This window comes from Novosphingobium fuchskuhlense (assembly GCF_001519075.1).
Lineage (GTDB): Bacteria > Pseudomonadota > Alphaproteobacteria > Sphingomonadales > Sphingomonadaceae > Novosphingobium > Novosphingobium fuchskuhlense.
In genome coordinates, this window is sequence record NZ_KQ954244.1 from 509605 (window position 1) to 564782 (window position 55178).

Genomic DNA, 55178 nt, shown 5'->3' on the forward strand with positions numbered 1-55178 from the left:
CCGCCAAGCGCGGCTGCCCCTGTCACGTCGGTGCTGGCGGCAATGTCGGCATGGGTCAGCGCACCGAAGGAATCGATGAAGGCCTGGCCGGCATCCCCTGCGGCGACATTGCAGCCATAGAGCAGGATATCGCCGCCGGGCGCGAGATGGCGGCCGATCGTGGCCAGATCATCGGCATGCGCAGCGAGCGCGGCGGTATCGACCAGACCATTGCCCAGCACCAACGCGCCGGCGCTGCCGTGGCCGACGATATGGAGCGCGCTGATCCCGTCCGTACCGGCAAGCAGCGCGGCAATCTGGCCAAGCCCGTCCTGGCTGTCATCCAGCACGAAGACGGCCTCGCCGGCGGGCAGGCCGGCAACCACTGCGGCGATATCGCCGACGCGCGGATCGATGATGGTGATGGAACGGGCGGCGGACATGGCGAATCTCCCGGGGTCATGCCCCTGAATGACGGTCGACCTGCCCTTGCACGCGCCGATGACGGTTTGGTGTCCAAAGCATTAAGCCGGGGTTCAGGCTGGCCGCACCCAGTGCCGGCCCCGGGCGGCCATGTGCTTGAAGCCTAAGATAAAATCACCGAATCCGGACGGCTGCGACGCGGTTGCCCCGCGATGGCGACCACCGCGCCGAAACCCGCGATTGGACCATGCGGGGGTAAGGACCCGCTCGGGGCAAACCCGAATCGGTCCTTTCTTGCGGCATCATTCAAACCACCGACGGCTTCGCCACGGGCGTGGTCAGGCTGCTGCCGCTGTCGAAGGTGTAGTCTCATCCGTTCCGGGTAGACCGCGCCGGATGCGATCTGAAGCGTATCGCCCGCCGCTTTGTCGGCGCTGCCCGTCCCGGTCTCTGCGCCGCCCGCGCGGAAGGACAACGCGACCGTCGCACCTGCCCAAGGATCGCAGCGACATCTGGCCCGGCTTGCCCGCGCGCAACAAGAACTCCGCTCATAGCGCAACGATCTACGGCGGGGTCTACTAGCGCCTGCTACTGGGCGCCTGCTACTGGGCGCCCGCCGGGCGGGCTTTGACCCGGGCATGACGGTGATCCCGGGCATGACAGGCGAGGTGGCGATCCGTTCGGGCCGCCAGACGATGCTCAACTACGTGCTGGGGCCGCTCGTCCGCATCTCGCAGGAAGCCCTGCATGAGTGACGCTACGTTACGCAAAAGCCCAGCAAAAACGTCTGTGGCAGGCCCGCACCGGCAATAGCAAAAATGTCACACTGGCGGCGGTTTCGCGCATCGGGGGCCCGGATTGCCCCGCAAATCTGTTTACACTTTCAATCGAAGGAATATCCACGGCGCCATCAACCGGAGGCAGATCGGGGGGCTCTTCATGCCCGGCTGCTCATTTCAGGGGGTATTCAATCCGTGCGAAATCTTTCCAACCTCGCGCTGCGCGGCGCTCTGCTGGCGTCTGCCGCTGTCTTTGGCGGTGTCGCCGCTCCTCAGGCCGCATTCGCGCAGGCGGCAGCTGCTGCTCCTGCTGACGATGCCGCCGCCGCGCAGAGCATCGTCGTCATCGGCACGCGCCGCACCGACCGCACCGTGGCGGACTCGGCCTCGCCGATCGACGTGATCAGCGCCGCCGACCTCACCACGCAGCCGACCGCGAACCTGCTGGACTCGGTCCGCAACCTCGTGCCGTCTTTCTTCGTCGGCCAGAACTCGATCTCGGACGCCTCGACCTTCGTGCGCGCGCCTTCGCTGCGCGGCCTGCCGGGCGACCAGTTGCTCGTCATGCTCAACGGCAAGCGCTACAACCGCTCGGCGCTGGTGCAGGTCTACAACGGTGGTGACACCGGCCTGTCGTTCGGTTCGCAGGGCCCCGACATTTCGGCGATCCCCGCGATCGCGATCAAGGGCCTCGAAGTGCTGCGTGACGGCGCGACCGCCCAGTACGGTTCGGACGCCATCGCGGGCGTGCTGAACTACGGCCTGCGCGACAACGGCGGCTTCGAACTGATGGGCCGCTACGGCCAGTTCTACAAGGGCGACGGCAAGAGCTATCAGGTGGCGGGCAACGCCGGCCTGAAGGCGGACCGCGGCTTCATCAACGTTTCGGCCGAATACAACAACGATGGCCGCACGAGCCGCGGCGTGACCCGCCCGATCGCCGCGCGCTTCGCCGCCGAAAACCCCTCGCTGGCCGACAAGCTGCCGTTCTACCCGCTGCCCGCGCAGATCTGGGGCAACTCGCCGAGCGAGGGCTGGAAGGCCGTCGTCAACGCCGCCTACGAAGTGACCGACAACAGCAAGGTCTATGCGTTCGGCAACTTCGCGCACAGCAAGGCCGAGCAGAGCTTCAACTTCCGCTCCTCGTACCAGGGCTCGAGCACGTTCGAGTATGACGATGGTTCGGGCACGAAGAAGACCGGCACGATCGGTGGCCGCTCGTTTTTCCAGGCACCCTACTACAAGACGGAGTGCCCGGCCGGCAATCCGACCTGCCCCGCAGGCGGCTACGTCAAGGACGGCAACGTCTTCAACCTGACCTCGCTCTACCCGGCCGGCTTCACCCCGATCTTCGTGGGCAAGACCGATCAGGCCTATGGTACGCTGGGCTGGAAGGGCAAGACCGACGGCGGGTTCACCTACGACCTCTCGGCCTCGCTGAGCCGCAACTCGCTTGACCTGTCGATGTACAACTCGATCAGCCCCTCGTTCGGCGGCGCTTCGCAGACCAGCTTCGAGTTCGGCAAGCTGATCCAGAAGGAATTCGATGCCAACCTCGACGTGACCTATGCGGTCGAGGCCGGTCTCGCCAGCCCGATCACGTTCTCGGGCGGCGCTGAGTTCCGCCGCGAAAGCTACACCGCCACCGAAGGCGACTTCCAGTCCTACGGTGCGGGCCCCTACGCCATTGCGCACGACCTCTACACCGAGACGGCCCCGGGCGTGTTCACCCCGACCGGCGAGAAGACCGCGGTCTACGATCCGGCCGCCAGCGGCTACGGCGGCACCGCGCCGACCTATGCCGGCACCAACAAGCAGAAGAGCTACGGCTTCTATGTGGGCGCCGAAACCGACGTGACCAAGGAGCTCACGCTCGGCGCGGCCGGCCGCTACGAGCACTACGATTCGTTCGGTGGCCGCTTCGTCTACAAGTTCAACGGCATCTACCACGTGACCGACGAGTTCGCGCTGCGTGGCACCGTCGGTTCGGGCTTCCACGCCCCGACCCCGGGCCAGAACAACACCCAGGTCCTGACCACCAACTTCCTCGCCGGCCAGTCGGTGCAGGTCGGCACCTTCCCGGTGACGAGCGCGGTGGCCCAGTACTTCGGCGCGAAGGCCCTCAAGCCCGAGAAGTCGACCAACTTCGGCTTCGGTTTCGTGTTCCAGCCGACCAGCGCGCTCACGCTGACGGTTGACGCCTACCAGATCAAGGTCACCGACCGCATCTTCATCTCGAAGTCGTTCGTGGTGGGCGCATCGGATATCGCCAAGCTGGCCGAGCTCGCCTCGGTGGGCGTTGGCGGCAACGTCCAGTACTTCACCAACTCGCTCGACATCCGCACCCGCGGCGTCGACGTGGTGGGCAGCTACCGGACCGACCTGGCTGGCGGCAAGCTCAACCTGACGCTCGCCTACAACTACAACAAGAACAAGGTGACGAAGTTCGACTCGGCCGCGATCGGCCCGGCCCAGATCACCGACGCCGAGAACCTGGCACCGAAGCACCGCCTCAACCTCCAGGGCAACTGGTCGATGGGCGCGTTCTCGGTCGGCGCTGCGGGCCGCTACTTCGGCAAGTGGCGCGCCGAGACCGACTACCCGGGTCAGGAATTCGGCGCGAAGGTCACGGCCGACGTGGACGTGACCTACACCTTCATGGACAACTTCAAGCTGACCGTGGGTGGCAACAATATCTTCAACACCAAGCCCGACCGGATCAAGGCTTCGTCCTCGAACCCGATCTACACGCTGACGAACAGCACCGGCGATGGCCAGATCTATCCGCGTAACGGCGGTCCGTTCGGCTTCAACGGCGGCTTCTGGTATGTCCGCGCGAGCGTGAAGTACTGAGTTCGGCCGCGCTCTCCGAAAGGAGGGGGCCAGACAGAATGGGGCGGGGAAGTTTCGGCTTCCCCGCCCCTTTTCTTTTGGGTCCGGCGGGGGCACAGGAAGGGCCGAGAGGATGACAAACATGACCCTGCGCAAGTCCGCCATCGCCGCCCTTTCCGCCTTCGCGCTGACCGCCACCAGCCTGCCCGTCCCGCTCATGGCCGCATCGCAGGTCCCGGCCGGCGCCGAGCACGGCATGGTCGTCTCCGCGCACCGGCTGGCGAGCGACGCCGGGGTCGAAGTGCTCAAGGAGGGCGGCAACGCGGTCGACGCCGCAATCGCGGTCGCCTACGCGCTGGCGGTGACCTTCCCGGAGGCGGGCAATATCGGCGGCGGCGGGTTCATGACGGTGCGGCTGGCCGATGGGCGCACCAGCTTCATCGACTTTCGCGAAACCGCGCCCGCTGCGGCGACGCCAACGATGTATCAGGACAAGGCCGGCAAGGTGATCCCGCTGCTCTCGACGCGCGGGCACAAGGCCGTTGCCGTGCCGGGCACGGTCGCAGGGCTTGAACTGGCGCGCGCGAAGTTCGCCACCCTGCCCCGCGCGCGCCTCATGGCCCCGGCGATCAGTCTGGCCCGCGACGGCTTCGTGATGGACCAGGGCGATGCCACATTCCTCGCCGAGGGCGCGGAGGACTTTGCGAGAGATCCCGCGAGCGCGGCGATTTTCCTCGATTCGGGCAAGCCGTTCGAGAAGGGCCACCGCTTCGTGCAGGCCGATCTCGGCCGCATGCTCCAGCTGATCGCCGACAAGGGGGCGGACGCCTTCTACAAGGGTGAGATCGCCGAGAAGATCGCGGCCTCAAGCAAGGCCCATGGCGGCATCCTGACCAAGGCCGATTTCGCCGCCTACCGCGCCATCGAGCGAGCGCCCCTCGAATGCGATTACCGCGGCTATCACGTGATTTCCGCCCCGCCGCCAAGCTCGGGCGGAGTTGTGGTGTGCGAGACGCTCGGCATCCTCTCGGCCTATCCGATGGGCGAGCTCGGCTGGCATTCGGCGCAGAACATCCACTACCTGACCGAGGCGCTGCGCCGTGCCTTCCATGATCGCAACGTCAACCTCGGCGATCCCGGCTTCGTGAAGGCAGACGTCGCCAAGCTGATCTCGCCAGACTACGCCGCCAGCCTGCGGACGGGCATCAGCGCCGACAAGGCCACCCCCTCGGTCTCGCTCGGCGTGCCGGGGCAGAGCCACGAAGGCGCGAGCACCACGCATTTCTCCATCGTCGATGCGCAGGGGAACGCCGTCAGCCTCACCTACACGCTCAACGACTGGTTCGGCGCGCGGGTGACGGCAGACGGCACCGGCATCCTGCTCAACGACGAGATGGACGATTTCTCTTCCAAGCCTGGCGCGCCCAACATGTACGGCCTTGTCGAGGGCACCAACAACGCCATCGCGCCGGGCAAGCGGCCGCTATCGTCGATGACGCCGACAATCGTCACCAGGGACGGCAAGCTCTTCATGGTTGTCGGAACGCCCGGCGGGAGCCATATCCCGACCGGCGTGCTGCAAGTGATGCTCAACGTGATCGATCACGGCATGACCGTGACCGAAGCGACCGACGCCGCGCGCATCCACGCCCAGTGGCTGCCCGATGTGATCTTCATGGAGCCCAATGCGCTGAGCGCGGAAACGCGCGCCGCGCTGGAAGCCAAGGGCCACAAGCTGGAGCGGATGGACTACTGGAACCAGGTCGCCGCGATCCTCGTCGGCGGCCCTGCGCTGGGCAAGCCGCCGGTGGGCAAGGACAGGCTCTATGGCGCGATCGATCCGCGCCTGCCGGTGGGCAGCGTCGCCGGATACTGACGTGAGCGCGTTCACTCACGCGCGCGCGACCGAGGCCGATCTGCCTGCCCTGCGCGCGCTGATGACGCGCGCCATCGAGGAATTGCAGCACGGCTTCCTGAGCCGGGAGCAGGTTGCCGCCAGCCACCAGATCATGGGGCTCGATACCCAGCTGGTGAAGGACCGCACCTACTTCATGATCCTGAATGAGGGCGCGCCCGTCGGCTGCGGCGGGTGGAGCTTTCGGGCGACACTGTTTGGCGGGGATGACAGCATCGTCGCGCGCGAGCCCTTGCCGCTCGATCCCGCGAAGGATGCGGCGAAGATCCGCGCGATGTACGTCGATCCCGCGCACGCCCGGCGCGGCATCGGCAAGGCCATCATGGCGCTGTGCGAGGACGCCGCGCGCGCGGCCGGATTCGCCCGGGTGGAACTGATGGCGACCCTTGCCGGCCTGCCGCTTTACAAGGCCTGCGGCTATCGGGCGATCGAAGCCGTCGAGGCCACTTCGCGCGAGGGTGTGCGCGTCCCGATCGTCCGCATGGGCAAGGTGCTCGATAGCACGAGGCCCCATTGAAGGAGTGAGCGAATGACCCGGTCCTGCGCGCTGTTCCAGCAAGCCTACTTCGTGAAGAGCATCGACGCGGCGGCAGAGAAGTGGTCAAGGGCGTTCGGCGCCGGACCGTTCTTCATGGCGCGCCACCACCGCTGCGACGAGTTCACCTATCGCGGCACGGCGGTGGAGGCCGACGTTTCCTACGCTTTCGGCTATCTGGGCGACACGATGATCCAGTTCATCGAGCAGCATGACGACCAGCCTTCGATCTATCGCGACATGTACCGGGACGGCGAGGAAGGCTTTCACCACATCGCCTACCTCGTCTCCGACTTTGCTGCCGAACGCCAGCGCTGGCTCGACATGGGCTATCCGCTCGCGACCGAGCTCTATGCCGACGCGGTGAACGCCGCCTATTTCGACACCCGGTCGCTGAACGGCGGCTTCACCGAGATCCACGGCGATCCGCCGCACATCATGGGCATCTTCGGCATCTGGAAGCGCGCCCACGAAGCACGCGACGCGAACACCCCTGCGACGATCGAGAGCGGGCAGATCAAGACCTACCAGCGCGCACCGCTGCTGCCGAAGTAGGAACATCTTGCGCTGCAGGCGCCCGGCGGAGAAGCCGCGAAGGGGGGATCGCGAGGTCCTGGTGCACCCGACAGGATTCGAACCTGTGGCCTCTGCCTTCGGAGGGCAGCGCTCTATCCAGCTGAGCTACGGGTGCGTGGGAGAAATCGCCTAGCAGCGTGACGGCCGGCTTGCCAGAGGTTTGTGGCTTAGCAATTTGGTAGCGGGCAGTGGCGTATCTGCACGCACATGTCTCTGCGTTCTCCCCCTGCTGATCCGAATCGCGGCAACGGCCGTCTGGCCGCGAATGCCATGGTCATGAAGTGGACCGCCGTGCACGAGGCCGCGGCGGCCGTGGCGGAACTGGCAGGGCTTGCCCCCGAATACCGCACGCCCGAGATTCGAAACTTCCCGGCGATCATGCGCGATACCGGAGGCTGGCGGTGCCGGCTTGCCGCGCAGGGCGTCGACGATCTGGCCGCGATACTGGAGCCGGGGCTGGCCGCGCTGCTGACGCTCCAAGGCAGCGGCGCTTGCGCAGCTGCGGCGGCGCAGGCGCTGTGGCAGGAGTTTCACACGGCGCGGGCGGGCCTGCTGAGCCTGATTCCTCCGCTGGGGATCGAGCGGCAGGCCTGAGGCACGCCGACGCCCTCTTTTATTGTTCCATTTTTGTTCTTATGCTGGAGGCATGCCTGATTCGGCCCTTCCCGCGCAGATCATTCCTCCCGCCGAGCGCGAGGCAAAGGCGGTGGCGCGCGGAATCGGGCGGCTGTTTGCGCGAAACGGCATCTGGTGCCTCGCTGAAATGCCGCTGCGCTCCGGGCGACGTGCCGATCTCATGGGCATCGACGCCAAGGGCCGGATCGTGATCGTCGAAATCAAGGTGGCGCGCGGCGATCTGCTTGGCGATGCCAAGTGGCCCGACTATCTTGAATACTGCGACCGCTTCTATTGGGGCCTTGCCCCGCATCTAGACCGCGCATGCCTCGAAACGCCCGCGTTCCGGCCTGACCTGTGCGGCGTGATTGTGGCCGACGGCTATGATGCGGAAATCGTGCGCCCTGCGCCCAGCCTGCCGCTCGCGCCCGCGCGCCGCAAGTCCGAGACCGAGCGGCTGGCGCGGGCAGCGCTGCGGCGGCTGGTGGTGGGCGCCGATCCGCTCTGCGCCGGGTGGGGCGATGAGGCCTAGGGTCAAGAACCCTAGAGCACGCCCGCCGTCGCAAGCAGCAGCAGCACGCCGAGCACCGCGAAAAAGAGCGCCGCGACCACGCGCACCACGCCGAGCGGCACGCGCTTCACGATCTCTCCGCCCAGCAGCACGGCCGGCACATTGGCGAGCATCATGCCGAGCGTGGTGCCGGCCGTAACGGCCAGCGCATCGTGGAAGCGCGCACCAAGCGCGATCGTGGCAACCTGTGTCTTGTCGCCCATCTCGACGAAGAAAAACGCAACGAGCGTGGTGAGGAAGGCACCGCCGCGCGAGACGGCGGGGGCCTCGTCGTCGTCGAACTTGTCCGGCACGAGAGTCCAGGCCGCCATCGCAAGGAAGCCGGCCGCGATGGCATAACGGAAGGCCGGGCCATCAAGCCACCCGGCGGCGAGCGAACCCGCCAGCGCGGCGAGGAAGTGGTTGGCGAGCGTGGCCACGAGAATGCCGGCGATGATCGGCAGGGGCCGCTTGAACCGGGCGGCGAGCACGATGGCGAGAAGCTGCGTCTTGTCGCCGATCTCGGCAAGCGCGACGATCGCGGTGGAGGTGAACAAGGCTTCGAACATGGACAGGTTCCTGTGGCCGGGCGAACGATCGAGACAACGACACGCGCTTTCCCCGCCCGGCCGGGCAGGAAAGCAGGTGCCATTGGTCTCGCCCGGCAGGTGAAGGCTATCCGCCTGGTATCTGCCGCTTGCGCCATGGCCTCTCGGCCAAGCATGTTGACGCGCCAGAGCAATCTGGCAGGGGACTGCATCAGGCGATGCAGCGGCTACTCCCCAAGTGACGCGTGCGCCCTAAGGCGATCGCGGCGACGACGCAAGGCATGACTGTACCGCCTATCTGACCGCCGTATTTCATAATGCAGAGCACCATGACGCCGACCCGACCTCGGGAGGCGGTGCGAAGCAGACCTGTGGAAGCGACTTTGACCAGAAGAGCTTTTTCCCTGGCAGCGATGCCTGCACTTGCCGTTGCCGTGCCCGCTTTCGCCAGACCACCAATGCCTACAGCGGCGTGCATCTCGAATGGGCCACCCAGGGCGGCACGCGTCTGCAGGCGCGCTGGACGATGCCGCAGATTCGCCGGCCTGAGGATGTGCAAGGGCTGCGGGACAACACGGTAAAATTCGACCTGGAGACCACGCGCGTCCAGTTTTTCGGTGCGCATGGCAGCCTGCCGCAGGTGCTGGGCGAGACGCTGGAGACTTACGGCTTCCGGCTTGCCGAGCAGGATGGCGACAACCGGCTGACGCGCAACCGGCGGCTGTGGACCGTGGGCGGGCGGGCTTTTGTTCGGCCGGCGGCGGGCAAATGGGACCATGACGTGGAAGGCGCCTACCAGTTCGGCACTGCGCGGCGCAGCACGGCGGCAGCGGACACGGCCGACCTCGACGTTTCGGCGTGGTTCGCCCATGCCGAGGTGGGCTACACCCGCAGGACCGGATGGACGCCAAGCCTCGCCGCGATGTTCGATGCGGCCAGCGGCGATGGCGGCAAGGCGGGGCACTATCGCCGCTTCGACACGCTGTTCGGCGCCCGGCGCTTCGATTTCGGGCGGACCGCGCTTTACGGCGCCTTGCAGCGAACCAACATCGTCTCGCCCTGACTGCGGCTGGAAGCGGTGCCGGACAAGCGCACCGAGGTGACGCTCTCCTACCGCGCGCTGTGGCCGGAGAACCCGCGCGACGCCTTTGCCACGAACGGTGTGCACGATGCGAAGAGCGCTGCAGGGCGCTTTGCCGGGCATCAGGCCGAGGCGCGGCTGCGGCACTGGCTGGTGCCTGCGCTGCTGCAGGCCGAATCCGGGGGCGCTGTGCTGTTCAAGCAGGGGTTTCTGAAGGGGGCGCACAACGCGCCCGGCAGCGGCAACACCCTTTACGGCTATTTCGACCTGACGCTGACGCTCTGAAGCCGTTCGCTCACCGCGCCGAGGATCGCATGCTTCGCTTGCGCCGTGGCGCTGGGCCAGGCCATGATTTCCTCGATCGTACGCGCGCAGCCGCGGCAGAGCTTCGTGAACGGATCGAGCGTGCAGGTGCCGGTGCAGGGGCTGGGCGGATGGTCCATCAGCGTTTGTCCGCCGCCAGACGGCTCATCAGCAGCGCGGCGCGCTTGGCCTGCAGGGTCAGGCTCTTGAGATCGACGGTTTCGGCCGGGGTGTGATCCCCCGTGCTGGCGGGGCCAAGGCCGACGAGGCCCGGCACATCCGCGGCGACGAAGCTGATATCGCCAGCGCCGCGTTTCAAGGGATCGAGCGGTGCCATGGCGGGCAGGCCGAGCGCGGCGTTCACGCCGTTGAGCCGGGCGAGCAGGGCGCGGTTGGCGTCGGTGGGGGCCATCGGCGGGTAGCCATCCTCGAACACGATCCTGGCCGTAGCGCCGGGGAAGGCGCGCGCGACGATTTCGGCCATCTTGCCTTGCGCGCGGGTGTTCTGTTCGGGCGAAAGCGTGCGCAGATCGCCGCGCGCGACGGCTTTCGCGGGGATGATGTTGGTCTTGCCGGCAGCGCTCACGTGCGCCTGATCGGCCGCGAGCGCGGCCTCGGCACCGCCCGCGATCATGCCGACGTTGAGCGTCAGGTTGGGCTCGGGGACCTCGGTGCGGATCGCGGCGAGCATCCGCGCGAGGGCGTAGATCGCCCCGTCGCCATCGGCGCCGAACACGCCGCTCGAATGGCCGGACTTCGCGGTGACTTCGATGGTCCAGCTATAGGCCGAGCGACGGGCGATCGAGCCCATGTCGACGAGCGTGCCATCGGGCCCAAGATCGCGCGCAAGGCCCTCGAAATCGAGCGCGATGTCCGCCTTCCTGCCTTCCGAGATCAGGTCGGCCCGGGCGGCGGACTGCGGATCGCCGGCGTCTTCCTCGTCGCCGGTCAGATAGGCGACCACGTTGGCCCCCTTCAGCGTGCCCGCCGCCGCCATCGCGCGCAGCGCGGCGAGCATGGCGACCACACCGCCCTTGTTGTCCGCCACGCCGGGGCCGGTGGCAAAATCGCCGCGACGGGTGAAGGTCTGGAACGGCGAATCCGCCTCGAACACAGTATCGAGGTGGCCGATCAGCAGCAGGCGCTTGGCACCGGGCTTGCCGGTGTGGGTGGCGACGAGATGTCCGGCGCGGCCGGTCTGCTCCATCGGCAGCCACTTCACGGTGAAGCCCAGGGCTTCGAATTCAGGGCGCACCATCTGAGCCACGGCCTTGACCCCGGCGATGTTGCGCGAGCCCGAGTTCTTGTTGACCAGCTTTTCGAGCAGCGCGAGATCGCGCGCCTCGTTCGCCTCTACCGCAGCCACCATGCGCTGTTCCGGCGCGGTGAGCACGGGTGCGGCCTCGGCGGTGCAAGAGAGCAGGAGCGAGGCGGCTGCGAGCGCGATGGCGAGGCGGATTTGCATGGCGACGTGATAGAACCACCAGAGCGCATTTGGGAAGCCTGCAACCATCCCGCGCAATTTCCTTGCTTTTGCGCGCAATTGCTTATAAGCAGTCTCCCAGCAGGACTGGCGAGCGGGCATTCCGCCGCAGGCCCGGGCAAGCGTGAGGTCCGCCGTTTCAGGGCGTGTACCCGCCCCGGCTGAACAGCTGCTTCGCTTGGCTTCCCCTTCACGCATGGGTCGCATGGTCGACCACTTGCCTTGCGCGCGGCATCGTGCCGTGCGCCCAAACACCCGATTGGATTCTTCATGTCTTATTTCCGCGATCTCGGCCTTGCCGAGCCGATCCTCCACGCGCTCGAAACCAAGGGCTATACCGACCCGACGCCGATCCAGCGCCAGTCCATCCCGGCGCTGCTCGAAGGCCGCGACCTCCTCGGCATCGCACAGACCGGCACCGGCAAGACCGCCGCTTTTGCGCTGCCTTCGCTCCACCGCCTTGCGGCCGACCCCAAGCCGCGCAAGCCCGCCTCGTGCCGCATGCTGGTGCTTTCGCCGACGCGCGAACTTGCCGCGCAGATTGCCGAGAACATTGCGGCCTACGCCAAGAACCTGCGCCTGACGGTTGACTGCGTGTTCGGCGGCGTGCCGGTGGGCAAGCAGGCCCGCCGCCTCGTGCCGGGCTGCGACATCCTCGTCGCCACGCCGGGCCGCCTGCTCGACCTGATCGATCAGCGCGCGCTGACGCTGAGCAAGGTCGAGATCTTCGTGCTCGACGAAGCCGACCAGATGATGGACCTCGGCTTCATCCATGCGCTGAAGCGCGTGGCGAACCTGCTGCCGAAGGACCGACAGAGCCTGTTCTTCTCCGCGACCATGCCCAAGGCGATCGCGGACCTCGGCAAGCAGTTCATCAACAACCCGGTGCGCGTGGAAGTGACCCCGCAGGCAAGTACTGCCGAGCGCGTCGAGCAGTTCGTGACCTTCGTCAACCAGGCCGAGAAGCAGGCGCTGCTCACCTTGCGCATTCGGGCGCTGCTTGCCGATGGCAAGCTCGACCGCGCGCTGGTGTTCACCCGCACCAAGCACGGCGCTGACCGCGTGGTGCGCCACCTCTCCGCCGCCTCGATCAGCGCGCGCGCGATCCACGGCAACAAGAGCCAGGCGCAGCGCACAGCCGCGCTGGATGCGTTCCGTCAGGGCTCGTGCCCCATCCTCGTCGCCACCGATATCGCCGCGCGCGGGATCGACGTGAGCGGGGTGAGCCACGTGTTCAACTTCGAGCTGCCCAACGTGGCCGAGCAGTACGTCCACCGCATCGGCCGCACGGCACGGGCTGGCGCGGACGGCGAGGCGATCAGCTTCTGTGCGCCGGACGAAAAGCCCTACCTCAAGGATATCGAGAAGCTGACCGGCATCAAGCTGATGCCGCTGCCGCTGCCCGAAGGCTTCCTGGCCGAGGCTGCGAAGCTCCCCGCCGTCAGCCGCAAGCCCGAGGAAGCCGAGCGCGATGCACGCCGCGACGACCGCGATGCCCGCGGGCGCGGCGGGAATCGTGGCGGTGGCCAAGGGCGTGGGGGCCAGGGTCATGGTGGTCAGGGACGTGGCGGCGAAAGCCGCGGCGCCGGCCACAATCCCAATCGGCGTGACGACCGTTCGCCCGGCGGCCGCGCGCAAGGGGTCGATGGACGTCCCCGCGATGCCAACCCGCGCAAGACCGATGATCGGGGCCCCGTGGGCAATCCCGTCCGCGCCGACCGCGGTGATGCGCCGCAGGGCGACAAGCCGCGCACCTTCCGCCCGCGCGGTGGTGGCGGTGCTCCCGGCGTCGGCCAGCACCGCAACAAGGTTCGCCGCGCAGTCTGACCGGCATGCGCGCCTTGTGGACTGACCCAACTGGGGTCTGTCCACAGGCGCGCCGCCTTGGCATACTGGCAACCGTGAACCCGCTGCCCATCCCGCGCATCCCAGGAGCTTTCGCCTCATGACCGAGCTGTGGCTTTCCGCGCTGGTCATGACCGCGATTGTCGCCGTGCGGTATCTGGCGGTGAGCGGCCTGTTTGCCTGGCTGACCAAGCTGGTGCGCCCCGGCCATTACAAAGGCCTCGCCCGCCAGATGCGCAGCGAGATCACGTGGAGCCTCGCCTCCGCGGCGATCTATGGCGTGCCGGCAGGGATCATCGCCTGGGGCTGGCAGCACTATGGCTGGACCCGGGTCTACACCGACGTGAACGCCTACCCGCTGTGGTGGCTGCCGGTCTCGCTGTTCGTCTACCTCGCGCTCCACGACACGTGGTTCTACTGGACGCATCGCTGGATGCATCGCCCGCAGGTGTTCCGCGCCGTCCACGCCGTCCACCATGCCAGCCGTCCGCCGACCGCATGGGCCGCGATGAATTTCCACCCTGTGGAAGCCGCGATTGTCGGGCTGTTCATCCCGGCGCTGGTTTTCGTGGTGCCGATCCACGCCGCAGTGCTCGGCTTGGTCCTCATGGTCATGACCATCATGGGGGTAACCAATCACATGGGCTGGGAAATGTTTCCGAAGGCCCTCGTTCACTCAACTGTAGGGCAATGGGTGATAACAGCGAGCCATCATCACCGGCACCACGAGCTTTATCGATGCAATTACGGCCTGTATTTCCGTTTCTGGGATCATGTCTGCGGGACGGACAAGGGACTTTCCGCGCCATGAGGCATCTGGGCGCCGTGGCCGGGCTCGCGGTGTTTGCCGCGCCGCTGATGATGGCCGCGATGCCGCTGCCGCAAATCCAGGCGCATCCGCAAGGAGCCGCAGCGGCCAGCGCCGCCGTGCCGAGCACGATTTTCGTCGAGATCGACGGACTGCGCTCCAACCGCGGGCAAATCATGGCCTGCATGACGGCGAACCCCAGGACCTTCCCCGATTGCCAGAAGGACCCCAACGCGCGGCACCTCACCGTGCCGGCGGTGAATGGCGAAACGGTGCAGTTCAGAGACGTGCCACAGGGCCGCTATGCCATCGCGCTGTTTCATGACGAGAACGGCAACGGGCGCATGGACAAGATGATGATGCTGCCCAAGGAAGGCTTCGGCTTTTCGCGTGATGCGCCGCTGGAGTTCGGCCCGCCGCATTTCGGTGCGGCGTCGTTCCAGGTTGGCGCGGCGCAGATGCGCACCGCTATCAAGGTCCGCTACATTCTGTAGCATCCCCCTGTAACACCCCCTTGCGCTGCGGCGCGGCTTGGGGAATGGGCTGGCGCCATTCCTTCCCGCTGGCCGGAGACGCTGCTTGCCCGAACCCCTGATCGAGGCGCAACCGCTGCGCTCGCTGCTCTACATGCCTGCCAGCAACGCCCGCGCCGTGGACAAGGCAAGGGCCTTGCCCTGCGACGCGGTCGCGCTCGATCTTGAAGATGCCGTCGCGCCGGACATGAAAGACGAGGCGCGCAGCGCGCTGGTGCAGGCGCTCACCGCCGGCGGCTTCGGCCACCGCCAGATGATCGCGCGGATCAATCCGCTGGGCTCGCCGTGGGGCAAGGCCGATCTGGCAACCTTGGCGCCGTGCCCGCTCCACGCGATTCTTGCGCCCAAAGTGAATGCGGCAGCCGATGTCGTCGCGCTTTCGGTCGCGATGGACGGGGCGGGCTTTGATCCCGCCGTCGGGCTGTGGGTGATGATCGAGACGCCGCAGGCCGTGCTCGCGCTGGAGCGGATTGCCGAGACGGCGCGCATCTCGCGCCTTGCCGGCTTCGTGCTCGGGCTCAACGACCTCGCCAAGGAAACCGGCATGGCGCAGCGGCCGGGCCGAGCCGGATTCGTGCCGGTGATGGTACAGGCGCTGATGGCCGCGCGCGCCTACGGCCTCGTGCTGCTCGACGGGGTGTGCAACGCAATCGACGATCCCGCGCGGCTGGAGGCCGAATGCTTTCAGGCGCAAGAGCTCGGGCTGGATGGCAAGACCCTGATCCATCCCTCGCAGATTGAGATTGCCAACCGCGTGTTTGCGCCGGACGAAGCCGAAGTGGCCGAGGCGGCCGCGATCGTGGCCGCCTTTGCCGATCCGGCGAACGCAGGGAAAGGCGCGCTCAAGGTCGGCGGAAAGATGGCCGAGCTGCTCCACCATGACATGGCCGTGCGTCTGCTGGCCAAGGCTGCGGCCATCGCGACAAGGTAATGCCATAATCGAGCTATTGTGCCGTTACACGCGGCGCAACTTAAACACATCTTTACCATGTTGCGCCATGACGGGCCCCATCGGACGACCACGGGGACGGGTTCATGGATACCTATCGCGGCATCAGCACGGACGGCACTGAGGGTGAAGAGCCCCTCGATTATGCCACGGACTATGCCGGCTACGAGGAATCGATCGACGAGCAGGGCGCGGTTGCCGCGCCGCCGCCGTCCATCGGGCAGGATGAGCGCCGCATGCAGGTGCGCGCCTACAACTTCTGGGCCAGCCTGCTGGATCAGGGCCAGTTCCCGCAGGTGCAGCCGCTGCTCGACGGACATCTGCCCGACTTTGCCGATCATTCGGTGCTGCTGCACTTCGATAGCGGCATCGAGGATCCGGCGATCCCGTTCCTCGGGCAAGTGCTGGCCGATGAATGCGAGGCAGGCAGCCCGCTGCGCAGGTTGAGCGACATCCCGGGCCGCTCGCTGCTTTCGCGGATCACCGACCACTATCTGCAGATCATCGCCAATCAGGCACCGATCGGGTTCGAAGCCGAGTTCGTCAACCAGCGCGGCCGCACGATCCTCTATCGCGGGATCCTGCTGCCGTTTTCGACCGACAACGAGACGATCGACTACATCTACGGCGTGATCAACTGGAAGGAGCTGGCCGACCAGCAGACCACCGACGCGCTGCTGCTCGAGATCGACCAGGCGCTCGACCAGCGCGTGGGCCCCGCCTCCCTTCCCCCGCGCCGCACGGCCGAGGTATCGCTTGGCGGCTGGGCTGATGGACCAGACACTGCCCCCGGGAGCGATGACGAGCGTGCGCCGCTCGATCTGGCCGAGATGGGCGCCGAGATCGTTGGCGAGATCGCTGCCGAGATCGTGGCGGGTGCCCCTGCCACTGCCCTCCCCGACCTTGCGTTCGGCGACCCGGAGCCGGCCTGCCTTGCCGACTGGCTGGCCTCGGCCCGCGATCTTGCCCATATCGCCCATGCGAGCGAGGACCGCACCCGCGGCGCGCTCTATGCCGCGATCGGCCGCGCGTGGGACTTCGCACTCGCCGCCGAAGAGGCGCCCGACGATTACGCCGACATGATCGCGGATGCAGGCCTCACCATGCAGGCGCGCGCGCCGCTGACGCCGCTGGTCAAGCTGGTATTCGGCGCGGACTACGACAAGACGCGCATTGCCGAATACGCCACTGCGCTCGCCCACGCCCAGCGCCTCGCGCTCGGCTACGGCGAACTCGGCGGCTATCTGGCCAAGGCCCCCGGCGGGCTCAAGGGCGTGGTTGCGCTGGAGCGCAAGCTGCGCCGCGAGGAAACCGGGAAGACCGCGCCAAAGCCGCGCGCGGCGCTGGTCGAAAGCCTGCGCGCGCTCGATCACAAGCCGCTCTACGCGCTGGAGCCGGAAGGGGCCGAATTCGCTCTGGTGCTCGTGCGCCGTCTGGCCAGCGGAACTGCCGTGCTGCTGGGCGAGATCGCCGACGACCAACCGCTGCTGGAGCGCGCCGCGCGCCACCTGCTGGGATGAAGGGCGGCTTTCGCGCCTGAGCAAAACCGTCTAGCCATACGGCATGGCAGATGTTTCGATCCTCCCGGGCGCGCCGCGCAAGCCGCGCCGCCGCTGGCTCCGCTGGGTGCTGGCCGTGCTCGCTGTGCTCTGCGTCGGTGGATACCTGATGTATCGTCAGGCCCTTGCGACCGAGGCAGTAGCCCTGCTCGACACCGCCGACCGCATGCTGCGCGGCGGTGATGGGTCGATCCGCGAAGTCGCCGCCGTCCGCTATGGCAGCGATCCGGCGCAGAAGCTGGAGATGTTCCTCCCCGCCGATGCCATCCCGGTTTCCGCGACGCGCACGAACCCGTTGCCCATCATTGTCTTCATCCACGGCGGCGGCTGGCGTTCGGGCGATCCGCATGATTACCGGTTCATGGCGCGCGCGCTGGCCCCGCAAGGCTATGCCGTGGTGTTGGCAGGGTACCGGCTCTATCCCAAAGCGCAATATCCGGGGATGCTGGAGGACGGCGCCGCCGCGCTGCGCTGGGTGGCAGATCATGCACGCGGCCTCGGCGGCGATCCCGACCGTGTGGTGCTGGTGGGCCACTCGGCGGGGGCCTACAACGCAGTCATGCTCGGGCTCGACCAGCGCTGGCTGGCGGCAAAGGGCCTCTCGGCCACCGCGTTGCGCGGTGTGGTCGGACTGGCCGGACCCTACGATTTCTACCCCTTCGAGAACGAGGCGACGAAACTGAGTTTCGGCAGGGCGCCCAATCCGGAAGAGACCCAGCCGGTGGTTCATGCCCGCGCCGGGGGGCCGCCGCTGCTCCTCGTTCACGGCACCGCCGACACCCGCGTGCGCCCGCGCAATTCGGTGGAGCTTGCCCGCACCATGAGCCGGGCCGGAGCGCCCACTCGCGCAGTGCTGCTTGATGGCGTGACGCACGAAGGCCTGATCATGATGTTCGCGCGGCCCTTCAGCCACGATCCCCGCGCGCTCGATGCGGTGCTGCCGTTCCTTGCCAGGGTCACCGCTTCACCGCCGGTTCAGGCGCATGGCGGATAAGCTGCGCGCATCGTGACACGGCCCCTTCCCCGCCGCATCGGCCACGCGCTGGCGGTATCCTTCGCACTGCTGATCGCGCCCGTCCCGGCTTCTGCGCAATCGGTGCTGCGCGACGCCGAGACCGAAGCGTTCTTCCAGGACATGGCCGCGCCGATCGTGGCGGCGGCAGGTTTCAATCCGCACGCGATCGACCTCGTGCTGCTCAACGACCCCTCGATCAACGCCTTCGTCGCAGGGGGGCAGGCCGTCTATATCCACTCGGGCCTGATCAGCGCGGCGGACAACGCGCAGGAAGTCCAGGGCGTTTTCGCGCACGAACTGGGCCACATCACCGGTGGCCACGTGATCCGCGGCGACGAGGGCGGCAAGCCCGCCACCGGAATCACCCTCCTCAGCCTGCTGCTCGGCGCGGCAGCAGCCGCCGCCGGATCGGGCGACGCAGGCATCGGGATCATGATGGCCGGCCAGCAGGCCGCGCTTGGCAAGTACCTCGCCTTCAGCCGCGCACAGGAATCCTCTGCCGATGCGGCCAGCGTCAGCTTTCTCGCCAAGGCCGGTATCTCGGGCAAGGGTTCGGTGGACTTCTTCAAGAAGCTGCAGAACATGGAGTTCCGCTATGGCTTCAAGCGCGATGCCGATGCGGAGTTCTATTCGACCCACCCGATGACGGCAGACCGCCTGACCACCCTGCAGGACAGCTTCTCGCAGGATCCGGCATGGAACCGCCCGCCAGACCCGGCGCTGCAGGCGCGCTTCCTGCGCGTGAAAGCCAAGCTGGTGGGCTATCTCTCGGAACCCGCCGCCACGCTTGCCGCCTATCCCGACTGGATGCAGGATGCGCCCGCGCACCTCGCCCGCGCCTACGCCTTCCACAAGGAAGCGCTGATGGATAAGGCACTCGCCGAAACCGACGCGCTGCTCAAGATGGATTCCGACGATCCCTATGCGCTCGAACTCAAGGGGCAGGTGCTGCTCGAATCCGGGCGGCCCAAGGACGCGATCGAGCCCCTGCGCCGCGCGACCGAGCTTACCCGCAACACGCCGCTGATCGCGACCACGCTGGGCCACGCCCTAATCGCCACCGAGGACAAGGCTAACTTCGCCGAGGCCGAACGCGTGCTCAAGACGGCGGTTGCGCGCGATAGCGACAACCCGTTCGCGTGGTACCAGCTCGGCGTGGTCTATGAAGCGCAGGGCGACATTCCGCGCGCCCGGCTGGCGAGCGCCGAACAACAACTGGGCGAATTTCGCCTGCCCGAAGCCTTGCGCAGCGCCGAAGCGGCCGAAGGCGCCCTGCCCAAGGGCTCGCCCGACTGGCTGCGGGCCCAGGATATCGCGATGTCGGCACGCGCGATGATTGAGCGGATGAAGAAGTCGCGGTAGGCGGGATCGGCATTTCAGGAGCATCATTCATGCGTTTCAGCCCGTTCCTCGCGCTTGCTCTGGTGATCGGCGCGGCCGGTGCCGCCGGCGGCTGGTGGGCGATGCATGGCCGCAGAGCCGAGGCGCCGCCGGCAGCGCAGGGCGCCAAGCTCGACAGCCAACTGGCCGAAGCGGGGATCGATACCCGCCAGCGCGGTGCGATCGAAGCGCTGGTGCGCGCCTATATCCTCGACCACCCCGAAATCCTGCCCGAGGCGATGGACAAGCTGCAGGCGCGCGAGGCTGAGGCCCGGCTCGCCCCCTTGCGCGGCGCGATCGAGACGCCGTTCCCCGGCGCCGTGCTCGGCAATCCGCAGGGCAAGGTCACGCTGGTCGAGTTCACCGACTTTTCCTGCACCTATTGCCGCAGCAGCGTGAAGGATGTCGAAGCGCTGGTGAAGGACAACCCCGATCTGCGCGTGGTGGTGCGAGAGCTGCCGATCATCGCGCCGGAAAGCGAGCCTGCCGCGCGCATGGGCCTCGCCGCAGCTGCGCAAGGCAAGTATGCCGCATTCCACAAGGCGATGTTCGCCGGCGAACGGCCGAGCAACACGAGCATCGCGGCAGCCGCCAACGCCGCCGGCGTGGACGGCGCCGCCGCGAGCGCCTTCGCCCAGCAAACGGGGGTTCGGCAGGAACTGGAGCGCAACCTCGGTCTCGCCCGCCAGCTCGGCATCAATGGCACGCCGGCCTGGAGCATTGGCGGCAAGCTGCTGACCGGCGCTGTGGGGCGCGAGGCGCTGCAACAGGCGGTCGACGCGGCCCGGAAGGGCTGATGCGCCGCCCGACGGCGTTCCTGGCGGCAGCGCTCGCCTGCGCACCGCCGTCCGCCGCGCAGCCCGTCGATGAACTCCAGCAGGCCGACGCGCTGGTCCAGACCATCGGCTGGCGCCTGAGCCATGCCAATGCCGCCTATTGCCCGCGCGGTGCGCCGGGAATCGGCCTGCTGCTGGGCGATGTACAGACGTTTGCCGATCCGGCGGTTGCCCGTGAGGCCTATGGGCTTACCGGCGACGTGGCCGTGGCGGCGGTTGCGGCGGGCAGCCCGGCGGACGCGGCGGGCCTCGCCGCCAATGCCGTGGTGACCGCCATCGATGGTATGGTGATCGGCCCGGCACCGCGGCGCGGCAGCTGGGCCCGCGTGTGGGCGCTGCAAACGCGCCTTGAGCAGGTGGCCGCGCGCGATGGCAAGGTTGCGCTCACGCTCGACGGCGGCCGCCTCGTGACGGTTGCAGCCGCGCCAACCTGCGCGGTGCGCTTCATCCTCGACGACGGGAAGGACAACGCCGGGGCCACCCGCAGCCAGGTGCGCATCGGGCGCGAGGCGCTTGCGCGGCTGGGCGGCGACGAGGCGATGATCGCGGCGGTGCTGGCACATGAACTGGCCCACGCCGCGCTGGATCATGAGACCCTGCTCGGCCCGGGCGCTCGCACGACGGCGGCGGTGCGCCGCACGGAGCGCGAGGCGGACCGGCTCTCGGTCTGGATCATGGCCAATGCGGGTTACGATCCGGCGGCGGCGCTGCGCATGATCCACCTGATCGGTCCGCGCGGCCTTCTCGTCATCCCCGGCGCCAGCCACGGCAGGGCCAGCACGCGCGAGCGGGAGATGGCTGATGAGATCACGGTCATGCGCGCCCAGCCCGATATAGACTGGGCACACAGATTCCGGCGCGAGCCTTAGGCTGTGGCGTCAGCCTTCACGGCAGTGGTTTCCATCGCCGAAATCGACGTTTCATTACGCGGCCGCGCCATCACACGGCGCACCATCGGCTCGAAGAAATCGAGCGGCAGCGTGTCGTAGTCGGGATCGAACGCGGCCTGGTCGTACTTGGCGCAGAATTCGGCGCAGGCGTCGAAATGGGGATTGTCGCGGTGCTTCTCGCGCACGTTCCGGTCGATGCCTAGGTAGTGGAAGTAGTAATAGCCCTGGAACGCGCCATGGTTGCGGCAGATCCAGTGCTCTTCCTCGCTCACGAAAGGCTGGAGGATCGCGGCGGCGATTTCGGGGTGGTTGTAGGACCCCAGCGTGTCGCCGATATCGTGGAGAAGCGCCATCACAACGTAGCTTTCCGGCCGGCCGTCGCGATGCGCGCGGGTCGCGGTCTGGAGGCTGTGCGTCAGGCGATCGATCGGAAAGCCGCCGAAATCGCCGTCGAGCAGCTTGAGGTGCGCCAGCACACGATCCGGCAGGCCGGCGGCAAACCCGACATAGTCGCGCGCGATGATCGCCCAGTCTTCCTGCGTGCCTTCCTCCATCGAGTGGAACTGCGCGCGCGCTTCGGAATCGCCGTGATGATCCATTGTTCTCTCCCTTTTGCGCCGGAGAGTAACCGCTTTGCGCGCCCAGGCAAAGCCTGCCTGTGGCGCGCGGCGCTCCAACACGTTACACGTGCCTCATGGCAATGAAGCTGCCGCTGCGCCCCACGCCGTTCTTCGGCAACAAGAACCGCGCCTTCTGGCGTTTGCAGATGCTCGGCTGGGGCGGCGCGATGCTGCTGCGCGCGCTCTCCAGCCTGGCGAATGCGCAACCCTGGTCGTTCCTCGTCATCGTGCTGATTGCCTCGATCACAGGCTTCTCGATCAGCCTCATCCTCTCGGTCATCTACCGCGCGCTGATCAACCGCACGCCGCTGATCACCTGGGGCATTACATCCGTGGTGCTCGCCATCGCCGTCGGGCTTTATGCCTTCATCGATTCGTGGGTCATCAGCCTCTACCGTTCGGGCGGCGATTCCGGCTTCGCGCAACTGTTCCTCGGTGTGTTCTACCTCGATCTCACGCTGCTCGGCGCGTGGTCGGCGCTCTATTACGCGATCAACTTCTATGTGCAGGTTGAAGAGCAGAACGACCAGCTGATGCGCCTCGAAGCGCAGGCGACCTCGGCACAGCTCGCCATGCTGCGCTACCAGCTCAACCCGCATTTCCTGTTCAACACGCTGAACTCGATCTCGACGCTGGTGCTCTTGAAGCAGACCGAACCCGCGAATGCGATGCTGAGCCGCCTCTCCTCATTCCTGCGCTATACGCTGATCAATGAACCGACGGGCCGCGTGACGGTGGCGCAGGAGGTGGAGACGCTGAAGCTCTACCTCGATATCGAGCGGATGCGCTTCGAGGAGCGGCTCGGCACCGAATTCCGCATCGACGAGGACGCCTCGCCCGCGCTGATGCCTTCGCTGCTGCTCCAACCGCTGGTGGAGAATGCAATCAAGTACGGGGTCAGCCCGCTCGAGGAAGGGGCCACGATCACCATCGCGGCGCAACTCGTCGGCCCGGTGCTGCGGGTCACCGTGTCCGACACCGGGCCGGGGTTGCAACCGGGCACCGACCCCTCGACATTGTTCGGTGTGACCAGTTCCCATTCGGACTCCACCCGGGTTGGCCTTGCCAATATCCGCGACCGGCTTGCCCAGGCTTATGGCGAGAACCAGCGGTTTGAAATCGGCGAGCGGCCGGGCGGTGGCTTCCAGGTGGTGATCGAATTGCCCTTCGAAGCACGGGAAGCACCCGCAGCCGTCCAGTCCGCCTCCCTCCCCGCACAGCAAAGGTAGCGCATGACCATTCGCACGATCCTCGTCGATGATGAGAAGCTCGCGATCCAGGGCCTCCAGCTGCGGCTGGAGGCCTTTCCCGATGTCGAGGTGATCGACACCTGCTCGAACGGGCGCGAGGCGATCCGCAAGATCAAGACCGAGAAGCCCGATCTGGTGTTCTGCGATATCCAGATGCCCGGCTTCGACGGATTCAGCGTGGTCAGCGGGGTGATCGAGATCGATCCGCCTCTGTTCGTTTTCGTGACGGCCTATTCCGAACACGCGATCCGCGCCTTCGAAGCCAATGCGGTTGACTATCTGCTGAAGCCCGTCGAACCCGCCCGCCTCGCCGATGCGCTCGACCGCGCGCGGACCCGCCTCGCCGAGAAGCGCGGACTGGAAGAGGCCGAGAAGCTCAAGACCGTGCTCGCCGAGGTCGCGCCCGACGCGATGGAGGCCATCCCCGACGACAGCGAACCGGCAGTCGGCCGGTTCGAGAAGCTGATCAACATCAAGGATCGCGGCCAGATCTTCCGTGTCGATGTCGACACGATCGAGCGGATCGAGGCGGCGGGCGACTACATGTGCATCTACACCGGTGACAATTCGCTGATCCTGCGCGAGACGATGAAGGACCTCGAGCGCCGGCTCGATCCGCGCGTGTTTCAGCGCGTCCACCGCTCGAAGATCGTCAACTTGGACCGCGTGCGGCAGGTCAAGCCCCACACCAACGGCGAATGCTTCCTCGTGCTCGACAGCGGCTCCGAGGTAAAAGTATCTCGCTCCTATCGCGATGTGGTGGCGCGCTTCGTGCATTGAACTGTCTGACGCTCGACAGCGGGACCAGCCGTAGCTAGTCCCGCCAACATGACCGATTTCTCCCTTCCCGGCTTCGACCTCGACGCCTTTGTAGCCGCCACGCTTGCCGAAGACCTCGGCCACGGCCTCCCGGGCGGCGGGCATGATGTGACGAGCGAGAGCGTGATCCCGGCGGCGGCGCGCTTTGCCGGTGTGATGGACAGCCGCGATGCGATCACCGTCTGCGGGCTGCCGATTGCCGCCGCGTTCTTCCGCGCGCTCGATCCGGCGATGGAGATCGAAGTGCTGGTTGCCGAAGGCGCACAGGTCGCGCCCGGATCGGCACTGATGCGGCTGACCGGCTCGGCACGGGCCATGCTCACCGCCGAGCGCAGCGCGCTCAACACCGTGCAGCACCTCTCGGGCGTCGCCACGCTCACGCGCCGCTATGTCGATGCGATGGGCGAGACCAAGGCGAAGCTCCTCGATACGCGCAAAACCATTCCCGGCCTGCGCCATCTCGAAAAGTATGCCGTGCGCACCGGCGGCGGGGTGAACCACCGCATGGGGCTGTGGGACGCGGCGATGATCAAGGACAATCACGTCCTCGTCGCGGGCGGTGTTGCCCAAGCCGTGCGCAGCGCGCTCGCCGCCGGTGTGCGCGAGGTGATCTGCGAGGTTGACCATATCGACCAGATCGAACCCGCGCTGGACGCCGGCGCCACCCGTCTGCTGCTCGACAACATGGGCCCGGACTTGCTGCGCGAGGCGGTCGCACGTGTCGCGGGCCGGGTTCCTTGCGAGGCTTCGGGCGGGGTGCGGCTCGAAACCATCGGCGCGATCGCCGCTGCGGGCGTGGACTACGTCTCGGTTGGCAGGCTCACGCAAAGCGCCCCCGCGGCCGATATCGGGCTCGATTTCACGCCACTTTGAACCCTGAGGGCGATTGCCCGGCTGTGCCGGCGTGATAGCTTCCCCCGCACGCAGCGAGGGGACCCCACCATGCGACCACTATCGATCACGCGATTCGAGCAGCTCTATCTCGGCAGCACGGCCATCGGGATGATCAATCTGATCGGAAGCTGGTCCCGGCTGACCGCTGCGGGTGGCCCGATGGTCATGCTCGGGCTGGCGATCGGGGTCGGTCTCGGCGGGCTGATGGTGCTGGCCTTCTGGTACCTGATTGCCCGACGCGCCAGCAATATCGCCAAGTGGGTGCTGGTTGTGCTGACCGTGCTCGGGCTGATCAGCACCGTGACCAGGGGCGGCCGTTTCGTGGAACTCGGGATGTTCTACACGGTCTTGCTCGTGCTCACCAACCTGACCCAGATCGTTGCCATCGCATTCCTGTTCCGCCGCGACGCCGCCGAATGGCTGCGCAGCCGGGGCCAGGTGGGCGTGATCGACGTGACGACCTTCAACTGATGCGCCTGCGTGCCCTCGCGGTCGCGGCGCTCGCTCTGCCTGCCCTGGCGCATGCCGAAGTGCCGCAGTGCCGCCTGCCGCCGCAGGTCTCCGCCCCGGCGCTGCCCACCCCGGATGGCCCGCGCCGGGTTCTGCCCATCGCAGGCTACACGCTCGCGCTCAGCTGGTCGCCGGAATACTGCCGCACACGGGCGCGCGATCCGGGCTCGGCGTTCCAATGCGGCGGCGAGCTCGGCCGCTTCGGCTTCATTCTCCACGGCCTCTGGCCCGAATCCTCGCCCGGAAACTGGCCGCAGTGGTGCGAAGCGCGGCCGGTGCCGGCCGAAACGGTACGGCGCAATCTCTGCATGACACCCTCGCCCGGCCTCATCGCGCACGAATGGGCCAAGCACGGGGCCTGCATGGCGCGCACACCGGAGGGCTATTTCAAGGCCGGCGCGGCCCTGCTGCGCTCGCTGCGGTTTCCCGACATGATCGCCCTCTCGCGCCGGCCCGGCCTCACCGCCGGAGATCTGCGCGGCGCGCTGCGCAAGGCAACGCCGTTCCTCCCCGCCGCCGCGATCCGGGTGACGGCAAACCCGCGCGGCTGGGTGGAGGAAGTGCATATCTGCTACGGCAGGGACTTCCTGCCCATGCCTTGCGCGAACCGGGGCGCGGCCGATGACGCGCCTGTGAAGATCTGGCGCGGGTCCTAGCGCCGTTCGCGGAAGAAGGTCCGCAGCAGGTCCGCCGCCTCGCCCTCGCCGATGCCGGAATAGACCTCCGGCCGGTGCAGGCACCCCGGCGCATCGAACACCTTGGCGCCGTGCTCCACCGCGCCGCCCTTGGGGTCGCTCGCGGCATAGTAGACCCTGTCCAGCCGGGCATGGACGATCGCGCCGGCGCACATCGCGCAGGGCTCCAGCGTGACCCACAAGTCACAGCCCGTCAGCCGCTCCTGCCCGAGCGCGGCGGCGGCGGCGCGAATCGCGAGGACCTCGGCGTGGGCGGTGGGATCATGATCCTCGCGCGGGGAATTGTGCGCGGCGGCAATCACCACGCCCTGCTTGACGATCACCGCCCCGATGGGCACTTCCCCCGCTGCGGCCGCGCATGCGGCGGCTTCCAGCGCCATGCGCATGGGTTCGGGAAGGGGCCAGCGGGTCATGTCCTGCGGGCTAGCGCGCCTTGGGGTTCGCTTGCAACGTGCGAATCCTTGACTTTGCCCCCCGGATCGGCAAGAGCGCGCCCTTCCCGATCCATGATCGTTCAAATCCAAGCGAGTTTTCAGCCATGTCGCGCATCTGCGAACTGACCGGTAAGGGCCGCCAGGTCGGCCACAACGTGAGCCACGCCAACAACAAGACCAAGCGTCTGTTCCTGCCCAACCTGCAGAACGTCACGCTTATGTCGGAAGCGCTTGATCGCAGCTTCAAGTTCCGCGTCTCGACCCACGGCCTGCGCTCGGTGGAGCACAACGGCGGTCTCGACAACTGGCTGCTCAAGGCTGCTGACACCAAGCTGAGCCCGCGCGCGCTCAAGGTGAAGCGCGAGCTGGTCAAGGCGACTGCCGCCTGAATACCCTGCCGGGCGGGCCTCACTCAGTGAGGGTGCCCCGCCCGCGCTGAACGGGCCGGAGCCGATTGCGGCTCCGGCCCGATTCGCAGCTTGAGCAGAAGCGTTCGCTGCGCCCAGACCATCTCGTTGCTGTCAGAGATCAGCCAGATAGCTTGGCTGCCGTCCTTTTCGCGCGTCACGGTCATCCCTTCATAGTTCTCGCGGATGCGCGGATCGTCGATACGGGCCAGAACCTGCGGCGTGATCACTGCGCCGGGATGGACATCCCGGGCTGCAAACCAGGCAATCACCGACCGGAAGCCGGTCAGGCCGAAATGGCGACCCAACACCAGCAGCCGGCCATCTGGCATCTGCGCCAACTCGCTGGGCCGATAGCCCGCCGGCATCACCAGTTCGAATCGCCCCGGAGACTCGCCAGGCCTCGGCGTACCCGGAAAGATCAGGCCAGGATGGCGTGTGCGCTCAAGCCAGCGCGAATAGGTCTCCCCCGCGATCACTGTGCGCCCATCGGCGAGGCGGGTCATGGCCTCTGGCCCCTGGTTCTCGGGCCATTGCGCCAGCGCGGGTAGGGGTATCGCCCTGCGCCGCGACAGATCGGGGCTGAACACCTCGAGCCCGCCCGCATCTTCGTAAGCTACGATCAGGTTTCCGCCCGGCAATTCGACAAAGACGGCTTCTGCATCGGTGTGGAAGCGATACTTGCGCCATGCGAGGTGGATCAGGTGATCCAGCCGCGTGGTCCAGGGACCCGGCTGATCGGGCCGCGCGAACCACAGGACGCCGCCGCGATCGCCCACCGCCACGAAGCCGGCGCGGGTCTGCGCCAGCCCGGAAAGCGTGCCGAGATCGCGGGCGCGCCCGGTGATCCGCCATGCCCCGACGAGTTGCGGCCCGCCAATGTCCGGCAGCGCGCCGCGCAAGGTCGGCATGAGGTCCTGCAGGGCAATCGGTGTATCCGACCTCGGAGCCGGTCTCGGCTCGCGCAGCCATGTCACCGGCACGAGCGCGAGGATCAGCAGGGCCAGTTTGAGCGCGCGCATCACGGCGGCGCTTGCCACAGAGGACCCAGCCTGACCAGCCGCAGCGCCGTCTTCAGGCGGGCACGAACTTCAGCGCATCGCCATTGATACAGTAGCGCTTGCCGGTGGGCGGCGGACCATCGTCGAACACATGGCCGAGATGGCCGCCGCAGCGCGTGCAATGGACCTCGGTACGGCTCATGCCGAACGAGGTGTCGGTCGAAGTGCCCACACCGCCCTTGATCGGCGCCCAGAAGCTGGGCCAGCCAGTGCCACTGTCGAACTTGGTGGAAGAGGCGAAGATCGGGTTGCCGTCCGCCGCACAGGTGAAGGTGCCCTTGCGGTGCTCTTTGAGCAGCGCGGACGTGAACGGGCGCTCCGTGCCTTCCTCGCGCAGGATGAAATATTGCGCGGGTGTGAGCAGCTTGCGCCACTCCGCTTCTGTGTGGCGCAAAGGAAAGGCGCCCTTGCGCGTGGCCGCAGCGGGCGCGCCGCAAGCCGCCGCTGTCATCGCGGCGGTGGCGGTAAGGAAGGCGAGGAAGTTGCGGCGGGAAGGTTTCATGGGCACCGGTTCGGCAAGAGCGCGCATGTGGTTACATTCCCTGTCTTGCCATGGAGATCAAGCCGACCATTCGAGCAGGAAGACGAGGCTGAAGGGGGGGAGCGTCCCGCCGTGGGCCGGGGAGGGGGCGGGGTAACCCACCGGCGGGACCCCCTTCTCCTAGCCCCGGCTAGATGAACCGAATCTGACCGAATCGGATAGGAACCGTTCAGCGCTTTTCCAGCACCACTTCCAGCTTGCGGAAGCCGTGGACGAAGTTGGCCCGCACGCGCTGCACATTGCCCGCAACACGCACCCGCATCTTGCGCTCGTGCATTTCCTCGAGCAGCACGCGCAGCTGCAATTCGGCAAGGCGCGCACCGACGCAGCGGTGAATGCCGTGGCCGAACGCCAGATGGCGGCGCGCATTGGGCCGGTCGACGATCAGCTTGTCCGGATTCTCGAACACGGTCTCGTCGCGGTTGGCCGACAAGTACCACATGATCACTTTGTCGCCGGCCTTGATCTGCTGGCCAAACAGCTCGTTGTCTGCCGTGCAGGTGCGGCGCATGTGGGCCAGCGGCGTCACGAAGCGCAGGCATTCTTGCACAGCGTTGGGGATCAGCGAGGGATCGCTTTCAAGCAACGCGCGCTGATCGGGGAACTGGTCGAGCGCATGGACGATGCCCGACATCGTGTTGCGCGTCGTATCGTTGCCGCCGACGATCAGCAGCACGAGATTCCCCATGAATTCAAGCGGGCTCATGGTCGCCATCGCGGGCGAGTGGATCATCATCGAGATGAGATCGGGGGTGGGCGCCTTGCCCATCCGCTCCATCCACAGCCCCTGGAAATAGCGGGCCATCTCGGAGAGGATTTCGAAGCGCTGGTCGGCAAGATCGGGCGCCAGCGTCAGTTCCACGTCGCCGGCCCAATCGGACCAGAAGGTCAGAAGGCGGCGGTCAGCCCAGGGGAAGCCGAACAGGATCGCCAGCATGCCGGTGGTGAGCTCGATCGAGACTTTGTCGACCCAATCGAACTTTTCGCCCCAGGGCAGGCTGTCGAGCACTTCGCCGGTGCGCTGCCGGATCTCGGCTTCCATGCGCGCGATTTCGGCGGGGGTAAACGCCGGGGCCACGGTGCGTCGCTGGCCGGTGTGCTGGGGCCGGTCCATCGCGATGAACATCGGCATCTGGCGCTCGGCCAGCTTGGCAGGATCGGTGCCTTCCGGCGGATCGCCGATGGTGATGCCGCCATGCTGCCACGAAGAAGAAAACAGCTCAGGCAGCGATTCGACGTGCTGGATCGCCTTGTGCGTGGTGACGTTCCAGAAGTCGCCGTAAGGCGTGCCGGTCACCTTGTTGATCGGAGCCTTGGCGCGCATCTCGGCGAAGATCGGGCCCCAGCGGTCCTCCACATAAATCGCAGAGGCGCTCACGTCCCAGGGCTGCGTGTGGTGCGGCGCAGCCTGCGGATTGGCAGCGAGCCATGCCTCGAATGCCTCGTTCGCGGTGGGCGCGGTGCGGTAGGTAAACGGGGCTTCGGGCGCGAGCTGGGTGGCCATGGCTATCCTTCCGATGCGGACGGCTCTTGGGCGGCCGCCCTGTCAGTCGGACAATACTATCCTTGCAACCTACATTGCTGTCAATAAGCGATTGCCTGCTCGAAGCGCTTATCGAGCGGTGGCCGCAACGGGACGGCGAAACCAGCCCCGACGCCCCCGCGCCGGGCCCGATTTCATCACCGTCCGGCGGAACAGCTGCGCCCCCACGCGGATGATCACGCCGACCCACACCGCCTGATAGACCAGCGCAACCAGATGCGGCCAGAGCACCGGCGATTGCGCCGCCTGCGCGAGCATCGCGAAGGGTGAACTCACCGGGAAGACCTGGCTTGCCGTCTCGATCCAGGTGCCGGGCCGCGCCAGCGCATAGCTCGCGAAGAAGAACACCATGAGCTGCATCATCGTGACCGGCATGGACAGCGTCTGCACTTCGCGCACCGTGGTCGCCATGCCGCCGATCGAGAGGAACAGCGAGCCAAGCAGGAGGTAAGCCATTGCAAAGTAGAGGAAGCCGAGCAGGCAGAACATCGGCCAGCCGACCGACGGGGTGGCTAGCAGCGGGATCGACTTCATGCCGGCGAGCATCAGCAGGCCATAGACCGAACCCCAGACCGCAATGCCGACAAGGCTGACCGCGAGCATGGCGAAGAGCTTGCCGAGGAACAGCGCGTCCATCGGGATCGAAGCGGCGAGCACCTCGATGATCTTGTTGGCCTTTTCCTCGACGAGGTTGGAGAGCACCATGCCCGCCAGCAGCATCGTCAGCAGGAATAGCAGAACCTGCCCGGCCTGCGCCGTCACCGCGAGATCGACGTGCTGCTTGGCCGCGGTGGTGGCGATCTTGTCCTCGATCACGTCTGGATAGGTGCGCGGCCCCGGCGCACCGGCCTCCGCTGCGATCAGTGCTAACTGGCCGCGCCATTGGTCGACGCGTTCGGAGGTGGCGGTGAGCACCGGCTTGTCCAGCGTTCCGGTCACCACTGCGGCAAGCTGCGGCGCGCCCTTCACGCCCTTGCTGGCGAGCACGGTGCGCGCATCGAACGTCTCGCCCGGGGCGAGCCGCGCGAGGACCGTGTATTCCGGCACGAAGCCAGCCATCCTGGGGGCAAGGCCGGCCCGCGCGGCCACCAGCAAATCGCCCTGGTGCGCCGGCATGGCAATGCCGACCACCGGCCGATCGATATCGCGTGAGACCTGCGAGCCGACCGCCGCCGCCATCGCACCGATGAACACCGGAAACAGCGGGCCGATCAGGAAAAAGATGAAGGTCTTCGAGAAGATCACCGCGCAGAAATCGCGGCGCGCGATCACCCAGGCGGCGGCAAGATGGTGGCGGAGCATCAGCGGCGACCCTTCTTTTCAGTGGCGCGTTCGGCTGCCTCCTGCGCGGATTCCTCCAGCGCGCGGGCAGCCGCTTCGCCGGCGATGGAAACGAACGCGTCGTGCAGGCCCGGCCGCTCGATCGAGAGGCTCAGGATACCGGCATCGCCTTCGATGAGCGCACGCAGCAGCGGCTCGACGCCGCTTTCGGGCAGGGTGAAGAACCAGAAGCGCCCCTCGTGGCGCGCATCGGCGGGAATGGCGGCGCGCCACGGCCCATCCTGCGCGCGGGTTTCGAGGCGGACCTGCGGACGCAGCCGATCGCGCGCGGCATCGACCGGGCCTGCGAACGGCACCTTGCCGCCCGCGATGATGGCGATCTGGTCGCACAGCCGCTCGGCATGGGCGATGACGTGGGTGGAGAAGATTACCGTCGTCCCGCGCTCCGCCAGGCTTCGGATCATCCGTTCGAGCTTGCCCTGGTTGAGCGCATCCAGCCCTGAAAACGGCTCGTCGAACACCACGAGATCGGGCTCGTGCACCAGCGTGCCGAGCAGCTGCACCTGCTGCGCCATGCCCTTCGAAAGCTGGCGTATCTGGCGATCAGCAGCATAGCCAAGCCCGTGCTGCTCCAGAAGGTCGCGGCCCCGCCGGCGGCCCTCCTTGAGCGGCACACCGCGCAGGGCGGCGAGGAATGCGATGGCTTCGCTGGCTTTCATCGCCGGATAGAGCCCGCGCTCCTCGGGCAGATAGCCGATGCGCCGCGCGACTTCGGTGGGCCGTTCATGCCCCAGCACGCGGCGATAGCCCGAATCGGGATCGATGATGCCAAGCAGCATGCGCAAGGTCGTCGTCTTGCCCGCGCCATTGGGGCCGAGAATGCCGTAGATCGAACCACGCGGCACCGAAATGTCCACCCCGTCGACAGCGGTGAAACCGTCGAAGCGCTTGACGAGGCCGCGCGCCTCGATTGCGAGCTCAGCAGAAGGAACGTTGTCCGACACGGGCGTCCCGGTAAAGGAGGCAAAGGGTTCGATCTTCATGCGAACCGCCGTTAACCGTAAGGCATGAACGATGGGCGCAGCAAGTATGGTTAACGGCGCGGAGACCACGCTGGAAGACCGGATCAGGGCCGAGGCGCACCGGCTCGGCTTTGCCGCCTGCGGGATTGCGCCCGCAGCAGATGACGCGCTGCGCGCCGCGCGGCTGGAGCAATGGCTTGCCGAAGGCAACCACGGCTCGATGGAGTGGATGGAGACCCGCCTCGAGCACCGCCGCGGCCCGCAATCGCTCTGGCCCGAGGCGAAGAGCGTGATCGCGCTTGGCATGAGCTATGCCCCCGCCGCCGATCCCATGGTGCTGGCCGAAGCGAAGGACCGGGCGCGCATCTCGGTCTATGCGCAAGGGGCGGATTATCACGACGTGGTGAAGCGCGCGCTGAAGGCCTTGGCGCGCTGGATCGTGGCAGACGTGCCGGGGGCCGAGGTCAAGGTTTTCGTCGATACCGCGCCGGTGATGGAAAAGCCGCTGGGCGAGGCGGCGGGGATCGGCTGGCAGGGCAAGCATACCAATCTCGTCAGCCGCGGCCACGGTTCATGGCTGTTCCTCGGCGCGATCTACACCACATTGGCGCTGGAGCCCGATGCGCCCCATGCCGATCGCTGCGGCAGCTGCACGGCCTGCCAGCGCGCCTGCCCGACGGACGCCTTCCCGGCACCCTACCGGCTCGATGCGCGGCGCTGCATTTCCTACCTCACGATCGAGCACAAGGGGCCAATCCCCGATGCGTTCCGGGCCGCGATGGGCAACCGCATCTATGGCTGTGACGATTGTCTTGCGGTCTGCCCGTGGAATCGCTTTGCCAGCACGGCAGCGACCAACAAGGCCTTCCTGCCGCGCGCCGAACTGGCCGCACCGCGTCTGGCGGAACTGCTGGTGCTGGATGATGCGGCGTTCCGCGCGCTCTTCGCCGGCTCGCCGATCAAGCGCATCGGGCGTGACAGGTTCGTGCGCAATTGCCTCTATGCTGCGGGTAACAGCGGCGATCCCGGCCTGCTGGCCCCGGTGCAGCGCCTGCTGGCCGATCCCGATCCCGCCGTGGCCGACGCGGCGAGCTGGGCGCTGGACCGCCTAGCAGAAGCTATGCCAGTTCCTTGAGCGGGGTGCCCGCATCGGCCAGCTTTTCGGGTGCGATCACGGCACCGGTCTCCACCAGCTTGCGGCCCTGCACATAGTCCTTGACCATGTTGACGCAATCGAGCGCGACGACCTTGCCCGCCTTGAGGTAGATCACCGAAAAACTGCGCGTGGCCGGATCACCGCGCGTGACGACGGCGTCATGCCCGGTCGAGAGGCCAACGGTCTGGAGTTTGAGGTCATACTGGTTCGACCAGAACCACGGCACCGCGTGGTAGCTGGCTTCCACGCCACAGATCGTCTTCGCCGCAACCGTCGCCATGTCATTGGCGTTCTGCACCGATTCGAGCCGGATTACCGCGCCATCCGCGAAGGCATTGGCGTGCGCGGCGCAATCGCCGATCGCATAGACATCGGGCAGCGAGGTGCGGCATTGGCTGTCGACCGTCACGCCATTTGCGCCTTCCGCGCCCGCCGCCCGGAGCGGCTCGACACACGGGATAATGCCGATGCCGACGATGACGAGATCGGCGGGCAGCACGGTACCGTCGGCGAGCTTCACGCCGCTCACCTTGCCGCCTTCACCAACCAGACAATCGACCATCACGCCGGTCCGCAGATCGACACCGTGGGCGCGATGATCGGCTTCGTAGAACGCCGACAATGCCTCACCCGCGACGCGCGCCAGCACGCGCGGCAGGGCTTCAAGCAACGTGACATGGCAATCGAGCTTGGTCAGCACGGCGGCCGCCTCCAGCCCGATATAGCCGCCGCCGATCACCACGGCGCGGCGCGCGCCGGCATCGAGTTCACCCATGAGCCGGTCGACATCCTCACGCGTGCGAACGGCGTGAACGCCGGCCAGATCGGCACCGGCGCAGGTCAGTTTGCGCGGATCGCCGCCTGCCGCCCAGATAAGGTGGCCGTAAGCGAGCTTGCGGCCATCGCCGAGCGTCGCGACGTGCGCAGCGGCATCGAGCGCGGTGACTTCGGTGCCGAGCAGCATGGTGACGGCCTTGTCCGCCCAGAACGCCTCGGGCCGGATCATGATGCGATCGAAGGTTTTGTCGCGCGCAAGGTATTCCTTGGAGAGCGGCGGGCGTTCGTAGGGCAGCTCGGGTTCGCGACCCACGACGAAAATCGTGCCGGCAAACCCGTTCTGCCGCAGCGCTATTCCGGCCTGTGCGCCGCCGTGGCCCGCACCGACGATCACCACGTCTACCGAAAGATCCGTCCCGCTCATGCCGCGCTCTCCTGTTGTCGGCGCGGATTTGGCGAAATTGCGCGCCGCGTCAACTGGCCGGAACGCAATTGTCCGCCCCGGCCGGGCAGATCAGCGCGCCAGCAAGGTCCGCGCCTGGCTCGCCAGCTGCGCCAGCATGGCCGGGGCGACGCCGCCTGCCCCTTGCGCGCGGCCCGTCAGCGCGCGGAAATTGCGCACCGGGGCAGCGTGCGCCTCGAGCCACTGCGCGACGGCGCCGCCCGGATCCTGCCCGGCAGCGCGGGCGAGGAAATCGAGCCGCATCTGCTGGAAATCACGCGCAAGGCCCGCAACGAGCAGACGCTCCCACGGATCGGACGGGTTCATCCTGCTGGCCGCCTGCTGCGCCCAATCGAGCCCGAGCGCCGCACCAAGCGCCGAGAATGCCACCGTCAGCGACGCCGGATCAATGGCCCGGGTGGCAGCGAGGTGAGCAAGGCCGATGGCCCCGTCCATATCGACGAGATGGGCGATGCGTTGCGCCACGTTGGGCGGCACCCCCTGATCGGTGAGTTCGGCCAGCAATCGCCGCGCCTGCACCTTGGCCTCGCCCTGCAGCAGTTCGCCGGTCGAGGCTGAGAGCTGCGAGACGCCTGAGGACAGCTTGCCGATGAGCGTGCCCGGCTCGAGCGAGCCGCGCCCTGCACGCAGGACATCGGCGATATGGCCGCGCAGCACCTCAGCAACGCGGGCATAGAGCGAGAGGCGCAGCTGTTCGGGCATAGCATCGCCGTCCGGACCATCGAGCAGCGCCCAGATACCCTTGAGATCGAGCAGCTGCGCCGCGACCACGAAAGCCGCCGCGACTTGCGCCAGGCTGACGCCCTCTTCCTCGACGAGTTCGAAAGGATGCACGGGGCCGAGATCGTTGACGATGCGGTTGGCGAGCTTGGTCGCGATCAGTTCGCGGCGCAGGCGGTGATGGCGGATATCCTCGGCGAATGCTTCCCGCATCTGCGGCGGGAACGCGGCGAAGAGATCGGCCTCCAGCACCGGATCATCGACCACCGGGCTCTCCTCCAGCGCGCGCTGAAGCACCAGCTTGGCGCTGGAGAGCAGCACCGCGAGTTCGGGCCGGGTGAAGCCATGGCCACCGGCCGCTCGGCGCAACATGTCCTCGCTGCTGGCGAGCCCCTCGGTCTTGCGGTCGAGGTCGCCGCCTTCCTCGAGCACATCGACCAGACGTGCATAGGCCGGTGCCGCGCCCGGCCCGCCGCGCTCGGCGATCGACAGCGCGAGGGCCTGCAGCCGGTTGTCCTCCAGCACAAGGCCAGAGACATCATCGGTCATCGCGGTGAGCAAGGCGACGCGGCCCGGCTCGTCGAGCCGCCCGGCACGCTTGGCCGAGGCGAGTGCGATCTTGATGTTGACCTCGTTGTCCGAGCAATCGACCCCGGCCGAGTTGTCGATGAAATCGGTGTTGATCCGCCCGCCGCGCCCGCTGGCGCCGATGAGCGAATATTCGATGCGCCCGGCCTGTGTGGTGCCGAGATTGGCGCCCTCTCCGATCACGCGCGCACGCACGTCCGCACCGTTGATACGCAGGGCGTCGTTGGCGGGATCGCCCACCGCGACGTTGTTTTCGGCGGAAGCCTTCACATAAGTGCCGATGCCGCCGAACCACAGGAGGTCGACCCGCGCCTTGAGGATCGCGGCGATCAGCGCTTCGGGATCGAGTTCAGCGGCCTCGACACCGAGCAATGCGCGGATCTCGTCCGAGAGCGGGATCAGCTTCATCGTCCGGGCGAACACGCCGCCGCCCTGCGAGATCAGCGTCTTGTCGTAATCATCCCAACTGGAGCGCGGCAGCGCGAACAGCCGCGCGCGCTCTGCCCAGCTGGCAGCCGGGTCGGGCGCGGGATCGAGGAAGATGTGCCGGTGATCGAACGCCGCCACCACCTTGAGTGCTTTCGAAAGCAGCATGCCGTTGCCGAACACATCGCCCGACATGTCTCCGCAGCCCGCGACCGTGATCGGCTGGGTCTGCACATCGACGCCCAGTTCCTTGAAGTGGCGCTGCACCGAAAGCCATGCGCCCTTCGCGGTGATGCCCATGGCCTTGTGGTCATAGCCCTTCGAACCGCCGCTCGCGAAGGCATCGTCGAGCCAGAAACCCTTGGCCTCGGCGATGGCATTGGCAATGTCGGAAAAGGTCGCGGTGCCCTTGTCCGCCGCGACGACGAAATAGGGGTCCTCGCCATCGCGGATGATCACGCTTTCGGGGTGGACCACCTGGCCGTCGACGATGTTGTCCGTCACCGAAAGCAGCGTACGGATGAACACTTCGTAGCTGGCGCGGCCCTCGGCCAACCAGGACTCGCGCGCGCGGACCGGATCGGGGAGCTGCTTGGGATAGAACCCGCCCTTGGCGCCGGTCGGCACGATCACCGCGTTCTTCACGCGCTGCGCCTTCATCAGGCCGAGCACTTCGGTGCGGAAGTCGTCGCGCCGGTCGGACCAGCGCAGACCGCCGCGCGCCACGGGTCCGGCGCGCAAGTGGATGCCCTCGACGCGCGGGGAATAGACGAAGATCTCGCGCCACGGCACCGGGCGCGGCAGGCCTGGCACCAGCGCCGAATCGATCTTGAATGCCAGCGCTTCGCCCGCCGCCGGGCTGAATGCATTGGTGCGCAGGATTGCCTCGGCGAGCGCACGGAACTGGCGCAGCAGGCGGTCGTCATTGATCGCGGCGACCCCGGCGAGTCCGGTGCGAATCTGCTCGGAAAAGCGCGCTTCGGCCTCGGTGCGGTCTTCGACAAAAGCGGGGTCATGCCGCGCGAGGAACAGGCCGATCAATCCGCGGGTCACCATGGGCGCGCTGCGCAGCGCCTCGACCGCGGTGGCAATCGAAAAGGTCATTCCGGCCTGGCGCAAGTAGCGATACCAGGCGCGCATCCAGTTCGCCCCGCGCGCGGTGAGCCCGGCGGTAACGATCAGGCGGTTGAACGCATCATCCTCCGCGCTGCCGTTGAGCACCGCCGCCAGCGATTCCTCTATCGCCTCCTGGCGCGCGAGCAGCGCTTCGCCCTCGATCCCTTCGGGGAGCGCGACGAGGAAATCATGAATGAAGCCGAGCCGCCCCTTGTCGAGCGCGGTCGGCACTTCCTCGAGCACGCGGAAGCCGAAGTTCTCGAGCACAGGCACTGCGTCGGACAGAACGATCGCGCCTTCGCGCTGATAGAGCTTGAGGCGCAGGCCTTCCTCACCCGGCAGGCGGTGGAGCCGCACCGCGCGGCGCGGGGCAACGGCCCCAGTCCCGCTTGGCGTCATCGCACGCAGCACACGGATATCGCCCGCCGCCTCGGCCGGCCCATAGGCGCTGCGGTAACCGATGGGAAAGGCATCGGCGTAGCGCGCGGCAATGGCGGCGGCGCGCGCCGGGTCCTCGCCCTTGGCAAGTTCGGCCTCCACGGCGGCACCCCAGCCGCGCACCATGGCCTGGAGCGCGGCATCGAGCGCGGCTTCATCGGGAAGAGCCGCACCATCGCGGATGTCGATCACGAAGCGCATTAGCGCAAGCGTACGGCCCTCGACCGAGAGGCTCCAATCGAGGATCGGCGCGTCGGTCGCTGCCACCAGCATGGCCTGCACACGCAGCCGCAGTTCGGTGGACTGCACATCGCGCGGCAGCCAAACGAAGGCGAACAGGTGGCGCGCAAGCGGCGCGGCGACAAGCGCGAGGCGGGGCCGCGGCCGGTCGATCAGCGTCATCATCGTTGTCGCGACGCGTTCGAGATCGGCTTCATCGAAGCTGATCAGGATATCGTGCGGCAGCGCGGTGAGCGCGTGCGCCAGCGCCTTGCCGGCATGGCCATTCGGGGCAAAACCAAACTTCACCATCAGTACATCGAGCTGGCTGCGCATGCGCGGGATGCGGTCGGGCGTCGCGGCAAGCGCAGCGCTGGTCCAGACGCCGGCATGGACCGACAGCGCGACGACCTTGCCGCCTTCGAGCACCGGCACGATGAACAGATCAAGCGGCACGCGCCGATGCACCAAAGCGATGCGGTTGGCCTTGATGATCAGCGGGGCGCGCGGGACCTCGGTGCCCCGTTCGCCCAGCCGATCAAACCACGCGAAGGCGCGGTCGTAGCTCGCTTTGGCGAGAAGCGGCGCATCGCTGGCCCGGCAAATGCCGAGCGCCTCGCCATGTGTGCCATCCCGATGCTGGACGACATGGCCAAGCTGGGTGAGCATCCCGTCCGCCAGCCAGCGCAGCAGCGCCGCGCCTTCCTGATCGGGGAGCGTGCGCGCGTCGTCCTGCATCGCGGCCTGCATCCTCGGCCAATCGGCCACGGCGGCGTGGACATCAGCCAGGGTGGCGCGCAACGCGGCATCGAGCGCGCGCCGCTCGCGCGCATCGACGCGCTCGGTCTCGAGATAGACCATCGATTCGCGGCGTTCACCCACCGCATCGCCTTCGGGCAGGCCGAGCAGATTGCCATCAGGATCGCGCCGCACCGCCACGACCGGATGCACCAACCGGTCAATCGCGAGCCCTTGCGCCGAGATCGCAGCCGCAATCGAATCGACGAGGAAGGGCATGTCGTCGTTGATCACCGCGATGCGCAGATAGCGCGAACCGCCGCCGGTGCCCGACTGGCCACCAACGCTCTCGATGGCGATCCCAACGTCCGCGCCGGTGCGCTTCGCCGCAGCCTTCAGGGTGAACCGGGCCGCCCCGGCGAGTCGCTCCGTCTCGAAATCCGCGGCCTCTGCGGGCAGCAGCGAGGCTGCAAAACGGGAAGCGAGCGCTGTCGCGAGTCCTTGGGCAAGAATCGCATCGGCGCCGGTTTCGGCGGACTTCGTGGCCATGGTCGCTCCTGCATCCCGGGGCTGTCACCCCGCCGGAACAAGGCCCAGCGGAGGCGCGCCTTCCTGTCGTTATAAGTGCGTAATATTATGTCACACTCATGAATTAATAATGCGCAGCCTACTCCGGCAAGGGCGCAGAGGCAAGCGGGAGGACCCTTAAGTTTTAAGCAGCATTGCCTATCAGGCGGCGACTGCGACGTCGGCCTGAAGGGCCTCCATCGTCAGCGCCAGACTGCGGTGACGCAAGGCCGGATCGAACGTTGAGCCGGACACGATCAGCTCGTCAGCCCCGGTCCGCGCCTGAAACGCCGCGATGCGCTCGCGCACGGTCTTCACGCTGCCGATGGCGCTGACCTGTCGCATGTGATCGAGCATGGCCAGCGAGGAGGGATGCAGACTTTCGCGGTAGCCCGGCACTGGCGGCGGCAGCTTGCCGGGCGAGCCCGTGCGCAGCCGCACGAAGGACTGGTCCATCGAGGACGCGAGCAGCACGGCTTCCTCGTCCGTATCAGCGGCAATCACGTTGATGGCGGCCATCACGTAGGGCTCGGCCAGCCGCTCAGAAGGCTGAAACCGCTCGCGGTAGAGGGCAAGCGCGGCATCGAGATGATCGGGCGCGAAGTGCGAGGCAAAAGCGTAGGGCAGGCCCAGCATTCCCGCGAGCTGCGCGCCGAACAGGCTGGAACCGAGGATCCACATTTCCGGTTTGGCGCCTAGGCCCGGCGTGGCCTGCAACGGCAGACGCGGATCGCCGGCGAAATGCAGCTGCAGCTCCACCACGTCGTTCGGGAAGCTCTCCGCCGCCTGATGAATGTCCTTGTGCAGTGCGCGCATGATGCGCTGGTCCGCGCCAGGCGCGCGGCCGAGCCCTAGGTCGATCCGTCCCGGAAACAGCGCATCGAGCGCGCCGAACTGTTCGGCAATCACCAGCGGGTTGTGGTTGGGCAGCATGATCCCGCCCGCACCGAGCCGGATGCGGCGGGTCGCATTGCCGACATGCGCAAGCACGACCGAGACCGCTGCCCCGGCGATCCCCTCCATGCCGTGATGCTCGGCCACCCAGAAGCGGTTATAGCCCAGCTCCTCTGCCGTGCGCGCGAGCGATGCGGCCTCGGCCAACGCCTCGCCCACGGTGCCGCCTTCGCGCACGGGAACGAGATCGAGGACGGAGAGCTTGAGCTTGGCCAGAGTCATCGCGAAGTCTCCGGTGGAGGAGCGGCAGGGGCTGCCGGTGCTGCACTCGATGTAGGCGCTGGTCCGATCTGGTCAAGATAACCCTTGGCCGTGGCCGCCTCCGCGCTGCCGGGCGCCAGCGCGAGAACCGATTGCCACGACTTGCGTGCGGCGTCCTCGCGGCCCGAGAGCATGGCGATGACCCCGGCCTCAAGGCCGATCTGGCCGGCCAGGGGATCGCCGTTGGCGACCAGGCTGGCGGCGACCTCGATATCGCGCTGCGCCCGCTCCAGATCCTTGCCGCGCCGCGCGAGGGTGGCGGAAAGCAGCCAGCCTTCCGGGTCGTTCGGGGCGAGCCGGTGCGCTTCTTCCAGCGCACCGCTGGCCTCGGGAAGGCGCTGAAGGGCAACAAGGGCACGTGCGCGCCCGATCTGCACCGCGCCGCGCACCGCATTGTCCTCGGCGCTGGGGGCGGCGGCCGGCGGGGGCGAGAGCGCCTTGTCATACCACGCGAGTGCGGCTTCGGCGCGCCCTCCCGCAAGGGCCGCATGGCCCGCCATCGCCTGCAGCGCGGCGGTTGCCGCAGGATCGCTGGCCGGCACTTGCCCGGCGCTTTCGATGAAGGCCGCTTCCGCGCCGGTGGAATCGCCTTGCTGGAGGAGAAGCTGGCCAAGACACTGCGCGGCAGCGCCATGTGCGGTGCTGGGCGCGGTGCTCGGTCCGGCGGCCTTGCTCACTTCGGCAAGCCAGGCGCGGGCGGCGGCTATCCCCGAGGTCAGATCCTTGTCACCCGCAGCGAGGCAAAGCGTGTAGCGGGTTGGCCTTGGCCCGGAGGTGGGCGCTGGTGGTGCCGGAACGCCGGTCTGCGTTGCAGGCGGTGTCGCCCCCGGCATCGGCGGCGGCACTTCGGTCGCGCGCTTGCGGCGCGGGATCGGCAGCGGCGAGACTTCGAACGGCCGCGGATTGGGGCCAACCTGGTGCCAGACATCCGCCGGAAGCGGGGCATGGGCAGCCAGCAGGGCGGGAATCAGAACAAGCATCTAGGATCCTTCAGGCCGCGAACAGTGCGTCCAGTTGGCCAAGCAGTATGGCGATGTCAGCCCGGCGCGAGAGGCGATGATCCCCGTCCTTGATCAGATGGACCTGCACATCGGCTGAACGCAGCGCCGCTGCGAGCCTGATGGAAATGTCCCACGGCACGTCCCGGTCCGCCTGCCCATGGATCAGCCGCACCGGCCCATCGAACGCGACACCGCGCGCAAGCCGCAGGCATTCCATCCCTGCCGCCCAGAACTTCGCGTAGGTCGGCGTCGGTTCGGGACCGTAGATGTTTTCCTCGTAGACCGGCTCGCCGCGCGCAAAAACGGCCTTCTGCGCCGCATCGAAGCCCCATTCGCAAAAGTCAGGCGCGGGGGCGAGACCGACCAGCGCGGCAACACGCGTGCCAAGCGCCTCGGCCAGCAGCAGCATCAGCCAGCCGCCCATGCTGGAGCCCACGAGGATCACGCGCTCGATCCCCAGCCCGTCCAGCAGCGCGATGACCTCCTCGCGCCACAGCGGCAGCGACTTCTCCGCAAACACGCCTTCGCTCTGGCCGAGGCCGGTATAGTCGAGCAGCAGGCAGGCCCGCCCCTTGGCCTCGGCATCGGCAATCACCGCTTGCGCCTTACCCCCGCTCATGTCGGACATGTAGCCGGGCAGGAACACGATAGTGGGCGTCGGATCCGGCTTTGGGCCCGGCAGGAAGCGGTAGGCCATGCGTTCGCCCGAAGGCAGCGTGAAGTGCTGGATCATGCCGCCCTTTTGGCCACGGTGCGCGCGACGGTCAAACGGTCACAATCGCACGTGCCATGCGAAGGGCGGTCTCTGCCCCCTTCCGGCGCGCGCTCGTTTCTGCCAAAGCGCCCGGGATCGCTGCACCCAGGCGAAACGAGCGAGAGCGTCCATGTCCGAAATGTTCAAGATAACCCTGCCCGATGGTTCCGTCCGCGACGTCGCGCCCGGCACCACTCCGGCAGACATCGCCGCCGCGATCGGCCCGGGCCTCGCCAAGGCCGCCATTGGCGCGCGCGTGGATGGTGAGCTCTTCGACATCACCCGACCCTTCGAAGGCGATGCCGCGCTGGCGCTCATCACCGCACGCGATGAAGCTGATGCGCTCGAACTCGTGCGCCACGATTACGCCCACGTGCTGGCAGAAGCGGTGCAGGCGCTGTTCCCCGGCACGCAGATCACCTTCGGCCCGAGCACGGACGACGGCTTCTATTATGACTTTGCGCCGAAAGACCGCGCGTTCACCGAGGACGACCTGCCGGTCATCGAAGAAGCGATGCGCAAGATCATCGCGGCGGACAAGCCGCTCCGCCGCGAGGTCTGGAGCCGCGAGCAGCTGATCAGCCGCTGGCAGCAGCAGGGCGAAACGTTCAAGGCCGAATGGGCCGCCGAACTGCCCGGCGACGAGGCGCTGACGGTCTACTGGTCGGGTGACGACTGGCTCGACATGTGCCGCGGCCCGCACCTTGCCTCGACCGGCAAGCTCGATCCCGCGGCCTTCAAGCTGACGCGCGTGTCGGGCGCCTACTGGCGCGGCGACCAGTCCAACGCGATGCTCAGCCGCGTCTACGGGACCGGCTGGCTCAACAAGAAGCAGCTCGATGCGCACCTCACGCGGCTGGAAGAAGCGGCGAAGCGCGATCACCGCAAGCTGGGCGCGGAGATGGACCTGTTCCACCTCCAGGCCGAAGCGCACGGCAGCGTGTTCTGGCATCCCAAGGGCTACCGCATCTGGCGGGAGCTGGAAGCCTACATGCGCCGCGCCATCGACGGTGCGGGCTACAAGGAGGTCAAGACGCCGCAGGTGATGGACGCGCGCCAGTGGGAGCAGTCCGGCCACTGGGGCAAGTACCGCGAGAACATGTTCGTCATCCCCGACGAAGTGCCCAACACCGAGGACGAAGGCCCAATCGTCTCGGACGATGCCGAGTGGATGGCCTTGAAGCCGATGAACTGCCCGGCACACGTGCTGATCTTCCGGCAGGGCCTCAAGTCCTACCGCGAGCTGCCGCTGCGCCTCTACGAGAACGGCTGCTGCCACCGCAACGAGCCGCATGGCGCGCTCCATGGCCTTATGCGCGTGCGCCAGTTCACGCAGGACGACGCGCATATCTTCTGCCGCGAGGACCAGATCGTCTCCGAGGTCCGCGCCTTCTGCGAACTGGCGGACCGGATCTACAAGGACTTCGGCTTCACCTATTCGATCAAGCTCGCACTGCGCCCCGAAAAGCGCTTCGGCACCGAAGAGATGTGGGACATGGCCGAGACGGAGCTCCGCAATGCCGTGACCGAGGCCGGTCTCGCGACGCCGGAATACGGCTGGGAGGAACTCCCCGGCGAAGGCGCGTTCTATGCGCCCAAGCTCGAATGGCACCTGACGGACGCCATCGGCCGCACCTGGCAGGTCGGCACGATCCAGTCGGACCGCGTCCTGCCTGAACGGCTCGACGCGGGCTATATCGCCGAGGACGGCGAACGGCACCGTCCGGTCATGCTCCACCGCGCGATCTTCGGTTCGTATGAACGCTTCATCGGCATCCTGATCGAACACTTCGCCGGTCGCCTGCCCGCATGGCTTGCCCCGGTGCAGGCCGTGGTCGCGACCATCGTCTCGGATGCCGACGACTATGCGCATGAGGCGACCACCGCGCTGCGCGCCGCCGGCATCCGCACCGAGACCGACACGCGCAACGAGAAGATCAACTACAAGGTGCGCGAGCATTCCTTGCAGAAGGTCCCCTACCTGCTAGTCGTCGGCAAGCGCGAGGCGGAGGAAGGCACTGTCGCCATCCGCACGCTGGGCGAACAGCACCAGAAGGTGATCCCGCTGGCCGAGGCCATCGCGCTGCTCAAGGCTGAGGCAACCCCGCCGGATCTGCGTTAAGGCGTAGAAGGGTAACGCCAAATAAACCCTCTCGGGTCCATACGTGTGTGCCACAGCACATGCGGACGGACTGCCGATGACGATCAATTTCCCCGAGCTGGCGCGCCAGGCGGCTGCCGATGGCGCGATTTCCGCCGGCGAGGTGCTGGCGCTGCGCCGCACCGCATGGCCCGACGGGCGGATCGACCAGACCGAGGCGGAGGCGATCCTCGCGATCAACGACGTGGTCAGCAGCAAGAGCCCCGAATGGGTCGACTTTCTCGTTGAAGCGGTGGGCGAATATGTCCTCAATGGAACCGAGCCGCGCGGCTATGTGTCCGACGCGACCGCCGACTGGCTGATCGCAAAGCTGGATCAGGATGGCCAGCTCGATTCGGTTGCCGAGTTGGAGCTCCTCGTCCGCGTGCTGGAAAAAGCGCTCGGCACGCCGGACCGCCTCAAGGACTACGCCCTCGCCCAGATCGAACGCGCCGTGCGCAGCGGCGAGGGCCCGACCCGCGACGGCGGCAGCCTGAGCCCCGGTTCGATCACCGAAGCAGAATGCAAGCTGCTGCGCCGCGTGATCTTCGCCAGCGGCGGTGACCGCCCGGCGGCGGTCAGCCTGGCCGAGGCCGAGATGCTGTTCCGCCTCAAGGATGCCACCCTTGGCGCGCCCAATGCCCCCGAATGGCAGCGCCTTTTCGTGCAGGGCGTGGGGAGCTACCTGCAGGGCTGGACCGGCGGCCGTGCGATCAGCCGCGAGCGCGCTGCCGAACTCGAAACGTTCATGAATGACAGAACGAGCAGCCTCGGCCGGTTCTTCGGCCGCATCAGCCGCGTGAGCGCGGGCGATCTGCGCTCCGCCGCACAGGATGTGCTGGGTGGCGGCCCTTCGGCGCGCGACTTTGCCGGCGAAGCGGATGCCGATGCCACGCTGACCTCTCCCGAGCAGGCGTGGCTAGAAGGACACATCCAGGCCGACGGCAAGACCGACCCGCTTGAGGAGGCGCTTCTCGCCTTCCTTGCTGAAGGATAAGCCCTCTCTTCAGCCGGCGTTAGCCATTGCCATAACAGGAAGCGTTTACCCGCCGACCTGCATAAGTGCCTCATCGCAATGGGGAAGCGTATGCACATGCCGGCGAGAATGCTGTCGCAAGAAGTCGCGGTCGACAACCGGCGCGTGCAGCGCATGCAGGCCGGTGCGGCATCGTCCGGCCGCGTGCAACGCATCTTCGATATCTCACGCTATGGCTGCCAGATCGAATCGGGCGACCTTGCCGACGGGGCGAATGGCCAGTTCGTCGAGATCGACTTCGGCAGTGTCGTCACCCGCGCGATCATCCGCTGGTCAGACCGCGCGCGACTTGGCCTCGAATTTGCCCGGCCGCTCGGCTCGCGCGAGGTCGATACCCTGCTGGCCGAGCCGGCTCCGATCCGGCTGCGGCGGCTTTAGAAACAAGCGGCGGACGCTCAGTCCCCCAGTTCGGCGAGCGTGTGCGCAACGATGGCATTGGCATGCCCGTGCCCCATCCCGTGCTTTTCCTTGAGCATGGCGACAAGCTCCATGTGCCTTCCCGGAAGTGCCGCACGGATGAGCTCTATCCACTCTGCAATCGGGCGACCGTAGGTCTTCTCGATCGAGGGGAAGTAGGAGGCCGGGCCCTTGATCTTGGTATCGCTCATAGGCCGCGAAGGATCGCAGGATCACCCCGCCCCTGTCAACGCAAGGCTAAGCTGCGGGCTTGTACTTCGCAGCGTCCGTGGTGAACTCGGCGTGGCCGAGGCTGCCGAGGTATTCGCGGACCTTGCCCACAAGCCGTTGGTCAGCCAGACGCCGGACGCCCGGGGTCTTCGCGGCGACGCCGTAAAGCCGCATCTGGCCCATGAGGCCGACGCCGACAGCCGCCGCCCGCATCCGGTCGATCGCACGGATTTTCACGCCGAAGCGCGCCGCCGTCTTCTCGCTGCCGTCGCAGAAGTTCTGCATGAAGTAGACCTTGGCGAACGACCGTTCGAGGCGATCACGAACCTGGCCTTGCGGCGTCGAGGTGTCGACGAGATCGGCTTCCAGTGTTGCGCGCAGCAGGCCGCCGCACGTCGCCTCGTCGAACCCGGCGCGCAAGGTGAGCGCGCGAGCGTTCCATGCATCGACGATCCCTCGCGGCGTATCGGCCAGCAGATCCTCAGGCAAGCCCAGCAGGAAGCAGCGGTAGCGCGACAGCTCGATCTGCGCGCGTTCCTCGGGGGTGAAGTCGATGCGCCCTTCTTTCAGCACCTTCGACGAGATCAGGAAATCTGAGATCAGCCCCGCCGGCATCTGATCGACTTGCGGGATAGGAATGCCGTAGACCTGCTGATCCCATTTGCTGCCCGACAACACGTTGAAGCGCACCATCGAATGCATCAGCCGCACCATGGCCGCCGCCTTGAAGCCGGGGCCGAAGCGGGCGAGCGCGCCGGGCAGCACTGAAGTGCCGAAGAAGGTCGCGGTTTCCTTGATCCGCCGCGCGGCGGTCTTGTTCGAAAGCGTGCCCGTCAGCGCCATCGGCAGCGCGGCATACTTGTTCATGAAGGTGGCGATGAACGCACCCCGGATCGCCCACGGTGCCACATTCGCAAAGGTGACCCGCTGGAGCCGCGCGCCTTCCTCGACCATCTTCATGTCCACCCACGCGGGCGTGGCTTCCATGCTGCGGATGAAGGTGCCGAGCTCGGGCGGCGCGCCCTCTACCTTGTTAAGGCCCTTGTCGCAGGCCTCCACCAGCATATCGACCAACCGCTTGAAGCCATATTCCGGCATCAGGGCGGCATAAGGATCGGCCACCGCGTCGCCCATCATGGTATAGGCGGCCATGCGCTCCATGAGATCGCGGTTCTCGAGCAGCCCGGCCGCCACCTTCGGGTAGCTGCGCAGTTCACTGCCCGCCACGTTGCCGTCGGTCAGCAGCCGTTCGGGATGGATGGAAAAATCGACCGTGCCGTACATCGCCGGATTGTTGGTGCGCTGCGCGGCGACCCGCGCGCGCAGTGCGGCGATGGCTGTGGGCACTCCGGTCAGACCGTGAAGCTCTCGCCGCAGCCGCAGGAGCCCTTGGCATTGGGGTTCTGGAACACGAAGCCGGCGGCGAAGTCATCTTCCTGCCAGTCCATCGTGCTGCCGATCAGGTAGAGCACCGAGGCCCCGTCGATGAAGAAAGTTCCGCCCGGCGTCTCGATCCGCTCGTCCATCGGATTGGCCGCCTCGACGTAATCGACCGAGTAGGCGAGGCCCGAACAACCCCGGCGCGGGGTGGACAGCTTGACGCCGATTGCCCCTTCCGGCGCGCTCGCCATGAGCCTGGCGATCCGTGCCTCTGCTGAAGGCGTGAGGATCACCGCGGCGGGGCGCTGGCGGATGCGGGTGGGGGCTTCGGTGGTCATGGCTTCACCTATATGGGGCCGAATGCGGAAACTGTTAGAGCATACCAAGTTCGAGCTTGGCGTCATCGCTCATCTTCTGCGGGTCCCACGCCGGATCCCACACCAGATTGACCTCGGCATCGCGCACGCCGGGCACCGCCTCGACGCGAAGCTCGACTTCGGCGGGCATCGATTCGGCAACCGGGCAATGCGGGGTGGTCAGCGTCATCGTCACCACGACCGAGCCCTCGGGGCTGACGTCGACACCGTAGATCAGGCCGAGATCATAGATATTGACCGGAATCTCGGGGTCGAAAATATCCCGCAGCGCAGCGATAACGCCCTCGTAGATCTCCCCGCCCGGCTCACCCGGCGCGGCATCGACCGGCTTCTCCGCAAGGAAGCCCTCCAGATAGTCGCGCTTGCGCTCCAGCTTTTCGGCGGGCGTTTCCCCATGGGGTTCATGCGCATCCTCGACGCGCGCCCGGCGCGGCGGTTCTACGCCTTCGACTTCCTCGATCTCGATCCGGTTCATCCGAATATCCTTAGGGTCCGCTCGATGCCGCGCACCAGCGCCGCAACATCGCTTTCGTCGCTGTAAATACCAAAACTCGCGCGCGCCGTTGCCGGCACGCCGAGGTGCTCCATCAGGGGCTGCGCGCAGTGATGGCCTGCGCGGATTGCCACGTTCTCTTCGTCGAGGATCGTGCCAAGATCGTGCGGGTGCACGCCTTCGAGCGCGAAGCTGACGATTCCGGCGCTCTCTTCGGGCCCGAACAGACGCACCGCATTGAGTCGCCCCAGCGCCTCGCGCGCCAGGGCGACCAGCCGCGCCTCATGCGAATGGATCGCCGCGAGCCCGGCATCGTTCAGGAAATCCGCCGCTGCGCGAAAGGCAATCGCCTCGACAATGGCGGGTGTCCCGGCCTCGAAACGCTGCGGAGCGGGGGCCCAGGTCGACTGTGCAAAGGAAACGCGGTCGATCATCGAGCCGCCACCCTGCCATGGCGGCATCGCCGAGAGGATCTCCGCCCGGGCCCAGAGCGCGCCGATGCCAGTCGGCCCGTAGAGCTTGTGTGCGGAAAAAACATAGAAATCGCAGCCCAGCACCGCCACATCCACCGGCAGGCGCGCCGCCGCCTGGCAGCCATCAAGCAAGATCTTCGCGCCGACCGCATGGGCCAGCCGCACCGCGCGCGGCGCATCGAGCACCGAGCCGAGCACATTGGAAACATGCGCGAAGGCCACCAGCTTGTGGGCCGGGGTGAGCATCCGCTCCGCCGCGTCGAGATCGATCTGGCCGTCCTCGGTCAGCGGGCAAACGTCGATCTCGATCCCCGTCCGTTCGCGGATCAGCTGCCACGGCACGATGTTGGAATGGTGCTCCAGCTGCGAAAGCAGCACACGGTCGCCGGGTTTCAGATTGCTCACGCCCCACGATTGCGCGACGAGATTGATCGCCTCGGTCGCGCCGCGCGTGAAGACCAGCTCTTCCTCGCGCCCGCCGATCAGCGCCGCCACGGTGCGCCGTGCGGCTTCGTAGGCCAGCGTCATCTCTGCCGAGCGGGTGTAGACCCCGCGGTGAACCGTCGCATAATCGGCACCCATCGCCCGCGTCATCGCATCGATCACGCTGCGCGGCTTCTGTGCGGTGGCGGCCGTATCGAGGTAGTGCCAGCGCTTGCCCTCGGCGTTGAGAAGGCCGGGCCATTCGTCGAGGCGGGAGAGGGTCTGGGTGCTCACAGCAGGTTCTCCAGCCCGGCCAGTGCCGCCTCGGTCAGCGCCTCGGCCTCCGGCGCGCCGACGAAGGCTTCGGCGATGAAGGCATGGAGCATCAGCTTCTTGGCCTCGGCCGGCGGCAGACCGCGCGATTGCAGGTAGAACAGGCCTTGCGGATCCAGCTCGCCGACCGCGCAGCCATGCGCGCACTTCACGTCGTCGGCGTAGATTTCGAGTTCGGGCCGCGCATTGGCGGTCGCTGTACGGTCGAGCAGCATGGCGCGGATCGACTGTTCGCCATCGGTGCCGATCGCCCCGCGTGCGACGTGGACCTTGCCGAGGTAGGTGCCCGTCGCCTGTCCGCCGAGGACCGAGCGCACGACCTGCCGGCTGACCGCATCGGGCTGCAGATGGCGCACTTCAGTCACGATCTCGAGCGTCTGCGTGCCCGCGCCCATTTGCGCCGCACCGAAGTGGAACGACGCACCCTTGCCGAGGACGGCCGTCACCGCAATCCGGCCATAGGCACTGCCCGCATTCAGCACGCGCAGGTCAAAACTCGCGCCGTCTTCCAGCGTGATAAGGAGTTCGCGCGCCTCGGCGCGGTCGGAGCGCGCGGTGATCGCCAGCGCATCGCTCGCGCCGGCGGCGACGCGGATTTCCTGCACCGCCAGCGGCCAGAGCGGCGCCAGTGCGGCCAGATCGGCGTAGCGATAGGCCTCATCCCGCTTTGTGGGCAAGGGGCGGGTCGGGAGCGCGAGACTAGCCACGGGCCACCTCGCAGCGCACCATCGGGATCGGGGCTTCGGAAACCTTGACGCCGCCGCGCTCCAGCACATGGAGCACCAGCATCTTGCCATCGGGGCTCAGCACATAGTCCGCCGTCAGCGCCACGCCGAAATCGTCATCGCCTTCGCGCACCACGATGTGCCGTTCGCCCAGCGTTTCGATCGCCTTGACCACACCCCAGTAGTCACCCTCGGTGTTCATCGAGGCTGTCAGAATGCGGCGCGCATATTTGTCACCGCACAGCGCTGCAGAAGGTGCCCACTCACCGAGGAACGCCGAAGGCATGACAGGAGGGGGTGCGGCAGGGGGCGGCGCGGCGGGCGCGGCAGGCTCTGCCGCCTGCGCCGCCATCGCCAGGGCGAACAGCAGGCTCATGCGGCCACCGCCTCGTAGCCTTGCTCCTCGAGTTCAAGCGCCAGTTCCGGCCCGCCCGACTTCACGATCCGCCCCCCGGCAAGCACATGCACGAAGTCAGGCTTCACGTAATCGAGCAGGCGCTGGTAGTGCGTGATGAGGAGCACGGCCTTGCCGGGCCCCCGCATGATCGCGTTGATGCCCTCGCCGCAGATGCGCAGCGCGTCGATGTCGAGGCCCGAATCGGTCTCGTCCAGGATCGCCAGCTTGGGGGCGAGAATGCCCATCTGCACCATCTCGGCGCGCTTTTTCTCGCCGCCGGAAAAGCCCACGTTCACCGGGCGCTTGAGCATGTCCATGTCGAAACGCAGAAGACCCGCCTGTTCCTTGGCGAGCTTGATGAAAGCCGCGCCCGAAAGCGGCTCTTCCCCATGCACCTTGCGCTGCGCGTTGAGCGCCTCGCGCAGGAACTGCAGGTTGGAAACGCCGGCGATCTCGACCGGATACTGGAAACCGAGGAACAGCCCTGCCGCCGCGCGCTCGTGCGGATCGAGCGCGAGCAGATCCTGTCCGTCGAAGTCAACACTCCCGCCGGTCACCTCATAACCCGGCCGTCCGCCGAGCGTATAGCCGAGCGTCGACTTGCCTGCGCCGTTCGGCCCCATGATGGCATGGATTTCGCCCGCGTTGATCGTGAGAGACAGGCCCTTGAGGATCGGCTTGTCCGCAACGGTAGCGGAGAGGTTTTCAATTCTGAGCACTACACTTTCCAGTCTAATAACCTACCCGTACTTCAAGCCGGATACGATCCACAGGATAAATACTGCAAATGAAGCCAGTATGCCCCACATAATTGCTTCTTCCAGTTTACCTTTGTAGATCGAATAAAGCAGCATTACTGGGATCAGGATCATTGATGCAGTAAACAGATAGCTCATCGCCGTGGCCTTTGGGTCCGCTTGGACCGGCGTTCGGTGTGGAGGCTGCGCATGATGTCGGAAATGCGCTGCGCGGCGGCATCAGCATCGGCGAGCACAGCGGAGGCGGCGATCCGCTCCACGCGGTAGCCCACTTCGGTCAGGCTCTTGTCGCGCGCGGCGGTGAAGGCCGCATCGGCATCGCCGTCGATCTCGATCACCAGCATCAGCTGCTTGCAGGCAAAATCGACGATGGCAGAGCCGATCACCGCCTGGCGCTTGAAGCTGTAGCCGCCGGTTTCGACGCGGGTCAGCGCATCGGCCAGAGCTTCCAGCGCAGGACCGGGATTGCGGCGCATCTCGCGCGCGCGCTCGTGCAGGGCATCAAGCCGCGATTCGGAAATCGCCCAGCCGCGTCCCTTCTTCTGCAAAGTCGGCGCGTCATCCCCGCCAAAACGCAGCGAGAGCTTGCGCTTCGCCGGAGCTTCCGCTGCAACGTCCCGCACTGGCAAGGTAAACCGCTTGTGCACGCGGTCCACCAGCGTGCCATCCTTCAACGGCACCCCCGGCGTCACGCCGAGATCGACAAAGCCCTGCTTGGCGTAGAACGCGAGGCCGCCGGCGTTGTCACCCCGGATCGTCGCGTTGATCGCGCTGAGGCCGAGTGCGGCGGCGCGCTTGGTGGTGGCGGCAAACAGCGCCGAACCGATCCCGCGCTGCGTACTTCCCACGCGCGCGAAGGTGGCGATATCGCCGACATCCTCGGGCAGGCCTGGATAGCGCCCCAAGGTCTGGAAGCCGAGCAAAATGCCGTCTGCATCCTCCGCAACGAAACAGCAGTGGACATTCGGCCCGGTCAGATAGGCTGTATCGAGCGCCTCGGGCATGAACGGCTCCTGCAGCGCGGTCGTTCCGCCTGCCGCGATCACCGCGTTCAGCAGATCGGCCAGCGCAGACGCGTCGTCTGCCATCACTGGGCGCACGATGAGAGTGAGCGTCATTGCGAGTCCTTCCTGCCATTGCAGTTGGCGAGAAAATCCGCGCGCATTTCATCGAACAGCGCCCGCCACGACGTTTCCACGGCGCGGGCATCGTCGAGTTGCTTCTGGCGCCCATCCAGCTGACCGAGAGCGTTCGCAGTGTCTGCCTCTCCTGCGGGCGTGCCTTCACCCCGGTCAGCCGACGGCGCGGCAAGCAAGGTGGCGCGCTCTCGCGCGATGGCACGTTGTTCGGCATAGGCGGCAGCGGCAAATTCGGTGCGTCGATGCGGCTCGCCAGCGATCATCTTGCGCATCTCGACGCGGTCACATGTCTTCACGGCGTCAAGAGCGGGCGCCGGATCGGGCACTTGCAAGCCGCTCAGCAGGAGCATGGACAGGATCATCCGACAGACCCCTCAAGGCTGATCCCCAAGAGCTTCTGGGCCTCAACGGCAAATTCCATCGGCAATTGCTGCAGCACTTCGCGGGCAAAACCGTTCACGATCAGCGCGATGGCGTCTTCCTGCGCGAGGCCGCGCTGCATCGCATAGAACAGCTGATCGTCCGAAATCTTGCTGGTGGTCGCCTCGTGCTCGATCGTCGCGCTCGGGTTGCGCACCTCGATGTAGGGCACCGTATGCGCACCGCAGTCTGCGCCCAGCAGAAGCGAATCGCACTGTGTGAAGTTCCGGACGCCCTCGGCCTGCGGGGCGACGCGCACGAGGCCGCGGTAAGTGTTGTTCGAATGGCCCGCGCTGATGCCTTTCGATACGATGGTCGAACGGGTGTTCTTCCCGTTGTGGATCATCTTGGTGCCGGTATCGGCCTGCTGGTGGTTGTTGGTCACCGCCACCGAATAGAATTCGCCGACGGAAGCCTCGCCGTTGAGAACGCAGCTCGGATACTTCCACGTGATCGCGCTGCCGGTTTCAACCTGCGTCCAACTCACTTTGCTGCGCGCGCCCTGGCACAGCGCACGCTTGGTGACGAAGTTGTAGATGCCGCCCTTGCCGTCCGCATCACCCGGGTACCAGTTCTGCACGGTCGAATACTTGATCTCGGCATCGTCGAGCGCGACCAGCTCGACCACCGCCGCGTGAAGCTGGTTTTCGTCGCGCTGCGGAGCGGTGCAGCCCTCAAGGTACGAGACGTAGGCGCCCTTGTCCGCCACGATCAGCGTACGCTCGAACTGCCCGGTGTTCTCGGCATTGATGCGGAAATAGGTCGAAAGCTCCATCGGGCAGCGCACACCCTCTGGAATGTAGACAAAGGTACCGTCCGAAAAGACCGCGCAATTGAGCGCGGAAAAGTAGTTGTCCTGCATCGGCACGACGCGGCCCAGCCACTTGCGCACGAGATCAGGATATTCGCGGATCGCCTCGCTGATCGAACGGAAGATGACGCCCGCCTGCTCCAGCTCCTTGCGGAAGGTCGTCGCCACCGAGACGCTGTCGAACACCGCATCGACCGCGACCTTGCGCGCGCCTTCCACGCCAGCGAGCACCTTCTGCTCCTCGAGCGGAATGCCGAGCTTTTCGTAGATGCGCAGGATCTCGGGATCGACCTCGTCGAGGCTGCCGAGCTTGGGCTTCACCTTGGGCGCGGCCCAGTAGTAGGATTCCTGATAATCGATTGGCGGAATGGAGAGCTTGGCCCAATCGGGCGTCGGCATGGTCAGCCAGTGGCGATAGGCCTTGAGCCGCCACTCGAGCATCCACTCCGGCTCGTCCTTCTTGGCCGAGATAAAGCGCACGGTGTCTTCGGAAAGGCCCTTGGGGCCGTATTCCTGCTCGATATCCGAAGACCAGCCATGCTCGTAGTCCGCGACGCGGGCGGCTGCATCGCGCGCGGCCTGATCCTTGATCTCCACTTCACCCTCACTCATGCCGAAGCTCCTGCCACCACTCCCGCAGGCACCGGGCGGGTGAGTTGGGTCAGCGTCACACCCGCAAGCGCCCCGCGCAGCGCCGCATCGACCTCAGGCCAGTGCGGGCGCACCGTGCAATCGGCTTCCAGCGTGCAATCATGGCGGCCATGCACGCTGCATGGCGCCATCGCAATCGGGCCCTCTACCGCCTCGACAATATCAGCCAGAGAAATCGCCGCTGCCGGGCGCGCCAGCTTGAGCCCGCCGCCCAGCCCGCGCACCGACTTGAGCAGCCCCGCAGCCGCCAGCTTGCTGACGAGCTTCTGCACGGTCGGCACCGGCAGCCCCGTCTCGTCCGCCAAC

Annotated in this window: 56 protein-coding genes and 1 tRNA gene (2 of these 57 only partly in view); 27 read left to right on the plus strand and 30 right to left on the minus strand. The window is 66.9% G+C overall.

Annotated features, from left to right (window positions below):
• Positions 1–422: the 5' end (the start) of a DUF4347 domain-containing protein gene (locus AQZ52_RS02240; RefSeq protein WP_067906316.1), read on the minus strand. 2827 nt of this gene lie to the left of the window's left edge; only the first 422 of its 3249 coding nucleotides appear in the window; its start codon is at positions 420–422; its stop codon lies beyond the left edge, outside the window.
• Between the two features lie 954 nt (positions 423–1376).
• On the opposite strand from AQZ52_RS02240, the gene AQZ52_RS02245 reads away from it, so the two are divergent.
• The 4 genes from AQZ52_RS02245 (at position 1377) to AQZ52_RS02260 (ending at position 7018) form a co-directional block, all read left to right on the plus strand.
• Positions 1377–4034, plus strand: a complete 2658-nt coding sequence (locus AQZ52_RS02245; protein WP_240481409.1) for a TonB-dependent receptor plug domain-containing protein — start codon at positions 1377–1379, stop codon at positions 4032–4034.
• Positions 4035–4146: 112 nt separating this feature from the next.
• Complete coding sequence (gene ggt, locus AQZ52_RS02250) at positions 4147–5889, plus strand: gamma-glutamyltransferase (RefSeq protein ID WP_067906317.1); 1743 nt, start codon at positions 4147–4149, stop codon at positions 5887–5889.
• Position 5890: 1 nt separating this feature from the next.
• On the plus strand, positions 5891–6445 hold the full coding sequence (locus AQZ52_RS02255; RefSeq protein WP_240481410.1) for a GNAT family N-acetyltransferase: 555 nt from the start codon (positions 5891–5893) through the stop codon (positions 6443–6445).
• 12 nt (positions 6446–6457) lie between these two features.
• Positions 6458–7018: a VOC family protein gene (locus AQZ52_RS02260; protein ID WP_067906318.1), complete on the plus strand. Its 561-nt coding sequence runs from the start codon at positions 6458–6460 to the stop codon at positions 7016–7018.
• A 59-nt stretch (positions 7019–7077) separates the two neighbouring features.
• Here AQZ52_RS02260 and AQZ52_RS02265 read toward each other — a convergent pair.
• Positions 7078–7154: transfer RNA gene (locus AQZ52_RS02265), tRNA-Arg, on the minus strand.
• A 92-nt stretch (positions 7155–7246) separates the two neighbouring features.
• Between AQZ52_RS02265 and AQZ52_RS02270 the strand changes: the two genes are divergently transcribed.
• Complete coding sequence (locus tag AQZ52_RS02270) at positions 7247–7633, plus strand: hypothetical protein (RefSeq protein ID WP_240481411.1); 387 nt, start codon at positions 7247–7249, stop codon at positions 7631–7633.
• A 52-nt stretch (positions 7634–7685) separates the two neighbouring features.
• Complete coding sequence (locus AQZ52_RS02275; protein WP_067906319.1) at positions 7686–8186, plus strand: MmcB family DNA repair protein; 501 nt, start codon at positions 7686–7688, stop codon at positions 8184–8186.
• Positions 8187–8197: 11 nt separating this feature from the next.
• Here AQZ52_RS02275 and AQZ52_RS02280 read toward each other — a convergent pair whose 3' ends face one another.
• The gene (locus AQZ52_RS02280; protein ID WP_067906320.1) at positions 8198–8773 is read right to left on the minus strand and encodes a TMEM165/GDT1 family protein; all 576 of its coding nucleotides are present in this window, start codon (positions 8771–8773) and stop codon (positions 8198–8200) included.
• Positions 8774–9050: 277 nt separating this feature from the next.
• Here AQZ52_RS02280 and AQZ52_RS02285 point away from each other — a divergent pair, with 277 nt between their 5' ends.
• Together AQZ52_RS02285 and AQZ52_RS02290 are read left to right on the plus strand one after the other, a co-directional pair.
• Positions 9051–9815, plus strand: coding sequence for an alginate export family protein (locus tag AQZ52_RS02285; protein ID WP_082697506.1), 765 nt, complete (start codon positions 9051–9053; stop codon positions 9813–9815).
• 15 nt (positions 9816–9830) lie between these two features.
• Positions 9831–10118 (plus strand): alginate export family protein, encoded by a 288-nt coding sequence (locus AQZ52_RS02290; RefSeq protein ID WP_067906322.1) that lies wholly within the window; start codon positions 9831–9833, stop codon positions 10116–10118.
• Here the strand turns inward: AQZ52_RS02290 and AQZ52_RS02295 are convergent.
• Together AQZ52_RS02295 and AQZ52_RS02300 are read right to left on the minus strand one after the other, a co-directional pair.
• Positions 10091–10276, minus strand: a complete 186-nt coding sequence (locus AQZ52_RS02295; protein ID WP_067906323.1) for a DUF1289 domain-containing protein — start codon at positions 10274–10276, stop codon at positions 10091–10093. The two genes, AQZ52_RS02290 and AQZ52_RS02295, sit on opposite strands and share 28 nt — an antisense overlap.
• Positions 10276–11601 (minus strand): M20/M25/M40 family metallo-hydrolase, encoded by a 1326-nt coding sequence (locus tag AQZ52_RS02300; RefSeq protein ID WP_067909239.1) that lies wholly within the window; start codon positions 11599–11601, stop codon positions 10276–10278. Before AQZ52_RS02300 ends, AQZ52_RS02295 begins: the two co-directional genes overlap by 1 nt.
• Before the next feature lie 288 nt (positions 11602–11889).
• Between AQZ52_RS02300 and AQZ52_RS02305 the strand changes: the two genes are divergently transcribed.
• From AQZ52_RS02305 to AQZ52_RS02345, 9 genes are all read left to right on the plus strand, one after another.
• Complete coding sequence (locus AQZ52_RS02305) at positions 11890–13446, plus strand: DEAD/DEAH box helicase (RefSeq protein WP_067906324.1); 1557 nt, start codon at positions 11890–11892, stop codon at positions 13444–13446.
• Positions 13447–13564: 118 nt separating this feature from the next.
• The gene (locus tag AQZ52_RS02310; RefSeq protein WP_067906325.1) at positions 13565–14275 is read left to right on the plus strand and encodes a sterol desaturase family protein; all 711 of its coding nucleotides are present in this window, start codon (positions 13565–13567) and stop codon (positions 14273–14275) included.
• On the plus strand, positions 14272–14766 hold the full coding sequence (locus AQZ52_RS02315; RefSeq protein ID WP_240481412.1) for a DUF2141 domain-containing protein: 495 nt from the start codon (positions 14272–14274) through the stop codon (positions 14764–14766). Before AQZ52_RS02310 ends, AQZ52_RS02315 begins: the two co-directional genes overlap by 4 nt.
• Before the next feature lie 85 nt (positions 14767–14851).
• Positions 14852–15736, plus strand: a complete 885-nt coding sequence (locus AQZ52_RS02320; protein ID WP_240481413.1) for an HpcH/HpaI aldolase/citrate lyase family protein — start codon at positions 14852–14854, stop codon at positions 15734–15736.
• Between the two features lie 104 nt (positions 15737–15840).
• Positions 15841–17274, plus strand: coding sequence for a PAS domain-containing protein (locus tag AQZ52_RS02325; protein ID WP_156424757.1), 1434 nt, complete (start codon positions 15841–15843; stop codon positions 17272–17274).
• Positions 17275–17317: 43 nt separating this feature from the next.
• Complete coding sequence (locus AQZ52_RS02330) at positions 17318–18307, plus strand: alpha/beta hydrolase (protein ID WP_067906326.1); 990 nt, start codon at positions 17318–17320, stop codon at positions 18305–18307.
• Between the two features lie 36 nt (positions 18308–18343).
• Positions 18344–19690 carry a M48 family metalloprotease gene (locus tag AQZ52_RS02335; protein ID WP_067909253.1) on the plus strand — a complete coding sequence of 449 codons (1347 nt, stop codon included), beginning with the start codon at positions 18344–18346 and terminating at the stop codon, positions 19688–19690.
• A 29-nt stretch (positions 19691–19719) separates the two neighbouring features.
• Positions 19720–20505 carry a DsbA family protein gene (locus AQZ52_RS02340; protein WP_067906327.1) on the plus strand — a complete coding sequence of 262 codons (786 nt, stop codon included), beginning with the start codon at positions 19720–19722 and terminating at the stop codon, positions 20503–20505.
• Positions 20505–21413 (plus strand): M48 family metalloprotease, encoded by a 909-nt coding sequence (locus AQZ52_RS02345; protein WP_067906328.1) that lies wholly within the window; start codon positions 20505–20507, stop codon positions 21411–21413. Before AQZ52_RS02340 ends, AQZ52_RS02345 begins: the two co-directional genes overlap by 1 nt.
• Here AQZ52_RS02345 and AQZ52_RS02350 read toward each other — a convergent pair.
• Positions 21410–22033: an HD domain-containing protein gene (locus tag AQZ52_RS02350; protein WP_067906329.1), complete on the minus strand. Its 624-nt coding sequence runs from the start codon at positions 22031–22033 to the stop codon at positions 21410–21412. The genes AQZ52_RS02345 and AQZ52_RS02350 overlap by 4 nt on opposite strands.
• Positions 22034–22128: 95 nt before the next feature.
• Here AQZ52_RS02350 and AQZ52_RS02355 point away from each other — a divergent pair, with 95 nt between their 5' ends.
• From AQZ52_RS02355 to AQZ52_RS02375, 5 genes are all read left to right on the plus strand, one after another.
• Positions 22129–23283, plus strand: a complete 1155-nt coding sequence (locus AQZ52_RS02355; protein WP_067906330.1) for a sensor histidine kinase — start codon at positions 22129–22131, stop codon at positions 23281–23283.
• Positions 23284–23286: 3 nt separating this feature from the next.
• Positions 23287–24084 (plus strand): LytR/AlgR family response regulator transcription factor, encoded by a 798-nt coding sequence (locus AQZ52_RS02360; RefSeq protein WP_067906331.1) that lies wholly within the window; start codon positions 23287–23289, stop codon positions 24082–24084.
• 48 nt (positions 24085–24132) lie between these two features.
• On the plus strand, positions 24133–24996 hold the full coding sequence (gene nadC / locus AQZ52_RS02365; RefSeq protein ID WP_067906332.1) for a carboxylating nicotinate-nucleotide diphosphorylase: 864 nt from the start codon (positions 24133–24135) through the stop codon (positions 24994–24996).
• A 69-nt stretch (positions 24997–25065) separates the two neighbouring features.
• A complete protein-coding gene (locus tag AQZ52_RS02370) occupies positions 25066–25488 on the plus strand; it encodes a hypothetical protein (RefSeq protein WP_067906333.1) in 423 nt (140 codons plus the stop codon).
• Positions 25488–26183 carry a ribonuclease T2 gene (locus tag AQZ52_RS02375; RefSeq protein WP_082697508.1) on the plus strand — a complete coding sequence of 232 codons (696 nt, stop codon included), beginning with the start codon at positions 25488–25490 and terminating at the stop codon, positions 26181–26183. The genes AQZ52_RS02370 and AQZ52_RS02375 overlap by 1 nt, the downstream gene beginning before the upstream one ends.
• Here AQZ52_RS02375 and AQZ52_RS02380 read toward each other — a convergent pair.
• Complete coding sequence (locus tag AQZ52_RS02380; protein ID WP_067906334.1) at positions 26180–26635, minus strand: nucleoside deaminase; 456 nt, start codon at positions 26633–26635, stop codon at positions 26180–26182. The genes AQZ52_RS02375 and AQZ52_RS02380 overlap by 4 nt on opposite strands.
• Before the next feature lie 125 nt (positions 26636–26760).
• On the opposite strand from AQZ52_RS02380, the gene rpmB reads away from it, so the two are divergent.
• Entirely contained in the window at positions 26761–27045 is a 285-nt protein-coding gene (gene rpmB, locus AQZ52_RS02385; protein WP_067909259.1) for a 50S ribosomal protein L28, read from the plus strand.
• A gap of 23 nt (positions 27046–27068) precedes the next feature.
• On the opposite strand, the gene AQZ52_RS02390 is transcribed toward rpmB, so the two are convergent.
• From AQZ52_RS02390 to AQZ52_RS02410, 5 genes are all read right to left on the minus strand, one after another.
• Positions 27069–28103, minus strand: coding sequence for an esterase-like activity of phytase family protein (locus tag AQZ52_RS02390; RefSeq protein ID WP_169793704.1), 1035 nt, complete (start codon positions 28101–28103; stop codon positions 27069–27071).
• A 34-nt stretch (positions 28104–28137) separates the two neighbouring features.
• Positions 28138–28653: a peptide-methionine (R)-S-oxide reductase MsrB gene (msrB, locus tag AQZ52_RS02395; protein WP_420806440.1), complete on the minus strand. Its 516-nt coding sequence runs from the start codon at positions 28651–28653 to the stop codon at positions 28138–28140.
• A 181-nt stretch (positions 28654–28834) separates the two neighbouring features.
• A complete protein-coding gene (locus AQZ52_RS02400; protein WP_067906336.1) occupies positions 28835–30169 on the minus strand; it encodes a cytochrome P450 in 1335 nt (444 codons plus the stop codon).
• A 108-nt stretch (positions 30170–30277) separates the two neighbouring features.
• Positions 30278–31510 carry an ABC transporter permease gene (locus AQZ52_RS02405; RefSeq protein ID WP_067906337.1) on the minus strand — a complete coding sequence of 411 codons (1233 nt, stop codon included), beginning with the start codon at positions 31508–31510 and terminating at the stop codon, positions 30278–30280.
• A complete protein-coding gene (locus AQZ52_RS02410; RefSeq protein WP_240481414.1) occupies positions 31510–32532 on the minus strand; it encodes an ABC transporter ATP-binding protein in 1023 nt (340 codons plus the stop codon). Before AQZ52_RS02410 ends, AQZ52_RS02405 begins: the two co-directional genes overlap by 1 nt.
• Positions 32533–32578: 46 nt before the next feature.
• Here AQZ52_RS02410 and queG point away from each other — a divergent pair, with 46 nt between their 5' ends.
• The gene (queG, locus tag AQZ52_RS02415) at positions 32579–33646 is read left to right on the plus strand and encodes a tRNA epoxyqueuosine(34) reductase QueG (protein WP_067906338.1); all 1068 of its coding nucleotides are present in this window, start codon (positions 32579–32581) and stop codon (positions 33644–33646) included.
• Here the strand turns inward: queG and AQZ52_RS02420 are convergent.
• The 5 genes from AQZ52_RS02420 to AQZ52_RS02440 all read right to left on the minus strand — a co-directional run bounded on the left by AQZ52_RS02420 (position 33630) and on the right by AQZ52_RS02440 (position 42668).
• A complete protein-coding gene (locus AQZ52_RS02420) occupies positions 33630–34868 on the minus strand; it encodes an NAD(P)/FAD-dependent oxidoreductase (protein ID WP_067906339.1) in 1239 nt (412 codons plus the stop codon). The genes queG and AQZ52_RS02420 overlap by 17 nt on opposite strands.
• A gap of 90 nt (positions 34869–34958) precedes the next feature.
• The gene (locus tag AQZ52_RS02425) at positions 34959–39701 is read right to left on the minus strand and encodes an NAD-glutamate dehydrogenase (RefSeq protein ID WP_067906340.1); all 4743 of its coding nucleotides are present in this window, start codon (positions 39699–39701) and stop codon (positions 34959–34961) included.
• A 180-nt stretch (positions 39702–39881) separates the two neighbouring features.
• Positions 39882–40895 (minus strand): LLM class flavin-dependent oxidoreductase, encoded by a 1014-nt coding sequence (locus AQZ52_RS02430; protein ID WP_067906341.1) that lies wholly within the window; start codon positions 40893–40895, stop codon positions 39882–39884.
• Positions 40892–41914 (minus strand): tetratricopeptide repeat protein, encoded by a 1023-nt coding sequence (locus AQZ52_RS02435; RefSeq protein ID WP_067906342.1) that lies wholly within the window; start codon positions 41912–41914, stop codon positions 40892–40894. The genes AQZ52_RS02430 and AQZ52_RS02435 overlap by 4 nt, the downstream gene beginning before the upstream one ends.
• 10 nt (positions 41915–41924) lie before the next feature.
• Positions 41925–42668 carry an alpha/beta fold hydrolase gene (locus tag AQZ52_RS02440; protein WP_067906343.1) on the minus strand — a complete coding sequence of 248 codons (744 nt, stop codon included), beginning with the start codon at positions 42666–42668 and terminating at the stop codon, positions 41925–41927.
• A 151-nt stretch (positions 42669–42819) separates the two neighbouring features.
• Here AQZ52_RS02440 and thrS point away from each other — a divergent pair, with 151 nt between their 5' ends.
• The 3 genes from thrS to AQZ52_RS02455 all read left to right on the plus strand — a co-directional run bounded on the left by thrS (position 42820) and on the right by AQZ52_RS02455 (position 46243).
• Positions 42820–44811: a threonine--tRNA ligase gene (thrS, locus tag AQZ52_RS02445; RefSeq protein ID WP_067906344.1), complete on the plus strand. Its 1992-nt coding sequence runs from the start codon at positions 42820–42822 to the stop codon at positions 44809–44811.
• A gap of 76 nt (positions 44812–44887) precedes the next feature.
• Entirely contained in the window at positions 44888–45826 is a 939-nt protein-coding gene (locus AQZ52_RS02450; RefSeq protein WP_067906345.1) for a hypothetical protein, read from the plus strand.
• A gap of 96 nt (positions 45827–45922) precedes the next feature.
• A complete protein-coding gene (locus AQZ52_RS02455) occupies positions 45923–46243 on the plus strand; it encodes a PilZ domain-containing protein (RefSeq protein ID WP_156424758.1) in 321 nt (106 codons plus the stop codon).
• A 17-nt stretch (positions 46244–46260) separates the two neighbouring features.
• On the opposite strand, the gene AQZ52_RS02460 is transcribed toward AQZ52_RS02455, so the two are convergent.
• The 13 genes in view from AQZ52_RS02460 to AQZ52_RS02515 are tightly spaced (at most 46 nt apart) and all read right to left on the minus strand, a layout consistent with a single transcriptional unit that may run on beyond the window.
• Positions 46261–46473 (minus strand): DUF4287 domain-containing protein, encoded by a 213-nt coding sequence (locus AQZ52_RS02460; RefSeq protein ID WP_067906347.1) that lies wholly within the window; start codon positions 46471–46473, stop codon positions 46261–46263.
• Between the two features lie 46 nt (positions 46474–46519).
• Positions 46520–47839 (minus strand): oxygenase MpaB family protein, encoded by a 1320-nt coding sequence (locus tag AQZ52_RS02465; protein WP_067906348.1) that lies wholly within the window; start codon positions 47837–47839, stop codon positions 46520–46522.
• A gap of 5 nt (positions 47840–47844) precedes the next feature.
• Positions 47845–48210 (minus strand): HesB/IscA family protein, encoded by a 366-nt coding sequence (locus AQZ52_RS02470; protein WP_067906349.1) that lies wholly within the window; start codon positions 48208–48210, stop codon positions 47845–47847.
• A 34-nt stretch (positions 48211–48244) separates the two neighbouring features.
• On the minus strand, positions 48245–48724 hold the full coding sequence (locus AQZ52_RS02475; RefSeq protein WP_067906350.1) for an SUF system Fe-S cluster assembly protein: 480 nt from the start codon (positions 48722–48724) through the stop codon (positions 48245–48247).
• Positions 48721–49932 (minus strand): cysteine desulfurase, encoded by a 1212-nt coding sequence (locus AQZ52_RS02480; protein ID WP_067906351.1) that lies wholly within the window; start codon positions 49930–49932, stop codon positions 48721–48723. Before AQZ52_RS02480 ends, AQZ52_RS02475 begins: the two co-directional genes overlap by 4 nt.
• A complete protein-coding gene (locus AQZ52_RS02485) occupies positions 49929–50678 on the minus strand; it encodes a SufD family Fe-S cluster assembly protein (RefSeq protein ID WP_067906352.1) in 750 nt (249 codons plus the stop codon). The genes AQZ52_RS02480 and AQZ52_RS02485 overlap by 4 nt, the downstream gene beginning before the upstream one ends.
• Positions 50671–51072 (minus strand): hypothetical protein, encoded by a 402-nt coding sequence (locus AQZ52_RS02490; protein WP_067906353.1) that lies wholly within the window; start codon positions 51070–51072, stop codon positions 50671–50673. The genes AQZ52_RS02485 and AQZ52_RS02490 overlap by 8 nt, the downstream gene beginning before the upstream one ends.
• A complete protein-coding gene (gene sufC / locus AQZ52_RS02495; RefSeq protein WP_067906354.1) occupies positions 51069–51812 on the minus strand; it encodes a Fe-S cluster assembly ATPase SufC in 744 nt (247 codons plus the stop codon). Before sufC ends, AQZ52_RS02490 begins: the two co-directional genes overlap by 4 nt.
• Positions 51813–51833: 21 nt before the next feature.
• A complete protein-coding gene (locus tag AQZ52_RS18385) occupies positions 51834–51989 on the minus strand; it encodes a hypothetical protein (RefSeq protein ID WP_156424759.1) in 156 nt (51 codons plus the stop codon).
• Complete coding sequence (locus AQZ52_RS18985; RefSeq protein ID WP_240481415.1) at positions 51986–52969, minus strand: GNAT family N-acetyltransferase; 984 nt, start codon at positions 52967–52969, stop codon at positions 51986–51988. The genes AQZ52_RS18385 and AQZ52_RS18985 overlap by 4 nt, the downstream gene beginning before the upstream one ends.
• Positions 52966–53352, minus strand: a complete 387-nt coding sequence (locus AQZ52_RS02505; protein ID WP_067906355.1) for a hypothetical protein — start codon at positions 53350–53352, stop codon at positions 52966–52968. The genes AQZ52_RS18985 and AQZ52_RS02505 overlap by 4 nt, the downstream gene beginning before the upstream one ends.
• Positions 53349–54833: a Fe-S cluster assembly protein SufB gene (gene sufB / locus AQZ52_RS02510; RefSeq protein ID WP_067906356.1), complete on the minus strand. Its 1485-nt coding sequence runs from the start codon at positions 54831–54833 to the stop codon at positions 53349–53351. Before sufB ends, AQZ52_RS02505 begins: the two co-directional genes overlap by 4 nt.
• A protein-coding gene (locus tag AQZ52_RS02515) for an RrF2 family transcriptional regulator (RefSeq protein WP_067906357.1) crosses the window boundary here: on the minus strand, positions 54830–55178 show its 3' portion. 104 nt of this gene lie beyond the right edge of the window; the window shows 349 of its 453 coding nt (coding positions 105–453); its start codon lies beyond the right edge, outside the window — the gene reads right to left on this strand; it ends in the stop codon at positions 54830–54832. The genes sufB and AQZ52_RS02515 overlap by 4 nt, the downstream gene beginning before the upstream one ends.

Coding starts and splice junctions, on each gene's coding strand:
- ggt (WP_067906317.1), top strand. CDS start 4,147: ATGACAAACATGACCCTGCGCAAGTCCGCCATCGCCGCCCTTTCCGCC.
- AQZ52_RS02260 (WP_067906318.1), top strand. CDS start 6,458: ATGACCCGGTCCTGCGCGCTGTTCCAGCAAGCCTACTTCGTGAAGAGC.
- AQZ52_RS02270 (WP_240481411.1), top strand. CDS start 7,247: ATGTCTCTGCGTTCTCCCCCTGCTGATCCGAATCGCGGCAACGGCCGT.
- AQZ52_RS02275 (WP_067906319.1), top strand. CDS start 7,686: ATGCCTGATTCGGCCCTTCCCGCGCAGATCATTCCTCCCGCCGAGCGC.
- AQZ52_RS02280 (WP_067906320.1), bottom strand. CDS start 8,773: ATGTTCGAAGCCTTGTTCACCTCCACCGCGATCGTCGCGCTTGCCGAG.
- AQZ52_RS02295 (WP_067906323.1), bottom strand. CDS start 10,276: ATGGACCATCCGCCCAGCCCCTGCACCGGCACCTGCACGCTCGATCCG.
- AQZ52_RS02300 (WP_067909239.1), bottom strand. CDS start 11,601: ATGCAAATCCGCCTCGCCATCGCGCTCGCAGCCGCCTCGCTCCTGCTC.
- AQZ52_RS02305 (WP_067906324.1), top strand. CDS start 11,890: ATGTCTTATTTCCGCGATCTCGGCCTTGCCGAGCCGATCCTCCACGCG.
- AQZ52_RS02310 (WP_067906325.1), top strand. CDS start 13,565: ATGACCGAGCTGTGGCTTTCCGCGCTGGTCATGACCGCGATTGTCGCC.
- AQZ52_RS02315 (WP_240481412.1), top strand. CDS start 14,272: ATGAGGCATCTGGGCGCCGTGGCCGGGCTCGCGGTGTTTGCCGCGCCG.
- AQZ52_RS02325 (WP_156424757.1), top strand. CDS start 15,841: ATGGATACCTATCGCGGCATCAGCACGGACGGCACTGAGGGTGAAGAG.
- AQZ52_RS02330 (WP_067906326.1), top strand. CDS start 17,318: ATGGCAGATGTTTCGATCCTCCCGGGCGCGCCGCGCAAGCCGCGCCGC.
- AQZ52_RS02340 (WP_067906327.1), top strand. CDS start 19,720: ATGCGTTTCAGCCCGTTCCTCGCGCTTGCTCTGGTGATCGGCGCGGCC.
- AQZ52_RS02345 (WP_067906328.1), top strand. CDS start 20,505: ATGCGCCGCCCGACGGCGTTCCTGGCGGCAGCGCTCGCCTGCGCACCG.
- AQZ52_RS02350 (WP_067906329.1), bottom strand. CDS start 22,033: ATGGATCATCACGGCGATTCCGAAGCGCGCGCGCAGTTCCACTCGATG.
- AQZ52_RS02355 (WP_067906330.1), top strand. CDS start 22,129: ATGGCAATGAAGCTGCCGCTGCGCCCCACGCCGTTCTTCGGCAACAAG.
- AQZ52_RS02360 (WP_067906331.1), top strand. CDS start 23,287: ATGACCATTCGCACGATCCTCGTCGATGATGAGAAGCTCGCGATCCAG.
- nadC (WP_067906332.1), top strand. CDS start 24,133: ATGACCGATTTCTCCCTTCCCGGCTTCGACCTCGACGCCTTTGTAGCC.
- AQZ52_RS02370 (WP_067906333.1), top strand. CDS start 25,066: ATGCGACCACTATCGATCACGCGATTCGAGCAGCTCTATCTCGGCAGC.
- AQZ52_RS02375 (WP_082697508.1), top strand. CDS start 25,488: ATGCGCCTGCGTGCCCTCGCGGTCGCGGCGCTCGCTCTGCCTGCCCTG.
- AQZ52_RS02380 (WP_067906334.1), bottom strand. CDS start 26,635: ATGACCCGCTGGCCCCTTCCCGAACCCATGCGCATGGCGCTGGAAGCC.
- rpmB (WP_067909259.1), top strand. CDS start 26,761: ATGTCGCGCATCTGCGAACTGACCGGTAAGGGCCGCCAGGTCGGCCAC.
- msrB (WP_420806440.1), bottom strand. CDS start 28,653: ATGCGCGCTCTTGCCGAACCGGTGCCCATGAAACCTTCCCGCCGCAAC.
- AQZ52_RS02400 (WP_067906336.1), bottom strand. CDS start 30,169: ATGGCCACCCAGCTCGCGCCCGAAGCCCCGTTTACCTACCGCACCGCG.
- AQZ52_RS02405 (WP_067906337.1), bottom strand. CDS start 31,510: ATGCTCCGCCACCATCTTGCCGCCGCCTGGGTGATCGCGCGCCGCGAT.
- AQZ52_RS02410 (WP_240481414.1), bottom strand. CDS start 32,532: ATGAAGATCGAACCCTTTGCCTCCTTTACCGGGACGCCCGTGTCGGAC.
- queG (WP_067906338.1), top strand. CDS start 32,579: ATGGTTAACGGCGCGGAGACCACGCTGGAAGACCGGATCAGGGCCGAG.
- AQZ52_RS02420 (WP_067906339.1), bottom strand. CDS start 34,868: ATGAGCGGGACGGATCTTTCGGTAGACGTGGTGATCGTCGGTGCGGGC.
- AQZ52_RS02425 (WP_067906340.1), bottom strand. CDS start 39,701: ATGGCCACGAAGTCCGCCGAAACCGGCGCCGATGCGATTCTTGCCCAA.
- AQZ52_RS02430 (WP_067906341.1), bottom strand. CDS start 40,895: ATGACTCTGGCCAAGCTCAAGCTCTCCGTCCTCGATCTCGTTCCCGTG.
- AQZ52_RS02435 (WP_067906342.1), bottom strand. CDS start 41,914: ATGCTTGTTCTGATTCCCGCCCTGCTGGCTGCCCATGCCCCGCTTCCG.
- AQZ52_RS02440 (WP_067906343.1), bottom strand. CDS start 42,668: ATGATCCAGCACTTCACGCTGCCTTCGGGCGAACGCATGGCCTACCGC.
- thrS (WP_067906344.1), top strand. CDS start 42,820: ATGTCCGAAATGTTCAAGATAACCCTGCCCGATGGTTCCGTCCGCGAC.
- AQZ52_RS02450 (WP_067906345.1), top strand. CDS start 44,888: ATGACGATCAATTTCCCCGAGCTGGCGCGCCAGGCGGCTGCCGATGGC.
- AQZ52_RS02455 (WP_156424758.1), top strand. CDS start 45,923: ATGCCGGCGAGAATGCTGTCGCAAGAAGTCGCGGTCGACAACCGGCGC.
- AQZ52_RS02460 (WP_067906347.1), bottom strand. CDS start 46,473: ATGAGCGATACCAAGATCAAGGGCCCGGCCTCCTACTTCCCCTCGATC.
- AQZ52_RS02470 (WP_067906349.1), bottom strand. CDS start 48,210: ATGACCACCGAAGCCCCCACCCGCATCCGCCAGCGCCCCGCCGCGGTG.
- AQZ52_RS02475 (WP_067906350.1), bottom strand. CDS start 48,724: ATGAACCGGATCGAGATCGAGGAAGTCGAAGGCGTAGAACCGCCGCGC.
- AQZ52_RS02490 (WP_067906353.1), bottom strand. CDS start 51,072: ATGAGCCTGCTGTTCGCCCTGGCGATGGCGGCGCAGGCGGCAGAGCCT.
- AQZ52_RS18385 (WP_156424759.1), bottom strand. CDS start 51,989: ATGAGCTATCTGTTTACTGCATCAATGATCCTGATCCCAGTAATGCTG.
- AQZ52_RS18985 (WP_240481415.1), bottom strand. CDS start 52,969: ATGACGCTCACTCTCATCGTGCGCCCAGTGATGGCAGACGACGCGTCT.
- AQZ52_RS02505 (WP_067906355.1), bottom strand. CDS start 53,352: ATGATCCTGTCCATGCTCCTGCTGAGCGGCTTGCAAGTGCCCGATCCG.
- sufB (WP_067906356.1), bottom strand. CDS start 54,833: ATGAGTGAGGGTGAAGTGGAGATCAAGGATCAGGCCGCGCGCGATGCA.